The organism is Pseudomonas sp. AP19 (assembly GCF_001728855.1).
Taxonomy (GTDB): domain Bacteria; phylum Pseudomonadota; class Gammaproteobacteria; order Pseudomonadales; family Pseudomonadaceae; genus Aquipseudomonas; species Aquipseudomonas fluorescens.
The window spans coordinates 1-57,671 of record NZ_LXJP01000019.1; the positions used below are offsets into that span (position 1 = coordinate 1).

The 57,671-nt window shown below is 59.7% G+C and carries 51 protein-coding genes (1 of these 51 running past the window's edge); 34 read left to right on the plus strand and 17 right to left on the minus strand.

The features are described from left to right. The first annotated feature begins 246 nt into the window (after positions 1–246). Positions 247–1,890 carry a Na+/H+ antiporter gene (locus A7D21_RS15055; protein ID WP_069552029.1) on the plus strand — a complete coding sequence of 548 codons (1,644 nt, stop codon included), beginning with the start codon at positions 247–249 and terminating at the stop codon, positions 1,888–1,890. 1 nt (position 1,891) lies between these two features. On the opposite strand, the gene A7D21_RS15060 is transcribed toward A7D21_RS15055, so the two are convergent. The 4 genes from A7D21_RS15060 to map form a co-directional block, all read right to left on the minus strand. Continuing rightward, positions 1,892–2,656: a M12 family metallopeptidase gene (locus A7D21_RS15060; RefSeq protein ID WP_069552030.1), complete on the minus strand. Its 765-nt coding sequence runs from the start codon at positions 2,654–2,656 to the stop codon at positions 1,892–1,894. A 126-nt stretch (positions 2,657–2,782) separates the two neighbouring features. Further along, entirely contained in the window at positions 2,783–3,982 is a 1,200-nt protein-coding gene (gene dapC, locus A7D21_RS15065; RefSeq protein ID WP_069552031.1) for a succinyldiaminopimelate transaminase, read from the minus strand. 178 nt (positions 3,983–4,160) lie between these two features. Beyond that, a complete protein-coding gene (locus A7D21_RS15070) occupies positions 4,161–6,863 on the minus strand; it encodes a [protein-PII] uridylyltransferase (protein ID WP_069552032.1) in 2,703 nt (900 codons plus the stop codon). A gap of 67 nt (positions 6,864–6,930) precedes the next feature. Next, entirely contained in the window at positions 6,931–7,713 is a 783-nt protein-coding gene (gene map, locus A7D21_RS15075; protein WP_053254735.1) for a type I methionyl aminopeptidase, read from the minus strand. A gap of 385 nt (positions 7,714–8,098) precedes the next feature. On the opposite strand from map, the gene rpsB reads away from it, so the two are divergent. The 23 genes from rpsB (at position 8,099) to ispD (ending at position 34,318) form a co-directional block, all read left to right on the plus strand. Beyond that, entirely contained in the window at positions 8,099–8,836 is a 738-nt protein-coding gene (rpsB, locus tag A7D21_RS15080; RefSeq protein ID WP_003219330.1) for a 30S ribosomal protein S2, read from the plus strand. Between the two features lie 202 nt (positions 8,837–9,038). Next, a complete protein-coding gene (gene tsf / locus A7D21_RS15085; RefSeq protein WP_053254736.1) occupies positions 9,039–9,902 on the plus strand; it encodes a translation elongation factor Ts in 864 nt (287 codons plus the stop codon). A 211-nt stretch (positions 9,903–10,113) separates the two neighbouring features. Beyond that, on the plus strand, positions 10,114–10,857 hold the full coding sequence (pyrH, locus tag A7D21_RS15090; RefSeq protein ID WP_003172271.1) for a UMP kinase: 744 nt from the start codon (positions 10,114–10,116) through the stop codon (positions 10,855–10,857). Beyond that, complete coding sequence (frr, locus tag A7D21_RS15095) at positions 10,854–11,411, plus strand: ribosome recycling factor (RefSeq protein ID WP_069552033.1); 558 nt, start codon at positions 10,854–10,856, stop codon at positions 11,409–11,411. The genes pyrH and frr overlap by 4 nt, the downstream gene beginning before the upstream one ends. Positions 11,412–11,427: 16 nt before the next feature. Next, positions 11,428–12,183 carry a polyprenyl diphosphate synthase gene (gene uppS / locus A7D21_RS15100; RefSeq protein WP_053254738.1) on the plus strand — a complete coding sequence of 252 codons (756 nt, stop codon included), beginning with the start codon at positions 11,428–11,430 and terminating at the stop codon, positions 12,181–12,183. Next, positions 12,183–12,992 carry a phosphatidate cytidylyltransferase gene (locus A7D21_RS15105; RefSeq protein ID WP_053254739.1) on the plus strand — a complete coding sequence of 270 codons (810 nt, stop codon included), beginning with the start codon at positions 12,183–12,185 and terminating at the stop codon, positions 12,990–12,992. The genes uppS and A7D21_RS15105 overlap by 1 nt, the downstream gene beginning before the upstream one ends. Beyond that, positions 12,989–14,179 (plus strand): 1-deoxy-D-xylulose-5-phosphate reductoisomerase, encoded by a 1,191-nt coding sequence (gene ispC, locus A7D21_RS15110; protein WP_053254740.1) that lies wholly within the window; start codon positions 12,989–12,991, stop codon positions 14,177–14,179. The genes A7D21_RS15105 and ispC overlap by 4 nt, the downstream gene beginning before the upstream one ends. A gap of 54 nt (positions 14,180–14,233) precedes the next feature. Further along, positions 14,234–15,586, plus strand: coding sequence for a sigma E protease regulator RseP (gene rseP / locus A7D21_RS15115; RefSeq protein ID WP_069552034.1), 1,353 nt, complete (start codon positions 14,234–14,236; stop codon positions 15,584–15,586). 74 nt (positions 15,587–15,660) lie between these two features. Next, positions 15,661–18,048 (plus strand): outer membrane protein assembly factor BamA, encoded by a 2,388-nt coding sequence (gene bamA / locus A7D21_RS15120; protein WP_053254742.1) that lies wholly within the window; start codon positions 15,661–15,663, stop codon positions 18,046–18,048. Positions 18,049–18,093: 45 nt separating this feature from the next. Beyond that, positions 18,094–18,597, plus strand: a complete 504-nt coding sequence (locus A7D21_RS15125; RefSeq protein ID WP_003189173.1) for an OmpH family outer membrane protein — start codon at positions 18,094–18,096, stop codon at positions 18,595–18,597. A gap of 3 nt (positions 18,598–18,600) precedes the next feature. Beyond that, a complete protein-coding gene (gene lpxD, locus A7D21_RS15130; protein ID WP_069552035.1) occupies positions 18,601–19,656 on the plus strand; it encodes a UDP-3-O-(3-hydroxymyristoyl)glucosamine N-acyltransferase in 1,056 nt (351 codons plus the stop codon). Between the two features lie 111 nt (positions 19,657–19,767). Beyond that, the gene (fabZ, locus tag A7D21_RS15135) at positions 19,768–20,208 is read left to right on the plus strand and encodes a 3-hydroxyacyl-ACP dehydratase FabZ (RefSeq protein WP_003172281.1); all 441 of its coding nucleotides are present in this window, start codon (positions 19,768–19,770) and stop codon (positions 20,206–20,208) included. After that, positions 20,205–20,981: an acyl-ACP--UDP-N-acetylglucosamine O-acyltransferase gene (gene lpxA / locus A7D21_RS15140; protein WP_053254744.1), complete on the plus strand. Its 777-nt coding sequence runs from the start codon at positions 20,205–20,207 to the stop codon at positions 20,979–20,981. Before fabZ ends, lpxA begins: the two co-directional genes overlap by 4 nt. A 2-nt stretch (positions 20,982–20,983) precedes the next feature. Then, positions 20,984–22,123 carry a lipid-A-disaccharide synthase gene (gene lpxB, locus A7D21_RS15145; RefSeq protein WP_069552036.1) on the plus strand — a complete coding sequence of 380 codons (1,140 nt, stop codon included), beginning with the start codon at positions 20,984–20,986 and terminating at the stop codon, positions 22,121–22,123. Next, the gene (rnhB, locus tag A7D21_RS15150; protein WP_053254746.1) at positions 22,120–22,752 is read left to right on the plus strand and encodes a ribonuclease HII; all 633 of its coding nucleotides are present in this window, start codon (positions 22,120–22,122) and stop codon (positions 22,750–22,752) included. The genes lpxB and rnhB overlap by 4 nt, the downstream gene beginning before the upstream one ends. A gap of 113 nt (positions 22,753–22,865) precedes the next feature. Continuing rightward, positions 22,866–26,387, plus strand: coding sequence for a DNA polymerase III subunit alpha (gene dnaE, locus A7D21_RS15155; protein ID WP_053254747.1), 3,522 nt, complete (start codon positions 22,866–22,868; stop codon positions 26,385–26,387). A 129-nt stretch (positions 26,388–26,516) separates the two neighbouring features. Further along, entirely contained in the window at positions 26,517–27,464 is a 948-nt protein-coding gene (locus A7D21_RS15160) for an acetyl-CoA carboxylase carboxyltransferase subunit alpha (protein ID WP_016976871.1), read from the plus strand. A 177-nt stretch (positions 27,465–27,641) separates the two neighbouring features. Beyond that, entirely contained in the window at positions 27,642–28,961 is a 1,320-nt protein-coding gene (gene tilS / locus A7D21_RS15165; protein WP_069552037.1) for a tRNA lysidine(34) synthetase TilS, read from the plus strand. 273 nt (positions 28,962–29,234) lie between these two features. After that, on the plus strand, positions 29,235–30,866 hold the full coding sequence (locus A7D21_RS15170) for a CTP synthase (RefSeq protein ID WP_053254749.1): 1,632 nt from the start codon (positions 29,235–29,237) through the stop codon (positions 30,864–30,866). Positions 30,867–30,871: 5 nt separating this feature from the next. Next, the gene (gene kdsA, locus A7D21_RS15175; RefSeq protein WP_010212442.1) at positions 30,872–31,717 is read left to right on the plus strand and encodes a 3-deoxy-8-phosphooctulonate synthase; all 846 of its coding nucleotides are present in this window, start codon (positions 30,872–30,874) and stop codon (positions 31,715–31,717) included. A 157-nt stretch (positions 31,718–31,874) separates the two neighbouring features. Beyond that, positions 31,875–33,164: a phosphopyruvate hydratase gene (gene eno / locus A7D21_RS15180; protein WP_053254750.1), complete on the plus strand. Its 1,290-nt coding sequence runs from the start codon at positions 31,875–31,877 to the stop codon at positions 33,162–33,164. Positions 33,165–33,335: 171 nt separating this feature from the next. Further along, entirely contained in the window at positions 33,336–33,614 is a 279-nt protein-coding gene (gene ftsB / locus A7D21_RS15185) for a cell division protein FtsB (RefSeq protein ID WP_053254751.1), read from the plus strand. Continuing rightward, positions 33,611–34,318 carry a 2-C-methyl-D-erythritol 4-phosphate cytidylyltransferase gene (gene ispD, locus A7D21_RS15190; protein WP_053254752.1) on the plus strand — a complete coding sequence of 236 codons (708 nt, stop codon included), beginning with the start codon at positions 33,611–33,613 and terminating at the stop codon, positions 34,316–34,318. Before ftsB ends, ispD begins: the two co-directional genes overlap by 4 nt. Before the next feature lie 111 nt (positions 34,319–34,429). Here ispD and A7D21_RS15195 read toward each other — a convergent pair whose 3' ends face one another. After that, positions 34,430–35,326: a LysR substrate-binding domain-containing protein gene (locus A7D21_RS15195; RefSeq protein ID WP_053254753.1), complete on the minus strand. Its 897-nt coding sequence runs from the start codon at positions 35,324–35,326 to the stop codon at positions 34,430–34,432. A 109-nt stretch (positions 35,327–35,435) separates the two neighbouring features. Here A7D21_RS15195 and A7D21_RS15200 point away from each other — a divergent pair, with 109 nt between their 5' ends. The 8 genes from A7D21_RS15200 (at position 35,436) to rpoS (ending at position 42,559) form a co-directional block, all read left to right on the plus strand. Then, positions 35,436–36,548, plus strand: coding sequence for an S-(hydroxymethyl)glutathione dehydrogenase/class III alcohol dehydrogenase (locus A7D21_RS15200; RefSeq protein ID WP_025855143.1), 1,113 nt, complete (start codon positions 35,436–35,438; stop codon positions 36,546–36,548). A gap of 8 nt (positions 36,549–36,556) precedes the next feature. After that, positions 36,557–37,402 carry an S-formylglutathione hydrolase gene (fghA, locus tag A7D21_RS15205; protein ID WP_053254754.1) on the plus strand — a complete coding sequence of 282 codons (846 nt, stop codon included), beginning with the start codon at positions 36,557–36,559 and terminating at the stop codon, positions 37,400–37,402. A gap of 54 nt (positions 37,403–37,456) precedes the next feature. Continuing rightward, on the plus strand, positions 37,457–37,930 hold the full coding sequence (ispF, locus tag A7D21_RS15210; protein ID WP_053254755.1) for a 2-C-methyl-D-erythritol 2,4-cyclodiphosphate synthase: 474 nt from the start codon (positions 37,457–37,459) through the stop codon (positions 37,928–37,930). After that, on the plus strand, positions 37,927–38,985 hold the full coding sequence (truD, locus tag A7D21_RS15215; protein ID WP_069552038.1) for a tRNA pseudouridine(13) synthase TruD: 1,059 nt from the start codon (positions 37,927–37,929) through the stop codon (positions 38,983–38,985). Before ispF ends, truD begins: the two co-directional genes overlap by 4 nt. Then, positions 38,973–39,722 (plus strand): 5'/3'-nucleotidase SurE, encoded by a 750-nt coding sequence (gene surE / locus A7D21_RS15220; RefSeq protein ID WP_069552039.1) that lies wholly within the window; start codon positions 38,973–38,975, stop codon positions 39,720–39,722. The genes truD and surE overlap by 13 nt, the downstream gene beginning before the upstream one ends. A gap of 41 nt (positions 39,723–39,763) precedes the next feature. Next, complete coding sequence (locus A7D21_RS15225; RefSeq protein ID WP_169850588.1) at positions 39,764–40,399, plus strand: protein-L-isoaspartate(D-aspartate) O-methyltransferase; 636 nt, start codon at positions 39,764–39,766, stop codon at positions 40,397–40,399. Positions 40,400–40,608: 209 nt separating this feature from the next. Continuing rightward, positions 40,609–41,445 (plus strand): peptidoglycan DD-metalloendopeptidase family protein, encoded by an 837-nt coding sequence (locus A7D21_RS15230; protein ID WP_069552040.1) that lies wholly within the window; start codon positions 40,609–40,611, stop codon positions 41,443–41,445. Between the two features lie 106 nt (positions 41,446–41,551). Next, on the plus strand, positions 41,552–42,559 hold the full coding sequence (gene rpoS, locus A7D21_RS15235) for an RNA polymerase sigma factor RpoS (protein WP_053254759.1): 1,008 nt from the start codon (positions 41,552–41,554) through the stop codon (positions 42,557–42,559). A 234-nt stretch (positions 42,560–42,793) separates the two neighbouring features. On the opposite strand, the gene A7D21_RS15240 is transcribed toward rpoS, so the two are convergent. Beyond that, positions 42,794–43,003, minus strand: a complete 210-nt coding sequence (locus A7D21_RS15240; RefSeq protein ID WP_002554837.1) for a cold-shock protein — start codon at positions 43,001–43,003, stop codon at positions 42,794–42,796. A gap of 389 nt (positions 43,004–43,392) precedes the next feature. Between A7D21_RS15240 and dcd the strand changes: the two genes are divergently transcribed. Continuing rightward, entirely contained in the window at positions 43,393–43,959 is a 567-nt protein-coding gene (dcd, locus tag A7D21_RS15245) for a dCTP deaminase (RefSeq protein WP_017137166.1), read from the plus strand. A 107-nt stretch (positions 43,960–44,066) separates the two neighbouring features. Continuing rightward, on the plus strand, positions 44,067–44,267 hold the full coding sequence (locus A7D21_RS15250; protein ID WP_027604457.1) for a hypothetical protein: 201 nt from the start codon (positions 44,067–44,069) through the stop codon (positions 44,265–44,267). Between the two features lie 29 nt (positions 44,268–44,296). Here A7D21_RS15250 and pdeM read toward each other — a convergent pair whose 3' ends face one another. The 11 genes from pdeM to A7D21_RS15305 form a co-directional block, all read right to left on the minus strand. Next, positions 44,297–44,932 carry a ligase-associated DNA damage response endonuclease PdeM gene (pdeM, locus tag A7D21_RS15255; RefSeq protein ID WP_053255348.1) on the minus strand — a complete coding sequence of 212 codons (636 nt, stop codon included), beginning with the start codon at positions 44,930–44,932 and terminating at the stop codon, positions 44,297–44,299. 14 nt (positions 44,933–44,946) lie between these two features. Beyond that, entirely contained in the window at positions 44,947–47,427 is a 2,481-nt protein-coding gene (locus tag A7D21_RS15260) for a ligase-associated DNA damage response DEXH box helicase (protein WP_053255349.1), read from the minus strand. A gap of 57 nt (positions 47,428–47,484) precedes the next feature. Further along, complete coding sequence (locus A7D21_RS15265) at positions 47,485–48,249, minus strand: ABC transporter ATP-binding protein (RefSeq protein WP_053254760.1); 765 nt, start codon at positions 48,247–48,249, stop codon at positions 47,485–47,487. A gap of 13 nt (positions 48,250–48,262) precedes the next feature. After that, complete coding sequence (locus A7D21_RS15270; protein WP_069552041.1) at positions 48,263–49,381, minus strand: succinylglutamate desuccinylase/aspartoacylase family protein; 1,119 nt, start codon at positions 49,379–49,381, stop codon at positions 48,263–48,265. Positions 49,382–49,390: 9 nt separating this feature from the next. Next, entirely contained in the window at positions 49,391–50,101 is a 711-nt protein-coding gene (locus A7D21_RS15275; RefSeq protein ID WP_053254762.1) for an ABC transporter permease, read from the minus strand. Then, positions 50,098–50,826: an ABC transporter permease gene (locus A7D21_RS15280; RefSeq protein WP_053254763.1), complete on the minus strand. Its 729-nt coding sequence runs from the start codon at positions 50,824–50,826 to the stop codon at positions 50,098–50,100. The genes A7D21_RS15275 and A7D21_RS15280 overlap by 4 nt, the downstream gene beginning before the upstream one ends. A gap of 59 nt (positions 50,827–50,885) precedes the next feature. Continuing rightward, positions 50,886–51,665: a transporter substrate-binding domain-containing protein gene (locus A7D21_RS15285; protein WP_053254764.1), complete on the minus strand. Its 780-nt coding sequence runs from the start codon at positions 51,663–51,665 to the stop codon at positions 50,886–50,888. 273 nt (positions 51,666–51,938) lie between these two features. Then, complete coding sequence (locus A7D21_RS15290; protein ID WP_069552042.1) at positions 51,939–53,573, minus strand: ATP-dependent DNA ligase; 1,635 nt, start codon at positions 53,571–53,573, stop codon at positions 51,939–51,941. Further along, on the minus strand, positions 53,570–54,574 hold the full coding sequence (locus tag A7D21_RS15295; protein ID WP_053254766.1) for a ligase-associated DNA damage response exonuclease: 1,005 nt from the start codon (positions 54,572–54,574) through the stop codon (positions 53,570–53,572). Before A7D21_RS15295 ends, A7D21_RS15290 begins: the two co-directional genes overlap by 4 nt. A 201-nt stretch (positions 54,575–54,775) precedes the next feature. Next, entirely contained in the window at positions 54,776–57,217 is a 2,442-nt protein-coding gene (locus A7D21_RS15300; RefSeq protein ID WP_069552043.1) for a penicillin acylase family protein, read from the minus strand. 209 nt (positions 57,218–57,426) lie between these two features. Beyond that, positions 57,427–57,671, minus strand: partial view of a glutathione S-transferase N-terminal domain-containing protein gene (locus A7D21_RS15305; protein WP_069552044.1) — the end only. Its footprint extends 400 nt past the window's final position; only the last 245 of its 645 coding nucleotides appear in the window; its start codon lies off the right edge, out of view — the gene reads right to left on this strand; it ends in the stop codon at positions 57,427–57,429.

Sequence of the window (57,671 nt, forward strand, 5' to 3'; positions counted from 1 at the left end):
AAAAGGTGCAACGTTTTGCTTGAAGCGGTCAAGGAATTGCCCCCCTTTGGGCCAATGGAAAACGAAAGGTCTCGGATTATGCCATGCCTGGCGCATTTGGGTGCCGCTGGTCAGCATCGTGCGACGTTTGTGCAAAAGCCAGCACGCAGCATAGGCAAGTAACATAGCCGGGTAATATGGCACTTCAACGGCCAGTTGTTGCCTGATGTGTGTCGTTGCAAGTCGATTGTCCGGGAAACCCGCGTTATGCAAACCGCCTATACCGTTCTTATCCTGTTGATGCTGGTCAGCGTTTCGCGTCTTGTCGGGCGTGTGATTCCTCTACCTTTACCCTTGGTGCAGATCGCTGCGGGTGCCTTGTTGGCCTGGCCGACCTTGGGGCTGCATGTGGCGCTGGACCCCGAACTGTTCCTGTTTCTGTTTTTGCCGCCCTTGTTGTTCTCCGATGGCTGGCGCATGCCCAAGCGCGAGTTGTGGCGATTACGCGGTCCGATTCTGACGTTGGCGGTGGGCTTGGTGCTGTTCACCGTGGTCGGCGCTGGCTACTTCATTCATTGGATTTTGCCGGCGATCCCGTTGCCGGTGGCCTTCGCCCTCGCCGCGGTTCTATCACCGACGGATTCTGTGGCGGTGTCAGCCATTGCTCAAAATCGTTTGCCCAAGCCGCTGATGCACATGCTCCAGGGCGAAGCGTTGATGAACGATGCCTCGGGGCTGGTGACCTTCAAGTTCGCCCTGGCGGCGGCATTGACCGGCGTGTTCTCCCTGGCGGATGCCAGCCTGACCTTCGTGCTGGTTGCCGTGGGTGGCCTGGCGGTGGGCGTGGCACTGAGCTGGCTGGTCGGCCGGCTGCGCACATGGATGATCGCGCGGGGCTGGGACGACCCGGCCACTCACGTGGTGTTCATGTTGCTGCTGCCGTTTGCCGCCTATGTATTGGCTGAACGCCTGGGGGCCTCGGGCATTCTCTCGGCGGTGGCGGCGGGCATGATGCAAAGCTGGCTCGACCTGTTGCCACGCCAGACCAGTACACGTTTGCTCAACCGCAGTGTCTGGTCGCTGCTCGAGTTTGCGTTCAACGGGCTGATCTTCCTGCTGTTGGGCCTGCAACTGCCCGACATCATCAAGGCCGTGGTCAGCCATGAGCCGACGCTGTGGCCCGCCTTGTTGTATCGCTGCATGGAGGTGGTGGCGATCTTCCTGGTGCTGGTGGTGCTGCGCTTTATCTGGGTGCAGAGCATCTGGCGACTGTCAGGCCTGCTGCGTCGATTACGTGGGAAAAGCGAACTGACCCTGGTGCCGACCGCCCGTTCCTGCTGGCTGCTGACCGTCGGTGGTGTGCGTGGGGCGGTGACCCTGGCGGGTGTGATGTCGGTGCCTTTGCTGCTGGCGCCGGGGCAGGATTTTCCTGAGCGTGACCTGCTGATTTTCATCGCGGCCGGCGTGATTCTGCTGTCATTGATCGCCGCCTGTATCGCCCTGCCGTTGCTGTTGCGCGGCATCGAACAGAGCCCCGACGAAAAGCGTCATAACGAGGTGCGTGAGGCGTGGAAAAAGACCGCCGTGGCGGCAATCCATGCCCTTGAAGCTGAAGAGCCGGCAGAGACCGAAACCCAGGACGCTGCCCAGGCGGCGTTGGCCGCTGAGCTCAAGGCGCGGCTGATGTCGGAATATCGCCATCAATTGGAGGTGTTCAACGACTCCGCCGAAGCCCAGGCGCTGGCGCAGCAGATGGACCAGTTGGAGCGCAAGTTGCGGCTCAAGGCCCTGCGCGCGCAGCGCTTGGAGTTGTACAGCCTGAGTCGCCATCATCAGATTGGTGATGATGTACTTCGAGAAGTATTGGCGGACCTGGACATGAGTGAAGCGAACTTGGGCAGTATTAAATAACTCAGGTGTTGATCATCGCCCGGATCGAGGTGTTCAGCAGTTTTCCGAAGAGTGAATTATCCGCTGGGTAGAGTGACTGCATGAAGCGCTTATCGCCCTCGGACAGGTGTCTGTTGGGCGGGACAGGTTTGCCGTTGCTGAGCCATGAGGCGGGAAATCGGTAGTGCATGATGGAGTTCTGATCGTAGGGCGAGACGCTTACTTTATCGTGCGTAAGTTTCTGAAGGATGTTGTGATCGGCTTGCCATGGGGATTTTCCCCGCGCCTCATAATCCTCATAAATCTGTTGTTCATTGAATGCCAATGGTTGATCAGGGTGCTGGTGTTCATGCTTCAAACCCAGGGCATGCCCGAACTCATGCTGGATCGTGGCCGCGATGTTGGCCGGCGAGCCCTTAAAGCCAATGCTCATTGTGGGAGTAGGCTGCGCTACTTTTTTGGCATCGGTGCCCACCTTTGACCATGCGCTACTGGCGTGATTGTTCGCGATGATTCTGATGTCGCCGTTGGCGGTATCAACAAATTTGAAGTAGAGATTGGTGTGGGGCGCCCACTGATTAATGTTGTGCTTTACCCACTTCTTTTGTTCTTGCGTCATGTTCAACAAAGCAATGTTCAAAACTGAATGTTGAGGCCATGTTTTGGCGGGATCCGCTACGCCGCGTTTATTTCTGATGAGGGCGGGGTGTGGGGGTTCGACGGCGTCGGCTGGCGCGTCGTGCACAGCATAGGCAGGCGCGTAATGGGCCGGGATTGGAAACGTCATGGGGGTTCACCGAAGCGTTGAAGTGAGATCAGCTTGGGTGGGGTTTTCACGGATTTCTGTTCCGGAATTTGGGTTTCCGGATGAGTCGGTAACGGCCGCCCCCGCGGTGCGGAGGCGGCACCTCGATCAACCGCGGCGCTGGATAAAGTCGCGAATCCGCTCGGCGGCTTCCACGCATTCGGCCAGTGGTGCAACCAGCGCCATGCGCACACGCCCTGCGCCTGGGTTGAAACCATCAACTTCACGCGACAGGTACGAGCCCGGCACGACGGTCACGTGTTCTTCAACGAACAAGTCCCGGCAGAACGCGGCGTCATCACCTTCGATATTCGGCCACAGGTAGAAACCGCCGTCCGGGTTTTGCACATCCATGACCGGCTTGAGAATCGCCAGCACGGCGTCGAACTTTTCCCGGTAGAGGTCACGGTTGGCCTGCACGTGGGCTTCGTCCTGCCAGGCGGCAATGCTTGCCAGCTGGGTTTGCACCGGCATCGCGCAGCCGTGATAGGTGCGGTACAGCAGGAACGCCTTGAGGATATCGGCGTCGCCGGCGACAAAACCGGAGCGCAGGCCCGGCAGGTTGGAGCGTTTGGACAGGCTGTGGAACACCACGCAGCGCTTGAAGTCCTGGCGGCCCAGTTCGACGCAGGCACTCAGCAGGCCCGGCGGCGGGGTTTGTTCGTCGAAGTACAGTTCGCTGTAGCACTCGTCGGCGGCGATCACGAAGTCGTATTCGTCGGCCAGGGCGATGAGTTTTTTCAGGGTGTCTACCGGGATCAGTGCGCCGGTCGGGTTGCCCGGGGAGCACAGGAACAGGATCTGGCAACGTTTCCAGATGTCCGGTGACACCGCGTCGAAATCCGGGTTGAAACCGTTGGCGTCAAGGCACGGCAGGTAGTGCGGCTTGGCCCCGGCCAGGAACGCCGCGCCTTCGTAGATCTGGTAGAACGGATTCGGGCTCACCACCAGCGCATCTTCACCGCGATTAACCACGGTTTGAGTGAAGGCAAACAGCGCCTCGCGGGTGCCGTTGACCGGCAGGATATTGCGCGCCGGGTCCAGCCAGCCGTTGGGCACGTTGAAGCGGCGTTCACACCAGGCGCCGATAGCCTCGCGCAGCGCCGGGATGCCCAGGGTGGTCGGGTACACCGCCATCTGGTCGAGGTTGCTGCTCAGCGCTTGGGCCACGAATGCCGGGGATGTGTGCTTAGGCTCGCCGATGGACAGTGCGATCGGACGCTTGCTCGGGTTCGGTGTGACGCTGCCGAGCAGGGCGCGCAGTTTCTCGAACGGGTAGGGCTGCAGCTGGTTCAGGGCGTTGTTCATCGCAAATCTCGTCAAATTCGGTTGGAAGCATGCGGTCTGTTAGGCAAAGCAATTCAAGTGTGGGAGCGCGCTTGCTCGCGAAAGCGCGATGTCAGCCACTGTAGATGTCGACTGCAGCACTGCATTCGCGCGCAGGCCCGCTGTCACCCAAGCCTGCCCATACAGTCAAATTGAGTGTTCATATCGTCAGTCTGGACAGCTCGACGCCGGGTTCCTGGGTCACGCTCAATTGCTGCACGATCGCTGCCTGTAAACGCAGGCACAGCTCCGGGTCGGACAATGGCTGATTATCGGCATCGGTAATGAAGAACACGTCTTCCACGCGCTCGCCGAGGGTCGCAATCTTGGCGTTTTGCAGCGACAGGTCGAACTCCAGGAATATCCCGCCGATTCGCGCCAGCAAGCCTGGGCGATCCGGTGCGCTGAGTTCCAACACCGTCACGGGGCGCTGGGCGTCGTTGGAAATGGTCACCTGGGGCGCAAAGGCGAAGTGCTTGAGCTGGCGCGGCACTCGGCGCTGGATGATGGTCGGGTAGTCGTCCGGGTTGCGCAGGGCTTCGGTGAGGCCTTCGCGGATCTTTTTCACCCGTGCCGGGTTGTCGCCGATCGAGTCGCCGTCGGTATCAAGCACGATATAGGTGTCGAGGGTGAACTGGCTGCTTGAGGTGATGACCCGCGCGTCGTGGATGTTCAAGTTGAGCTGGTCCATGGCGGCCACCGTCACGGCGAAGAAGTCGTGCTGGTCGGGCGCGTAGATGAAGATCTGCGTGCCGCCCTCGAATTCGCGTTGGGTGGTTTCCTTGATCAGCACCAGCGGCCCGCCATCGGCCGGCTGCTGCAGGATCGCATCACTGTGCCAGGCCACGTCGCCTGCGGTATGACGCAGGAAGTAATCGTCACCCAGTTGCGACCACAACTGCTCGACATCGTCCGGATCGTTGCCGCCGCGCACGAGGATATCCAAGGCCGCGCTTTGCGTGCGGCGGATCTGCTCTTCGCGGTCCACCGGGTTTTCCAGGCCACGGCGCAGCGCGCGTTTGGTCTCGGTGTAGAGCTGGCGCAGCAGGCTGGCGCGCCAGGAGTTCCACAGCGTCGGGTTGGTGGCGTTGATGTCGGAGACGGTCAGCACATAGAGATAGTCGAGACGGGTTTCATCACCGACGATCCCGGCGAAATCGTGGATCACCTGCGGGTCGGACAAGTCCTTGCGTTGGGCGGTCGTCGACATCACCAAGTGGTTCTGCACCAGCCATACGATCAGGCGGCTGTCCCACAGTGGCAGTTGATGGCGCTGGCAGAACGCCTCGGCATCGACCGCGCCGATCTCCGAGTGGTCGCCATGACGGCCTTTGCCGATGTCGTGGTACAGGCCCGCCAGGTAAATCAGCTCGGGCTTGGGCAGCTTGGCCATAAGCTTACTGGCCAGCGGGAATTTCTCCGACACCTGGGTGTACTGCAACTTACGCAGGTGTTTGATCAAGTTCAGGGTGTGAGCGTCCACGGTGTAGATGTGGAACAGGTCGTGCTGCATCTGCCCGACGATAAAGCCGAACTCCGGCAGGTACCGCCCGAGGATGCCGTAACGGTTCATCCGCCGCAGGTTGCGGTGGATGCCGATCTTGCATTTGAACAGCTCGATAAACAGGCTGGTGTTGCGAATGTCGTTGCGAAAGTCGTCGTCGATCAGGTGCCGGTTTTCCCGCAGCAGGCGGATGGTATCGGCACGGACGCCTTTGATTTCCGGCTGCTGGGCCATCAGCACGAAGATTTCCAGCATGGCGAACGGCGTGCGATGGAACACGTTGTCGTTGCGCGCCTCGATATAGCCGTCGTGCAACTGGAAGCGTGAGTTGATCGGCTGCGGCGGTGCTTCGTCTTCGGGGGCCAGGATCACCTCTTCGAAGTGCTGGATAATCAGGTCGCTGAGCTGGGCAATGCTCATGACCACCCGGTAATACTGCTGCATGAAGCTCTCGATGCTGGTTTTTGCATCTTCGCCTTCAAACCCCAGCAGGGTGGCGATGGAGCGCTGATGGTCGAACAGCAAGCGGTCTTCGGAACGCCCGGCGAGCATGTGCAGGGCGTAGCGCACCTTCCACAGGAACTCCTGGGACGACGCCAGCAGTGCGTTTTCGCTTTCTACCAGGAAGCCCTCACCGGCGAGTGCGCGCAGGTTCAGGGTGCCGTATTGGCGACGGGCAACCCACAGGATCGTCTGGATATCCCGCAGCCCGCCCGGCGAGCCTTTGACGTTGGGCTCCAGGTTGTATTCGGTGTCATTGTATTTGTGGTGCCGGGCTTTCTGTTCGGCACGCTTGGCCAGGAAGAAGTCCTTGCTCGGCCACATGTGCGCGGTACTGGTGACTTCCAGCATGCGCTGGCGCAGGCGTTCTGGGCCCGCGACGGTGCGGCTTTCCATCAGGTTGGTGATAACCGTCAGGTCGGCGCGAGCCTCTTCGGCGCATTCGTCCACCGAGCGCACGCTTTGGCCGACTTCCAGGCCAATGTCCCACAGCAACGTCAGAAAACGCTCGATGGAATCGCGAAAGATCTCATGATCGGCGCTGTCCAGCAGGATCAGCAGGTCGATGTCGGAGTAGGGGTGCAGTTCGCCGCGGCCATAACCGCCGACCGCCACCAGGGCGATATCGGCGTCTTCACTCCAGCTGAACTGTTCCCAGGCTTTTTGCAGGATGTTGTCGACGAACCAGGCGCGGTCCTCGATCAGCCGACGAATGTCCCGGCCGCTGCGAAAGCGCTCGTCGAGCACCTCGCGGGCCTGGCGGATAGCCTTCTTGAAGGCGGCAATGGGGCTTGCCTTCAGTGCCAGTTCGGCCTGGAACTGGCCGCGGTCGAAGAGTTCGGGATCCACCTGGGGCATCGATCGGCTTTCCTTTCTATCTATTCAGTCAGTCACAGGGTTGCTGGGGAAAACCGAGGCAACATTTTTAAGCCGAAACGCGTGGGATCGTATCGTCTGCGCGCAACGTGAAGATCTCATAGCCGGTGTCGGTGACCAGCAGGGTGTGTTCCCACTGGGCCGACAGCTTGCGGTCCTTGGTGATGGCGGTCCAACCGTCGCCCAGCACCTTGGTGTCAGCCTTGCCTTGGTTGATCATCGGCTCGATGGTGAAGGTCATGCCCGCTTTCAGTTCCATGCCGGTGCCGGCGCGGCCGTAGTGCAGGATCTGCGGCTCTTCGTGAAACACTTTACCGATGCCATGGCCACAGAATTCGCGGACCACCGAGAAACCGTTCTTTTCAGCGTGCTTCTGGATCACTTCACCGATATCGCCCAGGCGGCAGCCGGGTTTTACGATCTCGATAGCCTTGTACATGCATTCCTGGGTGACCTGGGACAGGCGTTCGGCCCAGACTGGCACGGTACCAACGTGGAACATGCGGCTGGTGTCGCCGTGATAGCCATCTTTGATCACGGTGACGTCGATGTTCAGGGTGTCGCCGTCCTTCAACGGTTTATCGCCCGGAATACCATGGCAGACCACGTGGTTGATCGACGTGCAGATCGACTTGGGGAAGCCCTTGTAGTTGAGCGGGGCAGGAATGGCTTTTTGCACGTCGACTATATAGTCGTGGCAGATACGGTCCAGGGCCTCGGTGGTGACGCCCGGCTTGACGTGTTCGGCAATCATTTCCAGCACGTCGGCAGCCAGTTTGCCAGCAACGCGCATGCCTGCGATGTCTTCGGCGGTTTTCAAGGTAACGGTCATACAGGTTCTCTCTAGCGCGACGCGCTGAAATCAATACGGTTTACGGGCGTGCGACAAAAGGTTACAGAATTCGCACAAGCCCCAAAAAACGTGATTCTAACAGACGCGGGCGGCAAATCATGAGCGTCTGACGATCGCTTCTCTCTATAAGGTGGGGGCATATTGGCTCTATTCAAAGGCTTGCGCAAAAGCCGAAGACGGCAAATGTGATTGCGGGTTTCGTTTTCGTCCTTCATGTGGTATAAAATGCGCCGCTTTCCGGGGATGCCCCGTAGAGCTTAAATCCACACACGTGTCGACACGATGACCTGGGTGCCGGAGGCGAATGCCGCTGGTTGGTCATTGGGATACGTGGAGGCCAAACCCGACTTATTAAGGAACTATCATGTCCCAAGTCAACATGCGCGATATGCTGAAGGCCGGTGTGCACTTCGGTCACCAGACCCGTTACTGGAACCCGAAAATGGGTAAGTACATTTTCGGCGCGCGTAACAAGATCCACATCATCAACCTTGAAAAAACCCTGCCAATGTTCAACGAAGCGCTGACTTTCGTAGAGCGTCTGGCCCAGGGCAAAAACAAGATTCTGTTCGTCGGCACCAAGCGTTCCGCTGGCAAGATCGTTGCTGAAGAAGCAGCACGTTGCGGTTCGCCGTACGTCGATCACCGCTGGTTGGGCGGCATGCTGACCAACTTCAAAACCATCCGTGCTTCCATCAAGCGTCTGCGTGACCTTGAAGTGCAAGCCGAAGACGGTACTTTCGCCAAGCTGACCAAGAAAGAGGCGCTGATGCGCACTCGCGACCTGGAAAAGCTCGATCGTTCCCTGGGTGGTATCAAGGACATGGGCGGTCTGCCTGACGCACTGTTCGTTATCGACGTTGATCACGAGCGCATCGCGATCACCGAAGCCAACAAGCTGGGCATCCCGGTTATCGGCGTAGTCGATACCAACAGCAGCCCGGAAGGCGTTGACTACATCATCCCAGGCAACGATGACGCAATCCGCGCTATCCAGCTGTACATGGGTTCGATGGCTGACGCTGTAATCCGTGGCCGCAACCACGTTGCTGGTGGTACCGAGCAGTTCGTTGAAGAAGCTCCGGTAGCCGCAGCTGAGTAATTGACGCCCTGGCGTTGACTCAGTAAGCAAAAAGGGGGCTTGGCCCCCTTTTTGCCACCTCGAAAACCATTTGTTGGCGCCCACTTGTGGCAGCGCATCATTGCTCTGTAACGTGCAGCGGCCTACAACGGAGATTCGGGAAGAATTGATCGCCCGTTTGATCGGGTGGAATGGTTGAAAACCTATCCAAGAGGATTTTGAAATGGCAGAGATTACTGCAGCGTTGGTTAAAGAACTGCGTGAGCGTACCGGCGAAGGCATGATGGATTGCAAAAAGGCCTTGACCAAGGCCGGCGGCGACATCGAAAAAGCCATTGATGACATGCGTGCTTCCGGCGCCATCAAGGCTGCCAAGAAAGCAGGCAACGTTGCTGCTGAAGGCGCTATCGCTCTGGTTGAAGACGGTAAAGCCGCAGTTCTGCTGGAAGTGAACTCGCAGACCGACTTCCTGGCTCTGCAGGACGACTTCAAGGCGTTCGTTGCTGCCAGCGTCAAAAAAGCATTCGACGACAAGCTGACCACCGTTGAGCCGTTGATCGAAGCTCAAGAAGCTGACCGTCTGGTACTGGTCGGCAAGGTTGGCGAAAACGTCAACATCCGTCGCCTGGCTCGCATCGAAGGTGATGTGGTTGGTGGCTACCTGCACGGCAACAAAATCGGCGTTGTGGTTGCCCTGAAAGGCGGCGACGTTGAACTGGCTAAAGACATCGCTATGCACGTAGCGGCCAGCAACCCTGAATTCCTGCTGCCATCGGAAGTCTCCGCTGACGCAATCGAACGCGAAAAAGCCGTGTTCCTGAGCCTCAACGCTGACAAGATCGCCGGCAAGCCGGAAAACATCGTTGAAAACATGATCAAAGGCCGTATCAGCAAGTTCCTGGCTGAAGCGAGCCTGGTTGAGCAGGCGTTCGTCAAGAACCCTGAAATCAAGGTTGGCGAACTGGCCAAGAAAGCCGGTGCTGAAATCGTTTCCTTCACTTACTACAAAGTAGGCGAAGGCATCGAGAAGCCGGTCGACAACTTCGCTGAAGAAGTTGCTGCCCAGCTGGCTGCCGCCAAGCAATAAGACAGTTTTCAACTGTCGCCCGAAAGAGGCTGCCCGCTCACGCGCGCAGCCTCTTTTCAAATGGGAAGGCCAATTTTATTTGGTTTCCTTTCGGAACTGGCTTACAAAGCCGTGTTCCGATGGCGCTGTGATAGCGTCCAGCTAGAGTGAACGCAAGCCGTAAACGGCTCGCAAAGAATTTTTAAAAAATACGCCGCAGGAGAGATTCGCAATGGCTCAGCAGGGCAGTGGTTATCAGGCTCGCTATAAACGCATTCTACTCAAGCTTAGCGGCGAGGCCCTGATGGGCTCGGAAGAGTTCGGGATCGATCCCAAGGTGCTCGACCGCATGGCACTGGAAGTCGGCCAACTGGTTGGTATCGGTGTCCAGGTCGGCCTGGTGATCGGCGGTGGTAACCTGTTCCGCGGCGCGGCACTGAGTGCTGCGGGTATGGATCGGGTGACCGGCGACCACATGGGGATGCTGGCCACTGTGATGAACGCCCTGGCCATGCGTGACGCTTTGGAGCGTGCCAATATCTCGGCAATCGTGATGTCGGCTATTTCCATGGTCGGCGTGACCGATCACTATGATCGCCGCAAAGCCATGCGCCACCTCAACGCCAAAGAAGTGGTGATCTTCGCTGCCGGTACCGGCAACCCATTTTTCACCACGGATTCGGCTGCTTGCCTGCGCGCCATCGAAATCGATGCTGACGTAGTGCTCAAAGCCACCAAGGTGGACGGTGTATACACCGCAGACCCATTCAAAGACCCGCATGCCGAGAAGTTCGATCATCTGACCTACGATGAAGTACTGGATCGCAAGCTGGGCGTGATGGACCTGACGGCTATTTGCCTGTGCCGCGACCACAAGATGCCGCTGCGCGTATTTAACATGAACAAGCCCGGTGCCCTGCTGAATATCGTACACGGCGGCGCGGAAGGGACTCTGATCGAGGAAGGCCAACAATGATCAACGAAATCAAGAAAGACGCCCAAGCGCGTATGCAGAAATCCCTGGACTCTCTGAGCCACGCATTTGGCCAGATTCGTACCGGCAAGGCGCACCCTAGCATCCTGGGTAGCGTGATGGTGCCGTACTACGGCACGGACACCTCCATCACCCAAGTGGCCAATATCACCGTAAAAGACTCGCGCACCCTGCAAGTCGTAGCCTTTGAGCGCAACATGCTCGCGGCGGTCGACAAGGCGATTCAGAGCGCCGGCCTGAACCTCAACCCGACCAACCTGGGCGAGTTGCTGCTGATCTCCATGCCAGCTCTGACTGAAGAAACCCGCAAGGGCTTCACCAAGCAGGCGCGCAGCGCAGCGGAAGATGCACGTGTTGCTGTGCGCAACATCCGTCGCGATGCCCTGGGCGAGCTGAAGAAGCTGGTCAAGGACAAGGAAATCAGCGAAGACGAAGAGCGCCGTGCGGCGGCTGACATCCAGAAGCTGACCGACAAGGCTGAAGCTGATATCGATGCGGCCACCAAGCAAAAAGAAGCGGACTTGATGGCCGTATAAGGGTCAGGACGCCTTCATGGAAAAGACCAAGCAGACTGTGCCCTCCGCGGTGCCGCGCCATGTCGCGATCATCATGGATGGGAATAATCGCTGGGCGAAAAAACGCTTTATGCCGGGTGTTGCCGGGCATAAAGCGGGTGTCGATGCAGTGCGCGCCGTGATTGAGGTGTGCGCTGAGGCCAAGGTCGAAGTGTTGACTCTGTTTGCGTTCTCCAGTGAGAACTGGCAACGGCCGGCCGAAGAAGTCAGCGCCTTGATGGACCTGTTCTTCAAAGCCTTGCGTCGTGAGGCCAAGCGTCTCAACGACAACAACATCAGCCTGCGTATCATTGGTGATCGCTCGCGGTTCCACCCGGAACTGCAAGCGGCCATGCGCGAAGCCGAGGCCATCACCGCAGGCAGCGACCGCTTTGTGTTGCAAATTGCAGCCAACTACGGTGGTCAGTGGGATATCGCCCAGGCTGCACAGCGCCTTGCTCGCGAAGTCCAGGCCGGGCATTTGCGGCCCGACGACATTACGCCCGAACTGTTGCAAACCTGCCTGGTAACCGGCGACCTGCCGTTGCCAGATTTGTGCATCCGTACCGGCGGCGAGCACCGCATCAGCAATTTCCTGCTGTGGCAGCTGGCCTACACCGAGCTGTACTTCTCCGACCTGTTCTGGCCGGACTTCAAACACGATGCCATGCGTAATGCGCTGGCCGATTTCGCTTCCCGTCAGCGTCGCTTCGGTAAAACGAGCGAGCAGATCGAAGCTGGAGCCCGGGTTTAATGCTTAAACAACGAATCATCACGGCACTGATCCTGCTGCCGATTGCCCTGTGCGGTTTTTTCCTGCTCGACGGATCCAGCTTTGCGCTGTTTATCGGCCTGGTGGTGACCTTGGGTGCCTGGGAGTGGGCGCGCCTGGCAGGCTTCAACGGCCAATTGCCGCGTGTGGTATACGCCGCGGTTGTGGCGCTGCTGCTGTTCCTGATGCATACCTTGTCGAGTACCGTCGTGCCTTGGGTTTTAGGGGCTGCGGTGCTGTGGTGGGCGCTCGCGACCTTCCTGGTGCTCACGTATCCGCGCACCAGTGCTCAGTGGTCCAGTGTTGCCAGTAAACTGGTTATTGGCTTGTTGATCCTGCTGCCGGCCTGGCAAGGCTTGGTGGAAATCAAGAATTCGCCGATGGGTAACTGGTTGATCATGGCCGTGATGGTGTTGGTGTGGGGTGCCGATATTGGTGCCTATTTCTCCGGCCGTGCCTTCGGCAAGCGCAAGCTGGCACCTGCCGTCAGCCCGGGCAAGAGCTGGGAGGGCGTTTATGGCGGCCTGGCGCTGACGTTGCTGATCACGCTGGTGGTCGGTGTTGTGCGCGACTGGTCGCTGAGCGAAATCCTGCTGGCGTTGTTGGGGACGGCAATCGTGGTGTTTATTTCGGTGGTCGGTGACCTTACTGAAAGCATGTTCAAGCGGCAGGCCGGGATCAAGGACAGCAGCAACCTGCTGCCAGGCCATGGCGGCGTGCTGGACCGAATCGACAGCCTCACCGCTGCGATTCCGATTTTTGCCGTGCTGTTGTGGATGACGGCTTCGTGAGCCGCCTGCAGCAGGTGACCGTGCTGGGCGCGACCGGGTCGGTCGGGCTGAGTACGCTGGATGTGATCGCGCGCCACCCTGACCGCTATCAAGTGTTTGCCCTGACCGGCTTTACGCGGTTGAGCGAGTTGCTGGCCCTGTGTGTGCGCCACGCGCCACGTTTCGCGGTAGTGCCTGAAGCAACGGCTGCTCGCGGCTTGCAGGATGATCTGCGGGCCGCTGGCCTTGCCACGCAAGTCTTGGTGGGCGAGGAGGGCTTGTGCCAGGTGTCGTCCGATGCCGAGGTGGATACCGTCGTGGCAGCCATTGTCGGGGCGGCGGGTTTGCGTCCGACACTGGCGGCGGTAGATGCTGGCAAAAAGATTTTGCTGGCCAATAAAGAGGCGCTGGTCATGTCCGGCACACTCTTTATGCAGGCGGTACGCAAGAGCGGCGCGGTGTTGCTGCCGCTCGACAGTGAGCACAACGCGATCTTTCAGTGCATGCCCGGTGATTTCGCCCGCGGCTTGAGCCAGGTTGGCGTTCGACGGATTCTCCTTACGGCTTCTGGTGGTCCGTTCCGTCAAACTCCGCTGGCTGATCTTGAACATGTCTCGCCTGACCAGGCCTGCGCGCACCCGAACTGGTCCATGGGGCGCAAAATCTCCGTGGATTCGGCGAGCATGATGAACAAGGGCCTGGAGTTGATCGAGGCGTGCTGGTTGTTCGATGCGCGGCCTGATCAGGTCGAGGTGGTGATTCATCCGCAAAGTGTGATTCATTCCCTGGTCGACTACGTCGACGGTTCGGTGTTGGCGCAGTTGGGTAATCCTGACATGCGTACGCCGATTGCCAACGCGTTGGCTTGGCCGGAGCGGATTGACTCCGGCGTTGCACCGTTGGATTTGTTCGCCATTGCTCGCCTGGACTTCGAGGCGCCGGATGAGCAACGCTTCCCGTGCCTGCGTCTGGCCCGGCAAGCGGCCGAGGCGGGTAACAGCGCACCGGCCATGCTCAATGCGGCCAACGAAGTGGCTGTGGCAGCGTTTCTCGAGCAGCGCATCCGTTTTCCGCAGATCGCGAGTATCATCGAAGACGTATTGAGTCTTGAGCCTGTCGTGGCTGTGAATGATTTGGGGGCAGTGTTCGAGGCCGATGCAAAGGCCCGTACCCTGGCCGGAGCATGGTTGAACCGCAACGTGCGTTAGTCTGTGGGGCAGGTTTTAGCCTTCAGGTACTGGATTGGAATGCGGAGAAATTAGATGAGTGCGCTCTACATGATTGTCGGCACCCTGGTTGCTCTGGGTGTGCTGGTTACCTTCCACGAATTCGGCCACTTTTGGGTGGCGCGTCGTTGCGGCGTCAAGGTATTGCGCTTTTCCGTCGGTTTCGGCATGCCGTTGTTGCGTTGGCACGACCGTCGTGGCACCGAGTTTGTGATTGCCGCGATTCCGCTTGGCGGCTACGTCAAGATGCTCGACGAGCGCGAAGGTGAAGTGCCGGCAGATCAAGTGGACCAGTCCTTCAATCGCAAGACCGTTCGTCAGCGCATCGCTATTGTTGCCGCCGGCCCGATCGCCAACTTCCTGTTGGCGATGGTGTTCTTCTGGGTCTTGGCCATGTTGGGCAGCCAACAGGTCCGCCCGGTGATTGGGGCGGTCGAGGCGGGCAGCATGGCGGCCAAGGCTGGTCTGGTCGCTGGGCAGGAAATTGTTTCCATTGATGGCGAACCGACCACTGGCTGGGGTGCTGTCAATTTGCAATTGGTGCGCCGCATGGGTGAAAGCGGCACCATCAATGTGGTGGTGCGCGATCAGGACTCCACCACCGAAACGCCGCGTGAATTGGCGCTCGACCACTGGCTCAAGGGTGCGGATGAGCCTGATCCGATCAAGTCCCTGGGGATTCGCCCATGGCGTCCAGCGTTGCCGCCGGTGCTTGCCGAGCTCGATTCGAAAGGCCCGGCCCAGGCCGCAGGTCTGAAAACCGGCGATCGCTTGCTGGCGCTTGATGGCCAGGCACTGGGCGACTGGCAACAGGTGGTCGACCTGGTGCGTGTACGGCCTGATACCAAAATTGTGCTGAAAGTTGAGCGCGATGGTGCTCAAATCGACGTCCCTGTAACCTTGTCGGTTCGCGGGGAAGCCAAGGCGGCCGGGGGTTACCTGGGTGCTGGGGTGAAAGGTGTCGAGTGGCCGCCCTCGATGGTGCGGGAGGTCAGCTTCGGGCCGTTGGCCGCGATTGGCGAGGGTGCAAAGCGCACTTGGACCATGAGTGTGCTGACCCTCGAATCGCTCAAGAAGATGTTGTTCGGCGAGCTCTCGGTAAAAAACTTGAGTGGGCCGATAACCATTGCTAAAGTGGCGGGCGCTTCTGCCCAGTCGGGTGTCGCGGATTTCCTGAATTTCCTGGCTTATCTGAGTATTAGCCTTGGAGTTCTGAATTTGCTGCCCATTCCAGTACTGGATGGGGGGCATCTGTTGTTTTATCTGGTCGAGTGGGTGCGTGGTCGCCCCTTGTCGGATCGGGTGCAGGGTTGGGGGATACAGATCGGTATCAGTTTGGTGGTCGGGGTGATGTTGTTAGCTCTGGTCAACGATCTGGGACGACTGTAACGCTTCGCTGAATTGCGAATCTGCCGCATTTTGCGGCAGTTTGTTTATTGCCAGTTGGAATAAGAAAGGACTTCATGAAACGTCTGCTGCTAACTGCGGTTCTCACCGTATTGATGATCGCCGAAGTTCACGCCGAGTCCTTCACTATCTCCGATATTCGCGTCAACGGCCTCCAGCGGGTTTCCGCCGGTAGCGTCTTTGGTGCCTTGCCGTTGAACGTCGGGGAACAGGCGGATGATCGTCGCCTGGTGGAATCCACTCGTGCGCTGTTCAAAACCGGGTTCTTTCAAGATATCCAACTGGGTCGCGAAGGCAACGTCCTGGTCATCACTGTCGTTGAGCGACCTTCCGTCGCCAGTATCCAGATCGAGGGTAACAAGGCGATCTCTACTGAAGACTTGATGAAGGGCCTCAAGCAATCCGGCCTGGCCGAGGGCGAGATCTTCCAGCGCGCCACCCTTGAGGGTGTGCGTAACGAACTGCAACGCCAGTACGTTGCCCAGGGCCGCTACTCTGCGACCGTGGAAACTGAAGTGATCCCGCAGCCTCGTAACCGTGTCGGCCTCAAGGTCAACATCAACGAAGGCACCGTGGCGGCGATCCAGCACATCAACGTGGTCGGCAACACCAAGTTCGCCGATGACGACCTGATCGACCTGTTCGAGCTCAAGACCACCAACTGGTTGTCGTTCTTCAAGAACGATGACAAGTACGCCCGTGAAAAACTGTCCGGTGACCTGGAGCGTCTGCGTTCCTACTACCTGGACCGTGGCTATATCAACATGGATATCGCTTCGACCCAGGTCTCCATCACCCCGGATAAAAAACACGTCTACATTACTGTCAACGTCAACGAAGGCGAGAAGTACACCGTTCGTGACGTGAAGCTCAGCGGCGACCTGAAAGTCCCTGAAGACCAGGTCAAGTCCCTGTTGCTGGTGCAGAAAGATCAGGTGTTCTCGCGCAAGCTGATGACCACCACCTCCGAGCTGATCACCCGACGTCTGGGTAACGAAGGCTACACCTTCGCCAACGTCAACGGCGTGCCTACCCCGCACGATGAAGACCACACAGTGGACATCACCTTCGTTGTCGACCCGGGCAAACGTGCCTACGTGAACCGCATCAACTTCCGTGGCAACACCAAGTCTGCGGACGAAGTGCTGCGTCGTGAAATGCGTCAGATGGAAGGTGGCTGGGCGTCGACTTACCTGATCGACCAGTCCAAGACCCGTCTTGAGCGCCTGGGCTTCTTCAAGGAAGTCAACGTCGAAACCCCGGCCGTACCGGGTGTGGATGACCAGGTTGACGTGAACTACGCCGTAGAAGAGCAAGCGTCGGGTTCGATCACCGCCAGCGTCGGTTTCGCACAGAGTGCCGGCCTTATCCTCGGTGGTTCGATTACCCAGAACAACTTCCTTGGTACCGGTAACAAGGTCTCCATCGGCCTGACCCGAAGCGAATACCAGAGCCGCTATAACTTCGGTTATGTCGACCCCTACTGGACAGCTGACGGTGTGAGCCTGGGCTACAACGCCTTCTACCGCACCACCGACTACAAAGACCTCAACGTTGACGTTGCAAGCTATGCGATCGACAGCCTCGGTGCCGGTGTCAATATCGGTTACCCGATCAGCGAGACTTCGCGCTTGACCTTCGGCTTTACCGCGCAGCAGGACAAGATCAAGACGGGTGTGTACACCACGGATGAGATCTTCGACTTCGTGCGCCGAGAAGGTGATCAGTTCCTGAACTTCAAGGCTTCGGTCGGTTGGTCGGAATCCACCCTGAACAAAGGTGTGCTGGCAACCCGTGGTCATTCGCAAAGCCTGACTGCAGAAGCCACCACGCCGGGCAGCGACCTGTCGTTCTTCAAGCTCGACTACCGTGGCCAGTTGTTCCAGCCGCTGAGCGATAACTACACCATGCGCCTGCACACTGAGCTGGGGTATGGCGATGGTTATGGTTCGACCAGTGGGTTGCCGTTCTACGAGAACTACTATGCGGGCGGTTTCAACTCGGTCCGTGGCTTCAAGGACAGTACCCTGGGCCCACGTGGTACCCCGAGCCGTGGTCAAGCGGTAACCGGTAACCAAGGCACTACCGTTGACTCCAACAATGACCCTCTGGCATTCGGTGGTAACGTGCTGATCCAGGGTGGTGCGGAGCTTCTGTTCCCGCTGCCGTTCGTCAAGGATCAGCGTTCGTTGCGGACCTCGCTGTTCTGGGACGTGGGTAACGTGTTCGACTCCAAGTGCCAGCAGATCACCAACCCGAGTGGCGTGAAGTCGCAGACTGAGTGTAACGATATCAGCCTGAGCAACCTCGCCAGCTCCGTAGGTGTGGGTGTCACTTGGGTGACCGCGCTTGGCCCATTGAGCTTTGCTCTGGCCATGCCGATCAAGAAACCGGATAACGCTGAAACCCAGATTTTCCAATTCTCCCTCGGCCAGACGTTCTAAGCGTCTGACCCAAGATAACGACAACGGATTCTGTAGGAGTACATCGTGCGTAAGTTGACTCAATTGGTTCTGCTGGCCACTGTGCTGGTAACCACACCGGCCTTCGCCGAAATGAAAATCGCCGTTCTGAACTATCAGATGGCTCTGCTGGAATCCGACGCCGCCAAGCGTTATGCCGTGGATGCCGAGAAGAAGTTCGGTCCGCAACTGACCAAGCTGAAGACTCTGGAAAGCAGCGCCAAAGGCATCCAGGATCGTCTGGTAGCCGGTGGTGACAAGATGCAGCAAGGCGAGCGTGAGCGTCTGGAGCTTGAGTTCAAGCAAAAGGCCCGCGACTACCAGTTCCAGTCCAAGGAACTGAACGAAGCCAAAGCCGTTGCTGACCGTGAAATGCTCAAGCAGCTCAAGCCGAAACTCGACAGCGCTGTGGAAGAAGTCATCAAGAAAGGTGCCTTTGACCTGGTGTTCGAGCGCGGCGCCGTGATTGACGTCAAGCCTCAATACGACATCACCCGTCAGGTGATCGAGCGCATGAACCAGCTGAAGTAAGCCATGACCGCGACTATCAAACTCGGCGAGTTGGCCGAGTTCCTTGGGGCCACCTTGCGTGGCACCAAGGAGAAAGAAATCACTGGGCTAGCCACCTTGCAGGAGGCTGGCCCAGCTCAGTTGAGCTTCCTCGCAAATCCCCAATACCGTAAATACCTGGTCGACAGCCAAGCCGCAGCCGTGTTGCTGAAGGCCGCTGACGCCGAAGGGTTTGCCGGGGATGCGCTGGTGGTGGCCGACCCTTACCTGGCGTATGCCCGGGCGTCGCACCTGTTCGATCCAAAGCCTAAAGCTGCTGTCGGTGTTCATCCTTCAGCGGTGATCGCTGACGATGCCCAGGTCGATCCTGCAGCCAGTATTGGCGCGTTTGCAGTGATTGAGAGCGGTGCACGTATTGCTGCGGGTGTCACGGTGGGCGCTCATTGCTTTATCGGCGCGCGCTGTGAAATTGGCGCCAATGGCTGGCTGGCCCCTCGCGTGACGCTTTACCACGACGTGCGTATTGGTGAGCGGGTGGTGATTCAGTCGGGTGCCGTGATCGGTGGTGAAGGGTTTGGTTTTGCCAACTCCAAAGGTGTCTGGCACAAGATTGCCCAGGTCGGCGGCGTACTGATCGGCGATGACGTCGAAATCGGCGTCAACACCGCAGTCGACCGTGGGGCCTTGGCCGATACCGTGATAGGTAACGGCGTGAAGCTCGATAACCAGATCCAGATCGCCCACAACGTGCAGATTGGCGATCACACCGCCATGGCAGCATGCGTCGGGATTTCCGGCAGCACCAAGATCGGCAAGCATTGCATGCTCGCCGGTGGCGTTGGGCTGGTGGGGCATATCGATATTTGCGACAACGTCTTCATTACCGGCATGACCATGGTGACCCACTCGATTACCGAGCCGGGCGCCTACTCTTCCGGTACGGCCATGCAGCCTGCGGCTGAATGGCGCAAGAGTGCAGCGCGCTTGAGGCAACTTGACGACATGGCTCGCCGCCTCAAGCAGCTGGAAAAGCGTGTTGGGGACGTGACCCCTGGCGGTAATGCTTCATCAGAAGGCTGATACCATTTCCATATCAAGTGTGCACAGCCGCTAGACTGCCTCCTTGATTTGCTAGCGGGGCGTGCGTTTAGTCCGCCCGCCCCCAATCTTTATTACAGGCTTCCCCCCGAAATGATGGACATCAACGAGATTCGCGAATACCTGCCCCACCGTTACCCGTTCCTGCTGGTGGATCGTGTAGTGGACCTCAATGTCGAGGAAAAGCGCATTCGTGCCTACAAGAATGTCAGCATCAACGAACCGTTCTTCAATGGTCACTTTCCTGCGCATCCAATCATGCCGGGCGTGTTGATCATCGAAGCGATGGCCCAGGCTGCCGGTATCCTTGGTTTCAAAATGCTCGACCTCAAGCCTGCCGATGGCACGCTTTACTATTTCGTGGGCTCCGACAAGCTGCGCTTCCGTAACCCGGTCACCCCGGGTGACCAGTTGATCCTGGAAGCCAAGTTCATCAGTTGCAAACGCCAGATCTGGAAGTTCGAGTGCCAGGCCTCGGTGGACGGCAAGCCGGTGTGCTCCGCTGAGATCATCTGCGCGGAACGCAAACTATGAGTTTGATTGACCCTCGCGCAATCATCGATCCGTCGGCCGTTCTGGCCGCCGACGTTGAGGTCGGCCCTTGGTCGATCGTCGGCGCAGGTGTTGAAATCGGCGAGGGGACTGTCATCGGGCCACACGTGATCCTCAAAGGTCCGACCCGCATTGGCAAACACAATCGCATCTACCAGTTTTCCTCGGTAGGCGAAGACACCCCGGACATGAAGTACAAGGGTGAAGAAACACGCCTGGTAATCGGTGATCACAACATCATCCGTGAAGGCGTGACCATTCACCGTGGCACTGTGCAGGATCGTGCCGAAACCACCTTGGGTGACCACAACCTGATCATGGCCTATGCGCACATCGGCCATGACAGTGTGATCGGCAACCATTGCATCCTGGTCAACAACACGGCACTGGCTGGCCACGTGCACGTTGACGATTGGGCGATCCTGTCCGGTTTCACCCTGGTGCATCAGTATTGCCACATCGGCGCCCACAGCTTTTCCGGCATGGGTACGGCGATCGGCAAGGACGTTCCGGCATTCGTCACGGTCTTCGGCAACCCTGCCGAAGCCCGCAGCATGAACTTCGAAGGCATGCGCCGTCGCGGTTTCAGCGAAGACGCTATTCACGCGCTGCGCCGTGCCTACAAGGTGGTTTACCGCCAAGGGTTGACGGTCGAACAGGCCCTGACCGAACTGACCGAGCCGGCAGCGTTGTTCCCGGAAGTTGCGGTGTTCCGCGACTCTATCCAGGCATCGACCCGCGGCATCACCCGCTGATCATGGCCAATCTGCGTATCGCGCTGGTGGCCGGTGAAGCTTCCGGCGATATTCTCGGCGCAGGCCTGATGCGGGCCCTTAAGGCCCAGCATCCTGCGGTGGAGTTTATTGGCGTGGGTGGCCCACTCATGCAGGCTGAAGGTCTGACTTCTTACTTTCCCATGGAGCGCCTCTCGGTCATGGGGCTGGTGGAAGTATTGGGCCGTCTGCGTGAGCTGTTGGCGCGGCGTAAGCTACTGATTCAGACACTGATCGAAGAAAAGCCCGACGTATTTATCGGAATCGACGCGCCGGACTTCACCCTCAACATCGAACTCAAGTTGCGTCAGGCCGGTATCAAGACCGTGCATTACGTCAGCCCGTCCGTGTGGGCGTGGCGCCAGAAGCGCGTGCTGAAGATCCGCGAAGGCTGCGACTTGATGCTGACCTTGTTGCCATTCGAGGCCAGGTTCTACGAAGAAAAGGGCGTGCCGGTACGGTTTGTCGGGCACACGCTGGCCGACACCATACCGTTGCAAGCGGATCGCGCTGCTGCGCGCGCCGAACTGGGTTTACCCGACGGCCCGCTCGTAGCGCTGATGCCGGGCAGTCGAGGTGGCGAAGTCGGGCGCCTGGCCAGCGTGTTTTTTGATGCGGCCGAACGTCTTCAATCCATGAAGCCTGGTATTCGTTTCGTCTTGCCGTGTGCCAGCCCGCAACGGCGTGCACAAATCGAGACGCTGCTTGAAGGGCGCAATCTGCCGTTGACCTTGCTCGATGGCAAATCGCACCTGGCCCTTGCAGCCTGTGATGCGGTGCTGATCGCCTCGGGCACGGCGACCCTGGAGGCCTTGCTGTACAAGCGCCCAATGGTTGTGGCCTATCGTCTGGCGCCGCTGACGTTCTGGATTCTCAAGCGCATGGTCAAAAGCCCTTACATCTCCTTGCCCAACCTGCTGGCCCAGCGCCTGCTGGTGCCGGAGTTGTTGCAGGACGATGCAACGCCTGAAGCGCTGGCGCAAACGCTACTGCCCTTGATCGACGGCGGTGAAGAGCAGACCCGTGGTTTTGACGATATCCACCGCACTTTACGCCGTGACGCGTCGAACCAGGCGGCCGACGCCGTATTGACCTTGATCGGCCAACAACAGGACGCTTTATGACAACGCAAATGGGCCTGGACTTCAGCCTGGTCGCCGAAGCTCACGCGCTGGTCGCCGGTGTCGACGAAGTAGGGCGTGGCCCGCTGTGTGGCGCCGTGGTGACGGCGGCGGTGATTCTCGACCCGAACCGCCCGATTCTCGGCCTCAACGACTCGAAAAAACTCACCGAGGCGCGGCGTGAAAAACTCTACGACGAGATTTGCGAAAAAGCGCTGAGCTGGCATATCGCCCGTGCCGAAGTCGAAGAGATCGACGAGTTGAACATCCTCCATGCGACCATGCTGGCCATGCAGCGCGCGGTGGAAGGCCTGCACATCACCCCGAAAATGGCGATGATCGATGGCAACCGTTGCCCTAAATTGACGATGCCATCAGAAGCCGTGGTCAAGGGTGATAGCAAGGTGCCGGCCATCGCCGCCGCGTCGATCCTGGCCAAGGTCAGCCGTGACCGTGAAATGGCTGCTTTCGAATTGATCTACCCCGGCTACGGTATCGGAGGCCATAAAGGCTACCCGACGCCCGTTCATCTGGAAGCCCTGGCGCGCCTGGGCCCGACGCCGATCCATCGGCGCTCGTTCGCCCCGGTCCGCCTGGCTTACGAGGCGCGGGAAAGCCTCAGCGAGGTTTAGTCGCGAGGCTGATGTTTTTGCCAAGGCCCGGTACAATCCGGCCTTTAAAGCGCAGTAGCTTTAAATGCCGGATTTCCGGGCTTTGTTGTTTCTACGTTTAAGACAGGATCACTATGCCGGCTTCATTCGTTCACCTACGCCTGCACACTGAATACTCCCTGGTCGACGGCCTGGTACGGATCAAACCACTGGTCAAAACCCTGGTGGGCATGAATATGCCTGCGGTCGCGGTTACCGATCAGAACAACATGTGTTCCCTGGTCAAGTTCTACAAGAACGCCATGGGTGCCGGTATCAAGCCAATTTGCGGCGTCGACCTGTGGCTGTCCAACAAAGACCCGGATAACCCCCTGAGCCGCATCAGCCTGCTGGCGATGAACGGCGTGGGTTACCGCAACCTCACTGAGCTGATTTCCCGTGGCTTTATCGACGGTCAGCGTAACGGCTCGATCATCATCGAGCGCGAGTGGGTGGCCGAAGCGAGCGAGGGCGTGATCATGCTCTCGGCAGCCAAAGAGGGTGAGATCGGTATCGCGTTGCTCGGCGGCAACCCTCAGGAAGCCGAGGTGCTGGCCCGCGAGTGGATGCAGGTGTTCCCGGACCGCTTTTATCTGGAAGTCCAGCGCACCAATCGCCCCAATGATGAAGAGCACCTGCATGCTGCCGTGGCCCTGGCTGACAAGCTGGGTGCGCCGCTGGTCGCGACCAACGATGTGCGTTTTATCAAGAAGGAAGATTTCGAAGCTCACGAAACCCGCGTGTGCATCGGCGAAGGCCGGGCCCTGGATGACCCGCGTCGTTCGAAGAACTACAGCGAGGAGCAATACCTCAAAAGCGCCGACGAGATGGCCGAGTTGTTCAGCGACCTGCCCGAAGCCCTGGAAAACTCCGTCGAGATCGCCAAACGCTGCAACATCGAAGTGAAGCTGGGCAAGCACTTCCTGCCCAACTTTCCGATTCCCGATGGCATGACCATCGATGAGTACTTTCGCAAGGTGTCGTTCGATGGCCTGGAGGAGCGTCTATCCGTTCTGTTGCCCAAGGACACCACCGAAGACTACGACGCCAAGCGCCAGGTCTACGTTGATCGGCTGAATTTCGAGCTGGATATCATCATCCAGATGGGCTTCCCCGGTTACTTCCTGATCGTTATGGACTTTATCCAGTGGGCCAAAAGCAACGGCGTACCGGTAGGTCCTGGCCGGGGGTCGGGTGCTGGCTCGCTGGTGGCCTATGTGCAAAAGATTACCGACCTCGACCCGCTGGAATATGACCTGCTGTTCGAACGGTTCCTGAACCCGGAACGGGTTTCCATGCCCGACTTCGACGTCGACTTCTGCATGGACGGTCGCGACCGTGTGATTGAGTACGTGGCTGAGAAGTACGGCCGCAACGCCGTGAGCCAGATCATCACGTTCGGTTCGATGGCGGCGAAAGCGGTGATCCGGGACGTGGCTCGAGTACAGGGCAAGTCCTACGGCCTGGCGGATCGTCTGTCGAAGATGATCCCGTTCGAAGTCGGCATGACCCTCGAAAAAGCCTACGAGCAGGAAGAAATCCTGCGTGACTTCATCAAGGTCGATGAAGAAGCCGCTGAAATCTGGGACATGGCGCGCAAACTCGAAGGCGTGGTGCGTAACGTCGGTAAACACGCCGGTGGTGTGGTAATCGCGCCGACCAAGCTGACCGACTTTTCGCCGATCTATTGCGATGAAGAAGGCGACGGCCTGGTCACTCAGTTCGACAAGGATGACGTGGAGGCGGCCGGCCTGGTGAAGTTCGACTTCCTCGGTCTGCGCACCCTGACGATCATTGACTGGGCGCTCAAGACGATTAACCGCGAGCGCGCCAAGGTCAACGAAGAACCGCTGGATATCGCGTTTATCCCGCTGGACGACAAGCCTACCTACCAGTTGCTGCAAAAAGCCGAAACCACGGCGGTATTCCAGCTTGAGTCGCGCGGCATGAAAGAGCTGATTAAAAAGCTCAAGCCCGACTGCCTGGAAGACTTGATCGCACTGGTGGCGCTGTTCCGTCCAGGCCCGCTGCAATCGGGCATGGTGGATGACTTCATCAACCGTAAGCACGGCCGTGCCGAGCTGGCGTATCCGCACTCCGACTACCAGTACGAAGGCCTCAAGCCGGTACTGGCGCCGACCTACGGCATCATCCTGTATCAGGAACAGGTGATGCAGATTGCCCAGGTCATGGCCGGTTACACCCTCGGGGGTGCGGACATGCTGCGTCGCGCCATGGGTAAGAAAAAACCTGAGGAAATGGCCAAGCAACGGGGCGGTTTCATTGAAGGTTGCGCCACCAATAATATCGACGCCGACCTCGCCGGTAACATTTTCGACCTGGTGGAAAAATTCGCCGGTTATGGCTTCAACAAATCCCACTCCGCCGCCTACGGCCTGGTTTCGTACCAGACCGCGTGGCTGAAAGCCCACTACCCAGCGCCGTTCATGGCTGCGGTACTCTCGGCGGATATGCACAACACCGACAAGGTCGTGACCTTGATCGAGGAAGTGCGCACGATGAAGCTGCGCCTCGACGCGCCGGACGTGAACGCCTCGGAGTTCAAGTTCACGGTGAACGACGAAGGCCGCATCATCTACGGCCTGGGCGCGATCAAAGGGGTGGGCGAAGGCCCGGTGGAGGCAATCACTGAGGCGCGCCAGGATGGGCCGTTCAAGGACCTGTTCGATTTCTGTGCGCGGGTTGACCTCAAGCGCATCAACAAGCGCACCCTCGATGGCTTGATCCGCAGTGGCGCACTCGATCGCCTCGGCCCGTACTTCCATGATGAGCCGAAAGCGTATCAGGCCAATATCGACCGCAACCGTGCGGTGCTGCTGACCGCCATGGAAGAAGCGATCAAGGCGGCCGAACAGACTGCCCGCACGCATGACAGCGGCCACGCCGACCTGTTTGGCGGGTTGTTCGTCGAAGCAGACGCGGACGTGTACGGCAACCACCGCAAGGCCAAGGAATTGACCCTCAAGGAACGGCTCAAGGGTGAGAAAGACACGCTGGGCCTCTACCTGACCGGCCACCCGATTGACGAATACGAAGGCGAAATTCGCCGTTTCGCCCGTCAGCGCATCATCGACCTGAAACCGGCGCGTGACACCCAGACCGTCGCCGGCATGATCATCGCCCTGCGGGTGATGAAAAATAAGAAGGGCGACAAGATGGGCTTTATCACTCTCGATGACCGCTCGGGCCGGATCGAGGCGTCGCTGTTTGCCGATGCCTTCCACTCCGCCCAGTCGTTGTTGCAAACCGATGCCATGGTGGTGGTGGAAGGCGAGGTCAGCAACGATGACTTCTCCGGCGGCCTGCGCCTGCGGATCAAAAGGGTGATGAGCATGGAAGATGCACGTACCAATTTGGCGGAAAGCCTGCGTTTGAAGGTCAAGACCGAAGCGCTCAAAGGCGATCAGCTACGCTGGTTGGGTGACCTGCTCAAACGCCACCGCGGCGCGTGCCCGGTGACCATGGAGTACACCGGCAATGACGCCAAGGCGATGCTGCAGTTTGGTGAGACGTGGCGAATTGATCCCGCTGATGGCTTGATTCAAGCTTTGCGTGACCAGTTCGGGCGAGACAACGTCTTCCTCCAATACCGTTGACGGTCAGATACGTCTGATCTCGACTGAACATTTAATCTCGACCTAAACGCGCCTCTCCCTTAAGGTAGGGCGCGAATAGACAACCGGCTGGCCAGGCACCCCTTGGCCGTCGACCCAAGACGGACGCTTATGAACCCGAATTTTCTTGATTTCGAACAGCCGATCGCTGACCTGCAAGCCAAGATCGAAGAACTGCGCCTGGTCGGCAATGACAATTCGCTGAACATCGGCGATGAGATCGCTCGCCTGCAAGACAAGAGCAGCACGCTCACCGAAGACATCTTCGGCAAGCTGACCAGCTGGCAGATCGCGCGTCTGGCTCGCCACCCGCGCCGTCCCTACACCCTGGACTACATTCAGCACATCTTCACCGAGTTCGACGAGCTGCACGGCGACCGCCACTTCTCCGACGACGCGGCCATCGTGGGCGGTATCGCTCGCCTGGACGACCAGCCGGTGATGGTGATCGGTCACCAGAAAGGCCGCGAAGTGCGCGAAAAGGTACGCCGCAACTTCGGCATGCCGCGCCCTGAAGGCTACCGCAAGGCCTGCCGCCTGATGGAAATGGCCGAGCGTTTCAAAATGCCGATCCTGACCTTCATCGACACCCCGGGTGCCTACCCAGGTATCGACGCCGAAGAGCGTAACCAGAGCGAAGCGATCGCCTGGAACCTGCGCGTGATGGCCCGCCTGAAAACCCCGATCATCGCCACCGTGATTGGTGAAGGTGGTTCCGGCGGTGCGCTGGCCATCGGGGTTTGCGACCAGTTGAACATGCTGCAATATTCGACCTACGCGGTGATCTCGCCGGAAGGTTGCGCTTCGATCCTGTGGAAAACCGCCGAAAAGGCGCCGGACGCTGCCGAAGCCATGGGTATCACCGCCGATCGCCTCAAAGGCCTGGGCATCGTTGATAAGGTTATCGCCGAGCCATTGGGCGGCGCCCACCGTGACCCGGCTGCCGCTGCGGCGACCATCCGCGCCGAGCTGGGCTCGCAACTGGCGATGCTCAAGAAGCTGGATAACGAGGCACTGCTGGCCCGTCGTTATGAGCGCCTGATGAGCTACGGTCTCTGATCAGGCACTGATCTGACAGGCAAAGCCGTGCGAATGTGGGAGCGGGCTTGCTCGCGAATGCGCTGTATCAGTCGACCTATTCAGTGACTGACACACCGCCTTCGCGAGCAAGCCCGCTCCCACATTTGCTGTGTGTATGCTTGGCTGCCGTATTCCAGTTCTGCGCCGGTATTTTTGATGAGCCCTACCTTACCCGCCAAACTCCTGCAAAACCTTGCGCCCTGGCGCAACGCCCCGGCCTGGCATATCGCATTCTCCGGTGGGCTTGATTCAACCGTCCTGCTGCACCTCCTCGCCTCCCTGGCAAACACCGAAACCCTGCCGCCTCTCAGCGCCATCCATATCCACCATGGCCTGCAAGCTGCCGCCGATGCCTGGCCAAGTCATTGCCAAGCCGTATGTGACGAGCTGGGCGTGCCCTTGCGGGTGGCGCATGTGCACGTTCAGTCGGGTGCCAGCCTTGAGCGGGCGGCGCGTGATGCGCGCTACCGGGCGTTTGCCGAGGTGACCGGGGCAGGGCAGGTGATGCTCACCGGCCAGCATCGTGATGACCAAGCCGAAACCCTGCTGTTTCGCCTGTTGCGCGGGGCGGGCGTGCGCGGGTTGGCGGCAATGCCCGTGCATCGCCCGTTGGCGGATGGACACTTGGTGCGACCATTGCTGGATGCCTCGCGTGCTGAGTTGGAGGCCTACGCCCAGCAACACCAGTTGACGTGGATCCAAGACCCTTCCAACGCCGATTCGCGGTTTTCCCGCAATTACCTGCGCCATCGTGTCGTCCCGGTGCTGGCGGAGCGTTGGCCTCAAGCTGTCGCAAGCCTGGCCCGCACTGCCGAACACCTCAGCGAAGCCCAGGGTCTGTTGGACGAATTGGCATTGATGGACCTGCGAGCCGCCGACCAACCCTCGGCATTTCCCTGGTTGTGCTTGCCGTCGTTGGCCCTTGCGCCGTTACGCGAGCTTTCCGATGCCCGTCAGCGCAATGCCCTGCGCCATTGGCTCAACCCTCTTACTCGGTTACCCGACAGCGACCACTGGGCCAGTTGGTATTCCCTGCGTGATGCCAAGGCCGACGCGCAACCGCAGTGGGGCCTGGCCGACGGCCAGGTGCACCGTTGTGGCGAGCGCATTTGGTGGCTGCCTTCCACTTGGTCGGAATTTTCCGACGCGTCAGTGAGCTGGTCGCAGCCGCAAAACCCTCTAGAGTTACCCGGCAATGGCCAGCTGAGATTTGTCGGCAAGGCCCCCGCAGGGCCATTGGTGATCCGTTACCGCCAGGGCGGCGAAATCATTGACGTGCCGGGCCGAGGCCGGCGTGACCTGAAGCGTTTGCTTAACGAATGTGGGCTGCCTGGCTTCATGCGTGGCAGATTGCCGCTGCTCTATCAGGGTGAACAATTGCTGGCTGTCCCCAGCCTTGCGGGGTTAGGGGTGACATCGCCGGGCGACTGGCAATTACATTGGATGCCACAGACGTGCGATCAAGGTTTGAGCTGATAGAGCCTTTCCGGTAGACTACGCTCCCTTCTTGATACAACTTCTGTGGATTCGACTGAATTGCAGGAGTTGCCGATTACCAAGCAGTCTTTGCTGGGCGATTCCAAAAAATGTGTAGCGATCAACGTACCGGTGTTTCATTGCTGGTCTGTCACAACGCGGCGGTTTTTTTGAAAGGTGCACTGTGATTAATGCAGGTGATCGGGGGCTTCGGCCTTCCTTCGCTTTCCCCGGCGGCTCGGACCGCTTTAACGCAGACTTCTAGGGTTTTTCATGACGCGCTACATATTCGTCACGGGCGGTGTTGTTTCTTCATTGGGGAAAGGCATTGCCTCCGCTTCATTGGCGGCCATCCTGGAGGCGCGGGGACTTAAGGTCACCATGCTCAAGCTGGACCCGTACATCAACGTTGACCCGGGCACCATGAGCCCGTTCCAGCACGGTGAAGTGTTCGTCACACACGACGGCGCCGAGACCGACCTGGACCTGGGCCACTACGAGCGGTTCATCCGCACGACCATGACCCAGAACAACAACTTCACCACCGGCCGTGTCTACGAGCACGTGCTGCGCAAGGAGCGCCGTGGTGACTACCTGGGTGCAACCATCCAGGTGATCCCGCACATCACCGACGAAATCAAGCGCCGCATCATCAAGGGTGCAGGCGATGCCGACGTGGCGATGGTCGAGATCGGTGGCACCGTAGGTGACATCGAATCCCAGCCGTTCCTCGAAGCCATCCGCCAGTTGCGTTTCGAAGTCGGCGCCAAGCGCGCGATGCTGATGCACCTGACACTGGTGCCGTACATCGCTACCGCGGGCGAAACCAAAACCAAGCCAACCCAGCACTCGGTCAAGGAACTGCGTTCCATCGGCCTGCAGCCGGACGTGCTGGTGTGCCGCTCCGATCACCCGATCGACATTTCCTCGCGTCGCAAGATCGCGCAGTTCACCAACGTTGAAGAGCGTGCGGTGATTGCCCTGGAAGACGCCGACACCATCTACAAGATCCCGGGCATCCTGCATTCGCAGGGCCTGGATGATTTTGTGGTCGAGCGTTTCGGCCTGCAGTGCAACGGTGCGGACCTGTCCGAGTGGGAAGCCGTGGTTGATGCCAAGCTCAACCCTGAGCACGAAGTCACCATTGCCATGGTCGGCAAGTACATGGAACTGCTGGACGCGTACAAGTCGCTGATCGAAGCGATGAGCCACGCCGGTATCAGCAACCGTACCAAGGTCAACCTGCGCTACATCGATTCCGAAGACATCGAGAACCAGGGCACCGCACTGCTCGAAGGCGTTGACGCGATCCTCGTTCCCGGCGGTTTCGGCCTGCGTGGCGTGGAAGGCAAGATCACCGCTGTGCAGTACGCTCGTGAAAACAAGGTGCCGTACCTGGGCATCTGCCTGGGCATGCAAGTGGCCGTTATCGAATTCGCTCGCAACGTGCTGGGCTGGAAAGACGCCAACTCCACCGAGTTCGATCACGCCAGCGGCCACCCGGTCGTTGGCCTGATCACCGAGTGGGAAGATGCCACCGGCGCCGTTGAGACCCGTACCGAAAGCTCCGACCTGGGCGGCACCATGCGCCTTGGTGCGCAAGACTGCCTGCTGGAGCCGGGCTCGCTGGTCCACGATTGCTACGGCAAGGATGTGATCGTCGAGCGTCACCGTCACCGCTACGAAGTGAACAACAACCTGCTGCCGCAGATCAAAGAAGCCGGCCTGAAGATCTCCGGTCGCTCCGGTGATGGCAAGCTGGTTGAAGTGGTCGAGGCGCCGGATCATCCGTGGTTCGTGGCGTGCCAGTTCCACCCTGAGTTCACCTCGACCCCGCGCGACGGTCACCCGTTGTTCACCGGTTTCGTTAAAGCAGCACTGACGCAACATCAGAAGAAGGCGTGAACCTGATGGCCCAGAAGATCATTCGCGTAGGCGACATCGAGATTGCCAACGACAAGCCCATGGTGCTGTTCGGCGGCATGAACGTGCTGGAAAGCCGCGACATGGCGATGCAGGTCTGTGAAGAGTACGTCAAGGTCACCGAGAAACTCGGTATCCCCTACGTGTTCAAGGCCAGCTTCGACAAGGCCAACCGTTCGTCCGTGACCTCCTATCGCGGCCCAGGCCTTGAAGAAGGCATGCGGATCTTCCAGGACATCAAGCAAGCCTTCGGCGTGCCGATCATCACCGACGTCCACGAGCCTGAACAGGCTGCCGTGGTCGCCGAGGTGTGCGACATCATCCAGCTGCCGGCCTTCCTGTCGCGCCAGACCGACCTCGTGGTCGCCATGGCCAAGACCGGCGCTGTGATCAACATCAAGAAAGCCCAGTTCCTCGCGCCTCAGGAAATGAAACATATCCTGAACAAGTGCGTGGAAGCGGGTAACGACCAGTTGATCCTCTGCGAGCGCGGTTCGAGCTTCGGCTACAACAACCTCGTGGTGGATATGCTCGGTTTCGGCATCATGAAACAGTTCGAGTACCCGGTGTTTTTCGACGTGACCCACGCGCTGCAAATGCCCGGTGGTCGTGCCGATTCCGCTGGCGGGCGGCGTGCCCAGGTACTGGACCTGGCCAAGGCCGGCATCAGCCAGTCTTTGGCGGGCCTGTTCCTGGAAGCCCACCCGGACCCGGACAACGCCAAATGCGACGGTCCGTGCGCCCTGCGCCTGGACAAGCTGGAGCCATTCCTGGCCCAGCTCAAGCAGTTGGACGAACTGGTCAAGAGTTTTCCGACGGTAGAGACCGCGTAAGCGGCATTTCTCCGGTAGACTTTCCCTCGCTTTACGCTCAGGCCTGCGGGCCTGAGCCTTGTCGCCTGCAAGCCTGCCCCGTTGTTCCACCCTTGCGGTCGGTCAAAAGATTTCCTTCAGCTGCGTCGTTTTCGTCAACTTTGGAGTGTTTACAACAATGGCAAAAATCGTCGACATCAAAGGTCGTGAAGTTCTCGACTCCCGTGGCAACCCCACCGTCGAAGCCGACGTGCTTCTCGATAACGGCATCATCGGCAGCGCCTGCGCGCCGTCCGGTGCTTCTACCGGTTCGCGCGAAGCGCTGGAACTGCGTGATGGCGACAAGAGCCGTTACCTGGGCAAAGGTGTACTCAAGGCTGTAGCCAACATCAACGGCCCGATCCGTGACCTGTTGCTGGGCAAGGACCCGCTGGACCAGAAAGCCCTGGACCACGCGATGATCAAGCTCGACGGCACTGAAAACAAAGGCAGCCTGGGCGCCAACGCCATCCTCGCCGTGTCCCTGGCCGCTGCCAAGGCCGCCGCCCAGGACCAGGACCTGCCGCTGTACGCCCACATCGCCAACCTGAACGGCACGCCGGGTGTGTACTCGATGCCGGTGCCGATGATGAACATCATCAACGGCGGCGAGCACGCTGATAACAACGTCGACATCCAGGAATTCATGGTACAGCCGGTTGGCGCCAAGACCTTCTCCGAAGGCCTACGCATGGGCACCGAGATTTTCCATCACCTCAAAGCTGTGTTGAAGGCCCGTGGCCTGAGCACCGCGGTGGGTGACGAGGGTGGTTTCGCCCCGAACCTGGCGTCCAACGAAGATGCACTGAAAGTGATCTCCGAAGCCGTGGCCAACGCGGGCTACAAGCTGGGCACCGACGTGACCCTGGCTCTGGACTGCGCCGCCAGCGAGTTCTACGAGGACGGTAAATACAACCTGTCCGGCGAAGGCCACGTGTTCACCTCCGAAGGTTTTGCTGACTACCTCAAAGGCCTGACCGAGCGCTACCCGATCATCTCGATCGAAGATGGCCTGGACGAGTCCGACTGGGCGGGCTGGAAAGTCCTCACCGACAAGATCGGCGAGAAAATCCAACTGGTCGGCGACGACCTGTTCGTGACCAACACCAAGATCCTCAAAGAAGGCATCGACAAGCAGATCGCCAACTCGATCCTGATCAAGTTCAACCAGATCGGCACCCTGACCGAAACCCTGGAAGCCATCCAGATGGCCAAGGCCGCGGGCTACACCGCCGTGATCTCGCACCGCTCCGGCGAAACCGAAGATTCGACCATTGCCGACCTGGCGGTGGGCACTTCGGCCGGCCAGATCAAGACCGGCTCCCTGTGCCGTTCCGACCGCGTGTCCAAGTACAACCAATTGCTGCGTATCGAAGAGCAACTGGCAGGTAAAGCCAAATACAACGGTCGCAGCGAGTTTCGCGGCTGAGTGTTAAATGGTAAAAAGTCGACGGGTTGAGTCGGAAATAACACGACAGTGTGAATTTCGACGCTAATCTGAGGGCTATCAAGCACAAGCCTGGTTCATCCAGGCTTCGTGCTATCAGTTGCTTCAAAAGTTTTGCATGGCTGTCTTTTTTTACTGGATACCCGGATTTCGATGCGCAGTCCCAATTGGTTGTTCCTCGTCTTGCTCTTATTGCTGGCTGGCCTGCAGTACCGCCTATGGGTCGGTAATGGCAGCTTTGCGCAGGTGAAAGAGCTGACTCAGCAAATTGCCGACCAGCACGCCGAAAACGAAATCCTGCTGGAGCGCAATCGCGTCCTCGATGCCGAAGTGCTTGAGCTGAAAAAAGGGATGGAGACCGTTGAAGAACGGGCTCGTCATGAGTTGGGCATGGTCAAGGAGGGCGAAACCCTCTACCAGTTGGCCCAATGAACCCGTCGTTACCGGCCTTCTGGGCCGTGATTCCTGCCGCGGGCGTTGGTGCCCGTATGGCCGCGGACCGTCCCAAGCAGTACTTGCAACTGGGCGGGCGCACTATTCTCGAACACAGCCTCGGCTGTTTTCTCGATCATCCTGGCCTCAAGGGGCTGGTGGTCAGTCTTGCTGTAGATGACCCCTATTGGCCAAGCCTGTCGTGTGCCAGCGACCCTCGCATTGTGCGTGCGGACGGCGGCGACGAGCGCTCGGGTTCAGTACTCAATGCGTTGCTGCAACTCAATGCGCTTGGCGCCAGCGATGACGACTGGGTGCTGGTGCACGACGCCGCGCGCCCTAACCTGAGCCGTGATGACCTCGACACGTTGTTGGCGGAACTCGCCGATGATCCGGTCGGCGGCTTGCTCGCCGTGCCGGCGCGCGACACCCTCAAGCGTATCGACAAGCACGGCCGTGTGGTGGAAACCGTCGATCGCAGCCTGATCTGGCAGGCGTATACGCCGCAGATGTTCCGCCTGGGTGCCTTGCATCGCGCCCTGGCCGACAGCCTGGTGGCAGACGCAGTGATCACCGACGAAGCCTCGGCCATGGAATGGTCGGGCCAGGCGCCGCGCCTGATCGAAGGGCGCGCGGACAATATCAAGGTCACCCGCCCGGAAGATCTGGAATGGCTCCGGCTGCGGTGGGCAAACCGCAGATAGTCAGTGACACCGTGTCGACTTCATCGCAGGCAAGCCAGCTCCCACAGTTGAAATGCAATTCTCTGTGGGAGTCGGGCTTGCCCGCGATGAGGCCCGAACAGTCGCCCTAAATTACGCGCTGTACTCCGGCCGTTCAGCCAACCCCTCCTTCAAAAAATCCACCAGCTTCCTGACCTTCGGCGACAAATGCCGTTGCTGCGGATACAGCGCCCACACCGCCGTATTCGGTGGCTGATGCGCCTCCAGCAGCGACACCAGCGCGCCACTGTGCAAATGCTCCAGCACGTAATAATCCGGCAGTTGGCACAACCCCACCCCTTGCAGCGCTGCATCCAATACCGCTTGCCCACTGTTGCAACGCCAGTTTCCCTGCACCCGTTGGGAAAATTCCCGCCCATCCTGCGCCAGTTGCCAAATGTCCGAGCTGCCGATCAGGCAGTTATGCCGACTTAATTCCGACAAACTATGTGGCCGACCGTACCGAGCCAAGTAGGACGGCGACGCGCACAGGTACATGCGTCGAGGGGCCAGGCGACTGGCAACCATGCGCGAGTCTTGCAGGCGGCCCAGCCGGATCGCCAGGTCCAGGCCTTCATGCACCAGGTCCAACTGGCGATTGCTCAGCTCGATGTCCACGCGCAATTGCGGATACAGCCCCATGAATCGCGTGACCAGCGGCACGATAAAGCGCTCGCCGTACGCCACCGCACAGGTCATGCGCAACATGCCCTTGGGTTCGCTGGTGAGGTCGCCCACCGCGCGTAAGGCTTCTTCACGACCATCTTGTAAGCGCTGGCAATGTTGCAGGAAGGTCTGGCCGGCTTCGGTCAGCGTTACCTTGCGCGTACTTCGATACAGCAAGCGGGTTTGCAACCGCTCTTCCAAGCGCGCTACCTGCCGGCTGATATGCGATGAAGACACGCCCAGCCGTTCGGCCGCCGCGGTGAATTGGCTGCATTCAGCCACGGCGACAAACTCATCGATGCCTTCCCAGCGGTTTTCCAACATGTTGATTGTCCCTGTACAGCAATAAAGTTTTGCTTTTGCCCGGATTATTAATCAGTCGGCCATGTTTTACACTCACTGCCTCAGTTTTTAACTCCCTGGAGAAACACGGATGATCAAGTCCCGCGCTGCCGTAGCCTTCGAAGCGAAAAAGCCCCTTGAGATTGTTGAAGTGGATGTCGCCATGCCCAAGGCTGGCGAGGTGCTGTTGCGGGTGGTCGCGTCCGGCGTGTGCCATACCGACGCCTACACCTTGTCGGGCGCCGACCCGGAAGGCATTTTCCCGTCGATCCTTGGCCATGAAGGCGGTGCGGTGGTTGAAGCGATCGGTGAGGGCGTGACCTCGGTTGCTGTCGGTGACCACGTGATCCCGCTGTACACCCCGGAATGTGGCAAGTGCAAATTCTGCCTGTCGGGCAAGACCAACCTGTGCCAGGCCATCCGCTCCACCCAAGGCAAAGGCCTGATGCCCGATGGCACCACGCGCTTCTCCTACAAGGGGCAGCCGATTTTCCACTACATGGGCACCTCGACCTTCTCCGAGTACACCGTGTTGCCGGAAATCTCCGTGGCCAAGATTCCTAAAGAAGCGCCGCTGGAAAAGGTCTGCCTGCTGGGTTGCGGCGTCACCACCGGCATCGGTGCCGTGATCAACACGGCCAAGGTCAAGCCTGGCGACACCGTGGCGATCTTCGGTCTGGGCGGCATCGGCCTGTCGGCAGTGATCGGCGCGGTCAAAGCCAAGGCCGGCCGCATCATCGCCATTGACATCAACCCGGCCAAGTTCGAAATTGCCAAGCAACTGGGCGCCACCGACTGCATCAACCCGAAAGACTACGACCGCCCAATTCAGGACGTAATTGTCGACTTGACCGACGGCGGCGTGGACTTTTCCTTCGAGTGCATCGGCAATGTGCAACTGATGCGCGCCGCGCTCGAGTGCTGCCACAAAGGCTGGGGCGAGTCGGTGATCATCGGTGTTGCCGGCGCCGGCCAGGAAATCGCCACTCGCCCATTCCAGCTGGTGACCGGTCGCGTCTGGCGCGGTTCGGCGTTCGGCGGCGTGCGCGGTCGTACTGAATTGCCAAGCTACGTGGAAATGGCCCAGACCGGCGAGATCCCGCTGGACACGTTCATCACCCACACCATGGGCCTGGAAGACATCAACAAAGCGTTTGATCTGATGCATGAAGGCAAGAGCATTCGTACCGTCATCCACTTCTGAGGTCGGCCATGAGTCTGGAAAACCTGTCGTGCCAGAAGAGCTTCGGCGGCTGGCATAAACGCTACAAGCATCATTCCGATGTGCTCGGTTGCGATATGACGTTTGCCGTCTACCTGCCGCCGCAAGCAGAGCAGGGTGGCACGTTACCGGTGCTGTACTGGCTGTCCGGGTTGACCTGCACCGACGAGAACTTCATGCAGAAGGCCGGCGCCCATCGGATGGCCGCCGAACTGGGGTTGATCATCGTCGCACCGGACACCAGCCCGCGCGGGCCAGGTGTGCCGGACGATCCGGATAACGCTTGGGATTTCGGCCTGGGGGCGGGTTTCTACCTGAATGCCACCCAGGAACCTTGGGCCAAGCACTATCGGATGCATGACTACGTGGTGCAGGAATTGCCGGCGTTGGTTGAAGCGCATTTCCCCGCGTCGGATAAGCGCGGCATCAGCGGCCATTCCATGGGCGGTCATGGTGCGTTGGTGTGTGCCTTGCGCAACCCAGGTCGTTACCAATCGGTGTCGGCATTTTCGCCGATCAACAACCCGATGGACTGCCCGTGGGGCCAGAAAGCCTTTTCCCGTTATTTGGGCGAAGAACGCTCCAAATGGCGTGAATGGGATGCCTGCGTGCTGATCAGCGAAGCCTCGGAAAAGCTGCCTCTGTTGGTCGATCAGGGGGATCGCGATGATTTCCTGGCCGTGCAACTCAAGCCTGAAGCGTTGCAGCAGGCGGCCAAGGCGGCCAACCATCCACTCGAACTGCGCCTGCAGCCGGGTTATGACCACAGCTACTTCTTCATCGCCAGCTTCATCGAAGACCATTTGCGACACCATGGTCGTGCTTTGCTCGGTTAATGTGAGGCAAAAGTAGGTAGAATCACGCCCTGAATTAAATCGGGGCGTTTTTTTATGCGTATTGGCCACGGCTACGATGTGCACCGTTTCGCTGAAGGCGATTTCATCACCCTGGGCGGCGTGCGCATTGCACACCACCATGGGTTGCTGGCTCATTCCGACGGCGACGTAGTGCTGCATGCCTTGAGCGATGCTTTGCTCGGCGCGGCCGCGTTGGGCGATATCGGCAAGCACTTTCCGGACACCGACCCTTCTTTCAAGGGCGCGGACAGCCGTGTGTTGCTGCGCCATGTGGTTGGCCTGATCCACGCCAAGGGCTGGAAAGTCGGCAACGTCGATAACACCATCGTGGCCCAGGCGCCGAAAATGGCCCCGCACATCGAATCGATGCGCGCGCTGATTGCCATGGACCTGCAAATTGAATTGGATCAAGTGAACGTGAAAGCCACTACCACCGAAAAGCTCGGGTTTACCGGTCGTGAAGAGGGCATTGCGGTGCACTCCGTCGCCTTGTTGCTGCGCGCATGAACGACCTGGAACTGTTGGGCCCGCGGGCCTACGGCGAGGCGCTGGGCAGCGCAGTCCTGAAGGCTACGGCGGAAGATTTCCAGGTCGACGAAGTGCTCGATATCCCGCTGACCGGCGACGGTGAGCACCTGTGGCTGTGGGTCGAAAAGCGTGGCCTGAATACCGAAGAAGCTGCACGGCGAATCGCCAAGGCTGCTGGCGTGCCCTTGCGCACCGTCAGCTATGCCGGCCTCAAGGATCGCCAGGCGTTGACCCGCCAGTGGTTCAGCGTGCAACTGCCAGGCAAGGCCGACCCGGACATGAGCGGTGCGGAAAACGACACCCTCAAGATCCTTAAAATCGCCCGCCACAAACGCAAGCTGCAACGCGGTGCGCATTCGGCCAACGGCTTTACCCTGCGCCTCACCCAACTGGCCGGCGACACCGCCGCGATCGACGCGCGTTTGCAACTGATTGCCCAGCATGGCATTCCTAATTATTTCGGTACCCAGCGGTTTGGCCACAACGGTGGCAACGTGGTGGACGCGCGTGCGTGGGCAGCGCGCAAGGCGTTGCCTGAGCAGCGCAATGTGCGTTCGCGGTTGCTGTCCACCGCGCGTAGCTTTCTGTTTAACAAAGTGTTGGCAGCACGCGTCGCTGACGGCTCCTGGCAGCGTGCCCAGGTCGGCGATTTGCTCGCGTTTACCGACAGCCGCAGTTTTTTTCCGGCGGGGGAGGCTGAATGCAGCGACCCGCGCCTGGCAATTCTGGACCTGCACCCGACTGGGCCGCAGTGGGGCGAGGGTGATTCGCCGGCGAGCGGTGCAACACATGCGCTGGAACAGGCGGTTGCCGCCAGTGAAGCCGACCTGCGCGAATGGCTGGTGAATGCCGGCATGAGCCAGGAACGTCGCATTCTTCGACTGCCCATTGGCGGGTTGACGTGGCATTATCCCGGTCCTGACATTCTGCAATTGGAATTCGTCCTGCCGGCCGGATGCTTCGCCACTGTGTTGGTGCGCGAGCTTGTTGATCTGGTGCCGGTGGGGCCGACGGACAACCCATGCGTATTCTGATATCAAACGATGACGGTGCCACCGCACCCGGTCTTGCCGCGCTTTATGCAGCGCTGGAAGATTACGCCGAGTGCGTGGTGGTTGCCCCGGACCAGGACAAGAGCGGCGCCAGCAGTTCGCTGACGCTCGACCGTCCGTTGCACCCGCACGTTCTGGCTAATGGCTTTATCAGTGTGAACGGCACTCCGACCGATTGCGTGCACCTGGCAATCAACAGTTTGTTGGAGCAGGAGCCTGACCTGGTGGTCTCGGGTATCAACCTCGGCGCCAACCTGGGCGACGACGTGTTGTATTCCGGCACCGTGGCGGCGGCCCTTGAGGGGCGATTCCTGGGCCGTACCTCGTTCGCATTTTCGTTTGCTTCACGGCAACTGGATAACCTGGCGACGGCGGCGTACTTCGCGCGCAAGCTGGTGGAAGCCCACGGCTCCCTGGACTTGCCGCCGCGTACGGTACTCAACGTCAATATTCCCAATTTGCCCCTCGACCATATTCGCGGCATCCAGCTGACGCGCCTGGGCCATCGCGCCCGGGCGGCGGCGCCATTGAAAGTGGTCGACCCGCGTGGCAAGGAAGGCTATTGGATCGCCGCAGCGGGCGACGCCGAGGACGGTGGGCCGGGCACGGACTTTCATGCGGTGATGCAAGGTTATGTTTCGATTACCCCGTTGCAGCTTGATCGCACCTTCAGTGATGCCTTCAGTAGTCTGGATGGCTGGCTCGAGGGGCTGCGTTGATGGCGCGTGAACAAGACGACCTGTTGCGTCGTGGCATCGGGATGACCTCCCAGCGTACCCGCGAGCGTTTGATCCAGCGCCTGTATGAAGAAGGCCTGTCCAACGCCCAGGTGCTGGAAGTTATCCGGCGCACGCCGCGGCACCTGTTTGTCGATGAGGCCCTGGCCCATCGCGCCTATGAAGACACCGCATTGCCGATTGGCCACAACCAGACCATCTCACAGCCGTATATGGTCGCGCGCATGAGCGAACTGCTGTTGGCGGCCGGGCCGTTGGACAAGGTGCTGGAGATCGGCACCGGTTCGGGTTACCAGACTGCCGTGCTGTCGCAACTGGTGGAGCGGGTGTTCTCGGTGGAGCGCATCAAGGTCCTGCAGGATCGCGCCAAGGAGCGCCTGGTGGAGCTCAACCTGCGCAACGTGGTGTTCCGTTGGGGCGATGGTTGGGAAGGCTGGCCTGCGCTGGCGCCCTATAACGGCATTATCGTCACGGCTGTTGCGACCGACGTGCCGCAAGCGTTGCTCGATCAACTGGCGCCTGGCGGGCGGTTGGTGATCCCGGTGGGCTCCGGCGAAGTGCAACAATTGATGCTCATTATCCGAGAGGACGAAGGCTTTTCCCGGCATGTGCTGGGCGCTGTGCGCTTCGTGCCGTTGCTCAATGGCCCGCTGGCCTGATCATTTATTCGCAAACAGTGAATTCTGTGGGTGGGGATGTGTCTTACAGCCGGGCTTATAGAGTCAACGTGATTGGAAACCGTGATTAAACATGATGAATTTTTCGTTTCAGTCGTGTGCCGGTAAAACACCAATGCCCAGTTATACTTGCGTCATATTTCAAGCCTGATACAGGCGTTCATGTTCAGCCACCACAAAGGGAGCGGCGGGTGAGTCTCACAGGTCTTGCGCAGCGTATGAGTAAAACAAGCTTTCAGCGACTGGTGCTTGGCCTTGTCTTGAGTTCCTTGTTGGTGGGTTGCTCAAGCTCCCCATCCAGCGGTGCGCGGGTTGTCGACCGAAACAGCGCCGCGCCGCAAAAGCCGACGGTCACCACCGGGCAATATGTAGTGCGAAAGGGGGACACGATGTTCTCGATCGCCTTCCGTTATGGGTGGGATTACAAGGCACTCGCAGCGCGTAACAATATTCCTGTGCCCTATACGATCCATCCCGGGCAAACCATCCGCTTCGATGGCCGCACGGGCTCAACCCCTACGGCAGTTGTGACAAATTCCGGATCTTCGCCGTCGTCCTCGAGCAGAAGGACCGTCATCACCCGACCTGCAGGCACCGCCACGTCTACGGTTGCGAGCAAGCCGGCACCCGCGCCGTTGCCGCCTGCCGGGCCGGCTCCGACCGGCTGGGGATGGCCTTCAAACGGTGTATTGATTGGAAAATTCTCTTCAAACGGTAGTTTGAATAAAGGCATTGATATCGCCGGGGATTTGGGACAGCCTGTTTTAGCTGCGTCTGATGGGACAGTGGTTTACGCCGGGAGTGGTTTACGGGGCTACGGCGAGCTGGTCATCATCAAACACAGCGATACCTACGTCAGTGCTTACGGCCACAACCGTAGGCTGTTGGTTCGGGAGGGGCAGCAGGTCAAAGTCGGACAGACAATTGCCGAAATGGGGTCAACTGGTACAGACCGGGTGAAACTGCACTTTGAGATTCGCCGCCAAGGGAAACCTGTAGATCCGCTGCAATTCCTACCCCGTCGTTGATGTGTTGCACAGCCTGTTCCCTCACGTAGAAGGAACAGGCTCCAGCGTTGCCAAGGATATAGGCGTCGCTTGAGCTTGAGGTCGAACTCACCAAAGGACTATAACAATGGCTCTCAGTAAAGAAGCGCCGGAGTTTGACATCGACGATGAGGATCTCGCTATTGAGATACTCACCGATAAGGAATCGATGTCGAATGATGAAGGGTCTGCTACACCTTCAGTTCGCACCAAATCCAAGAACTCCACCGCGTTAAAGCAACACAAGTACATTGACTACACGCGGGCGCTCGACGCAACGCAGCTGTACCTCAATGAGATCGGCTTTTCCCCTCTGCTGACGCCCGAAGAAGAAGTCCATTTTGCGCGCTTGTCGCAAAAGGGCGATCCGGCCGGGCGTAAGCGCATGATTGAAAGTAACCTGCGGCTGGTGGTTAAAATCGCCCGGCGTTATGTCAATCGTGGTCTGTCCCTGTTGGACCTGATCGAAGAGGGCAACCTGGGCTTGATCCGGGCGGTGGAGAAGTTCGACCCTGAGCGGGGCTTCCGCTTTTCAACCTATGCCACCTGGTGGATCCGCCAGACCATCGAACGGGCGATCATGAATCAGACCCGCACGATCCGGTTGCCGATCCATGTGGTCAAAGAGCTCAACGTCTACCTGCGGGCAGCGCGAGAGCTCACACAAAAACTCGATCATGAACCTTCGCCTGAAGAGATCGCCAACCTGCTGGAAAAACCGGTAGGGGAGGTCAAGCGCATGCTTGGCCTGAATGAGCGCGTGTCTTCGGTCGATGTCTCGCTGGGTCCGGATTCGGATAAAACCCTGCTGGACACCCTGACGGATGATCGCCCGACGGATCCTTGCGAGCTGTTGCAGGACGATGATCTTTCCCAAAGCATTGACCAGTGGCTGTCTGAGCTCACGGATAAGCAGCGTGAAGTGGTGATTCGCCGCTTCGGCCTGCGTGGCCATGAGAGCAGCACCCTGGAGGATGTAGGCCTGGAAATTGGCCTGACCCGTGAGCGGGTGCGGCAGATCCAGGTAGAGGGCCTCAAGCGCTTGCGTGAGATCCTCGAGAAGAATGGCTTGTCGAGTGAGTCGTTGTTCCAGTAAAGACGCTATACGAAATGTGGGAGTAGGCGTGTGTGGACGCTGGCTTGCCTGCGCTAGCATCACCTCGGTTCATCAGTTACACCGAGTCGATGCTGGGGCAGGCAAGCCAGCTTCCACATACAGCTCACTCCCACATTTTTTTGTGCCCGGAATTCTATTGGCGTAGAGCCAAATCCCAGGCATAAAAAAACCCCGCTTTTAAGGGCGGGGTTTTTTCGACTAAGTCAGTACAAGTTAGATAACTTGAACTTCTTCAGCTTGCATGCCTTTCTGACCGCGGGTAGCGATGAAAGAAACCTGTTGGCCTTCTTTCAGGCTTTTGAAGCCGTCGGATTGGATAGCTTTGAAGTGAACGAACAGGTCGTCACCGGATTGTGGAGTGATGAAGCCGAAGCCTTTTTCATCGTTGAACCACTTAACGGTACCAGTTTGGCGATTAGACATGGTGTATCTCCTTGGACAAAGTTAACTGCGACTCAGGAAAAGCCCTGGCCGAGACTGAGTGCAAAGAGCAGGAAAAATTCTTGGAGATGGTTGGATCGAAATTCAACATATCGTGTAGAGATTCTCAGTGACACAAGCAGCACAGTGGCGCCACCTTAACCCTTTTTCCGGAACGTGCCAATGGTATTTCCGAAGGTTTCTCTATTTTCGTGACTGGCGGTGGTATTTACAGTCGTCCAGCGCCGTAGCGCGGGGCCCGGCCCGACTGGCTGCGCCTTATAGCAGGCAGCGCATTCATCAAGAAAAACCCCACGCCCTTTGAACCCCACGGCCGGCCCCGGTAAGATGCCCAACAGAATTTTTCCACCTCGCTATTCAGGACATCCGCCATGAGCATCAAATCGGACAAGTGGATTCGCCGCATGGCGCAAGAGCACGGCATGATCGAGCCCTTCGTTGAGCGCCAGATCCGTGGCGAAGGCGCGGCTCCCGTGATTTCCTACGGTGTATCCAGCTACGGCTACGACGTGCGTTGCGCCGATGAATTCAAGGTGTTCACCAACATCAACTCGGCCATCGTCGATCCGAAAAACTTCGACGAAAAGAGCTTCGTCGACGTCAAGAGCGACGTGTGCATCATTCCGCCAAACTCCTTTGCCCTGGCGCGCACCGTGGAATTCTTCCGTATTCCCCGTGACGTGCTGACCATCTGCCTGGGTAAAAGCACCTACGCGCGCTGCGGCATCATCGTTAACGTGACGCCGCTGGAGCCCGAGTGGGAAGGCCATGTGACCCTGGAGTTCTCCAATACCACCACGTTGCCAGCCAAGATCTACGCCAACGAAGGCGTGGCGCAAATGCTGTTCCTGCAGTCCGACGAAGCCTGTGAAGTGTCCTATAAAGACCGCGCCGGCAAGTATCAGGGCCAGCGTGGCGTCACTCTCCCACGCGCTTGATCGAAAGGTCTTACACGTAAAGGGAATTAGTCAGCGGGAATTGACTCTATTGGGTGTACTGCCTCGGTGCGTGCAAAACGCACCGAGCCACGCTTGAGGAGTACTTTATGAAGATTGACCCGCGTATCAGCGCTGAACTCGCCCGGCTTGAACCCAACCAGATTGGTGTTTTGGCCTGGTCCCTGATGGCCGACCCAGCGTATGCGGGCGGCATCCCTGGTCAACCTGACGAAGATTGGCCCCAGCAGCCCACCGAGCCCGGTGAACCAACACTTCCGGATGAGCCGCCACCCGCGCCTGTCGCCTGATTCGTCAGGGCAGGGACATGGCCGGCACGTCAGCGCACCGGCCAGACGTCCTCATCGCCGATCACAAAGATCTGCTGATCCACGCTGTGTTCCACTGCAAAACCACCGGTAAACGCGCCAAACGCCGGCAGTAAGCTGATGCGTGAGCCGATCTGAAAGCACGGCAGCCGTAAGCTCTGGCGACCTTTGCCACGCAACCGATACACCGGATGCACATGCCCTGCGAGTACGTGGTGGCTGGCGTGGGCGTCGGGCTCATGCTGTAGCGCAAACGGCCCCATCAGCAGCGGCTCGGGCACCACCTCAATCCTCAAGTCAGCCGGCGGGTCACCTGCGCGTTTATCGTGATTGCCACGAATCAAGGTCAGGCTCAGCTCGCGATTGCGCTCCCGCCAGGCCCTCAAGGCGCTCAGGGTGCCGCTGGCGTGAGAGCCGGGGCCATGCAGGAAGTCCCCGAGAAAGATCACCTGCGCGCACGGCAAGGCCGACAGCAGCCGGTCCAGGCGTTGCAGGTTTTCCGAAGTGGTGCCCTGTGGTACTGGCTGCCCCAGGCTGCGATAGGCCGAGGCTTTGCCAAAATGTGCATCGGCAATCAGCAGGCACTGGCGAGCAGGCCAGTACATCGCCTTTTCAGCCAACAACCACACGTCCTCACCCTCAAGCATCACTGAATACACGCTTAGCGCTCCCCGTTGTCTGCGACTTTTTCCAGGTCCCGGACCATCCGCGCAATGCGCTCGGACAGCTTTTCCGAGCTCATGCTTTCGCGCATCCGCTCCACCAGCAGTGGGAAGGCCAGCGGTGTAGGCCGTTCGATCGCATGCAGGTCCAGTTTCAGCGCCACCAGATGGCGCAGGGTGTCTTCCAGGCGACGAATATCCAACTCGTCCCGCAGGACTTCTTCCCCGGCCTGGGTCAGCAGCAGGTTCTGCGGGTCGTATTGCTTGAACACTTCATAGAACAAGCCGCTGGACGCCTGCACCTGACGGGTGCTTTTCGGCGCGCCGGGGTAGCCGGCAAACACCAGCCCGGCGATGCGTGCGATTTCGCGAAAGCGGCGCAGGGCCAGTTCACCTGCGTTCAGGCTGGCCGCTACATCCGGCAATAAATTCGCCGGACTCAGCAGCGCCTCGTTCAATAAAAGCGGCCAGTCCACCGGCGTGGCGCTCAACAGTTCCAAGCCGTAATCATTCACGGCAATCGAAAAGGTCACCGGTTGCAGTTGGCTGACCCGCCACGCCAACAGACTCGCCAGCCCCAGATGCACCTGGCGCCCCGCAAACGGGTAGAGAAACAGGTGCCAGCCCTCCCGCGATTTCAGGGCTTCGGCGAGTAAATGCTCGCGCGTTGGCAGGCCCGACCAGCGCAACTGAGTGTGCAGCAACGGTTGCACCGCCCGCATCTCAGGGCCGTCATATCGCCCGTGCGCGGCGGCATCAAAACGCTCAACCACCGCTTGGGCCAACTCATTGGAGAGCGGCATGCGCCCGCCATTCCAGCGCGGCACGGCGGCTTTTTTCGCGGTGCTGCGTCGCACATAGGCGGTCATGTTTTCCACCCGCACCAGCTCCAGTAAACGCCCGGCAAACAGAAAACCATCCCCGGGTTTGAGTCGGGCGATAAAGCCTTCCTCGACACTGCCCAGGTTCTTGCCGCCACCGCCCTTGCTCCAGAATTTCAGCTGAATACTGGCGTCGCTGACGATCGTGCCCACGCTCATGCGGTGACGGCGCGCCAGGCGGGCATCCGGCACACGCCAGATACCCTGTTCGTCGGGCTCCACACGGCGATAGTCCGGGTAGGCAGTCAGTGACAGGCCGCCATGGCGCACAAACCCCAGCGCCCAGGCCCAATCGGCGTCTGTGAGGTCGCGATAGGCCCAGGCACCGCGCACCTCCGCCAGCAGCGCCTGGGGGATAAACCCACCGCCCAGGGCCATGCTGACCAGGTGCTGTACGAGCACATCCAATGGTTTGTAAGGCGATTCTCGGGCTTCGATGTGCCGCAGGGCGATGGCATCCTGCGCCGCTGCCGCTTCCACCAATTCGAGGCTGTGGGTTGGCACCAGCGTCACCCGTGACGGCCGCCCCGGCGCATGGCCGGAGCGCCCCGCGCGTTGCATCAAGCGCGCGACGCCTTTGGCCGAGCCGATCTGCAGCACCCGCTCCACCGGCAGGAAATCCACGCCCAGGTCCAGGCTGGAGGTACACACCACCGCTTTCAACTGGCCATCCTTCAAGGCCCGCTCCACCCAGTCACGCGTCTCCCGCGACAACGAGCCGTGGTGCAAAGCAATCACGCCGGCCCAATCCGGGCGTGCCTCCAGCAACGCCTGGTACCAGATCTCCGACTGCGCCCGGGTATTGGTAAAGACCAGGCAGCTGCTGCTGGTATCCACTTCGGCCACGACCTGCGGCAACATTTTCAAACCGATATGCCCGGCCCAGGGAAAACGCTCGGCAACGGGCGGCAAAAGGGTGTCGACCTTCAGCTCTTTAGCCGTTTGCCCCTGCACATTGATCCCGCCGCCCTGTGGGACCAGGACCTCCAAGGCGTGGGCCTGATTACCCAGCGTTGCCGAAATGCCCCACACCACGAGCTCCGGATGCCAGCGCCGCAAACGCGCCAACGCCAGTTGCAGTTGTACCCCGCGTTTATTGCCGATCAGTTCATGCCACTCATCCACGATCACCATGCGCAGATGCGCCAGGCTCGTTTCACTGTCGGCACGCGCCAGCATCAACGTCAGGCTTTCCGGTGTGGTGACCAGCGCGGTAGGTTGCCGACGCGTCTGGCGTGCGCGTTCGCTGCTGCTGGTGTCGCCGGTGCGCAGGCCGACGCTCCAGGGAATCTGCAAGGCCGCAAGCGGCGCTTCCAGAGCGCGGGCGGTGTCGGCGGCTAATGCGCGCATGGGCGTGATCCACAACACGCTGAGCGGCTCAGCAGGCGCTTTGCGTTTGCCGGTGGCGGGCGGGCGAGTGATGGCGAAACGATTGAGGGCGGCAAACCACAGCGCGTAGGTTTTACCCGCGCCGGTGCTGGCATGCAGCAACCCCGACTGGCCCTCCTTGACCGCTGCCCATACGGCCTTTTGAAAGGCGAACGGCTTCCAGCCCTTGGCGGCAAACCAGTGTTTTGCGAAGTCGAGGGGTTTTGCCATGGGGCGGCTGACGCTCTGGAGGTTGTCTTTCAAAGACCCTCCAGGCGCCGCAAAGGTTTACTTCAAATTACCGCTCAGAAATTGCTGCAGGCGCTCGCTCTTCGGGTTGCCCAGCACCTCTTCGGGCGTGCCTTGCTCTTCCACCAGGCCTTTGTGCAGGAACAGCACCTGGCTCGACACCTTGCGGGCAAAGCTCATTTCGTGGGTGACCATAATCATGGTGCGGCCTTCCTCGGCCAGCCCCTGGATCACTTTCAGCACTTCGCCCACGAGTTCCGGGTCGAGGGCCGAGGTGGGTTCGTCGAACAGCATCACCTCAGGCTCCATGGCCAGGGCACGGGCGATGGCCACGCGTTGCTGCTGGCCACCGGACAGGAACGCCGGGTATTGATCGGCCACGCGCGCCGGCAAACCCACTTTGTCCAGGTAGCGACGGGCGCGGTCTTCGGCGTCCTTCTTGCTGCAACCCAGCACCCGGCGCGGGGCCATGGTGATGTTTTCCAGCACGCTCATGTGGCTCCACAAGTTGAAATGCTGGAACACCATTGCCAGGCGCGTGCGCAGGCGTTGCAGCTCGGCGTCGTCGGCCACGCGCATGCCGTGGCGGTCGCTGACCATGCGGATCTGCTGGCCGTCGAGGGTCATCGCGCCGTCATTGGGGGTTTCCAGAAAGTTGATGCAGCGCAAAAAGGTGCTCTTGCCCGAGCCACTGGCGCCGATCAGGCTGATCACGTCACCGGTCTTGGCCTTGAGCGAGACACCTTTGAGCACTTCATTGTCGCCATAGCTTTTATGCAGGCCTTCAACGGTCAATTTGTACATGGGGCGTGCATCCTCAAGGCGAAAGTAGGTAGCCACTGCGGTAGGCTTCAGTGCCGGCGACATGGCTGATCACCATGCCGGCAGTGGCCATGCGCCGCAGCGAACGGGCGTAAAGCAGGCCGGCATTTTTGCAGTGCACGGGCGTTACGCGGTCAGTAATAGGGTCGATGATTTCAGCGATCAGTTGCCCCGCCTCCAGGTATTCGCCCGGCAGGGCGCTGAACACCAGCAAGCCGCCGACGGGCGTGGTGACCGGCTCGACACCCGCCAGTGGGGTGGCCGGGTAGGGCAAGTCGGGCAATGGCGCCGCGTCGCCGGTAATGGCGCCGAAGTGAATCAGATAGTCGATAATCGCCTGGCAATCGAGGCCGGCCAGGCCGTGGTTGACGTCGCCTTGGCCGCGCAGTTCGACGGTCACCGAAAAGCTGCCCATGGGAATCGGGAAGCGCTCGCCGAAGCGTTGCTGCAACTGCCACCACACCAGGGTGAAACACTCATCAAAGGACTGCCCGCCGGAATCGGTGGCGAGCAAGTTGGCTTCCGAGCCGATATAGCGCGCCAATGGCTCCACCTGCGGCCAGGCCTCGGGCGTGGTGTACAGGTGCGCCACGGCTTCAAAGTCGCAATGCAGGTCCAGCACCATGTCAGCGTCGCAGGCCAGGCGTTGCAGCACCAGGCGTTGGGATTGCAACTGGGTCTGCGCGGTGTGCGCCGCAAGGGCCAGGCTCAGGGCGTCGCGAATGAGTTCGACGTTATGCTTGGGGTCCTCTCCCAGCAGGTCTTCGACCTGATTACCAACCTCGTCGCTGAGGTCGACAAACAGGCGATTGAAGTTCTGCCCGCTTTCCAGTTCGTAGCGGCCCAGTGGGATGTCCATCAACACCTGATCCAGGCCCACCGGGTTGGCGATCGGCACCAACACGACTTCACTCAGCAGCCGTCCGGCAGCGGCCAGCTCGGCAAGACGCGCCTTCAAGTGCCAGGCCACCAGCATGCCCGGCAGTTCATCGGCATGCAGCGATGACTGGATGTAGACCTTGCCTTCAGCCTGTTCCGGGCCGAAGTGGAAACTGTGAATCTGCCGCGCCGTACCTGGCACCGGCGCGATCAGTTCGTGTACCTGATGACGCATGAATGCTCCTTAGTGGCTCGGCCCGAGGAAGGCCAGCCAGCGGCGCTCCGCCAGACGAAACAGACCGACCAGGGCAAAGGTCACGGTCAGGTAGATCAGTGCGGCGATACCGAATGATTGAAAGGTCATGTAGGTGGCCGAGTTGGCGTCCCGGGCAACCTTGAGAATGTCCGGCACCGTTGCGGTAAAGGCCACGGTGGTCGAGTGCAGCATCAGGATCACTTCATTGCTGTAGTACGGCAATGAGCGGCGCAGGGCCGACGGCATGATCACATACGCATACAGCTTCCAACCGCTCAGGCCATAGGCCTTGGCCGCCTCGACCTCACCGTGGGCCATGCTGCGGATCGACCCGGCGAAAATCTCGGTGGTGTAGGCGCAGGTATTGAGGGCAAACGCCAGGATGGTGCAGTTCATCGCGTCGCGAAAGAACGCATCCAGCACCGGCTGCGCGCGTACGGCGGCAATGCTGTAGATCCCGGTGTAGCAGATCAGCAGTTGGATATAGAGCGGCGTGCCACGAAACAGGTAGGTGTAGAACTGCACCGGCCAGCGAATATAGCGTTTGCGCGACACGCGGGCGATGGACAGCGGGATCGACACCAGAAAACCAAACACCAGCGAGGCGCTGAGCAGCCACATGGTCATCGCCAGCCCGGTAATGTGCTGGCCGTCGCTATAAAGGAAGGGGCGCCAGTATTGCTGCAGAAGTTCGATCATCGCACGGCCTCCCTGGACCCAGCGGAGTAGCGACGTTCAAGCCGACGCAGGACGAAGTTAGAGGCGCTGGTGATGAGCAAGTAGATAAATGCCGCGATTACCAGGAAGTAGAACAGTTGATAGGTACTCTTGCCCGCATCCTGGGCAGCCTTGACCAGGTCAGCGAGACCGATGATCGACACCAGCGCGGTGGCCTTGAGCATCACCATCCAGTTGTTACCGATGCCCGGCAGGGCAAAGCGCATCATCTGTGGGAAAGTTACAAAGCGAAACCGCTGCCCGCGAGTCAGCCCATAGGCGGTCGCGGCTTCGAGCTGACCACGGGGCACCGCGAGGATGGCGCCGCGAAAGGTCTCGGTGAAGTAGGCACCGTAGATGAAGCCCAGGGTGATAACCCCGGCGCTGAATGGGTCGATCTCGATGTAGTCCCATTCCATGAAGTCGGTAAAACCGGTCAGCCAGATTTGCAGGCTGTAGAAAATCAGCAACATCAGCACCAGGTCGGGCACGCCGCGAATCAAGGTGGTGTAGAGCTGGGCGGGGATGCGGATCAGGCTGACGCTGGACAGTTTTGCGCTGGCGCCGATCAGGCCCAGTAGAACGCTGACGGCCAGGGAGGCGACCGACAGTTTCACGGTCATCCACGTACCTTGCAGCAACAGCGGGCCGAACCCCTTCAAACTGAAGGCACTCAGCCCCAGGGTTTGCAAAAGATCTTCAAACATGAATTCAGGACCTATGGCGATAAAAAAGCGCCCACCTGAAAAAGGTGGGCGCCAGGGTGTTATTTACCGCTGTACAGGTTCAGATCGCCGAAGTGTTTCTTCTGGATGGTGGCGTAGGTGCCATCATCGTGTAACGCTTTGATACCTTTATCGAGCAGGGCCTTGAGGTCTTTGTTACCTTTTTTGATACCGACCGCCGTTTTGGATGGCAACAGTGGGTCATCGATGGCCTTGCTGACTTCGTAGCCAGCGCCCGCTGGCGACTTCAAAAAGCCCAGTTCGGCTTGCAGCATGTCCTGCACCGAAGCGTCGAGACGACCGGAAGTCAGGTCGGCGTACACTTGGTCCTGGTTGGCATAAGCCTTGGTGGTGACACCGGCTTTATCCAATACGGCCTTGGCGTAGGCTTCCTGGATGGTGCCTTGCTCGTAACCCACGGATTTGCCCTTGAGCGACTCAGGCGTGGAGTAGTTCGCGCCTTTCTTGAACACCAGCGAAGTCGGGCCGGAGAACAGCTCGCTGGAGAAGTCGATCGCCTTTTCACGGGCTTCGGTCACGGTCATCGAGGAAATCACGCCGTCGAACTTGTTGGCGTTGAGGCCTGGAATCATGCCGTCAAAGTCACTTTCGACCCACTTGCACTTGACCTTCAGCTCGGCGCAGATCGCATTGCCCAGGTCGATATCGAAGCCTACCAGGCTGCCGTCGGCGGCCTTGGATTCGAACGGCGCGTAGGAAGGATCGACACCAAAACGCAATTCCTTGTATTCCTTGGCTGTAGCAACACCAGCAGCCATGCACAGAGCCAGTGCAGAAAGGGTCAGCAATGCTTTTTTCATTATGTAATCCCTGGAAACCAAGATAAGCGCTTGTGGCGCGTTTATGACTGTTACTGAACGGTGTCAGACGGATCACAGGTAGCAATTTCTGCACCATAGTTCCGAATGTCGTTCCGAATGATTGTTTTAAAAGGAAGGACGAGGGAGTTCTGAGTGTAGGAGATGCCCGAAAATGGGCATGAATTTTTCAGCGCACCATTTAGAGGCGCATGCGGATAAAAACCGGCGAGCTGGCCTGCTCCCACAATCATTGAGGGGATTGCAGAAGAAGCGTCAGGCCAGTAAGTCCTGCAGCGTTCCCAGATTGTCGGCCTCGTCCACCGCCTTATCCTGGCGCCAGCGCAGCATCCTCGGAAACCGCACCGCAATCCCGCTCTTGTGCCGCTTGGACAGGGCGATCCCCTCGAACCCCAGTTCAAACACCATGCTCGGCGTCACACTGCTGACCGGGCCGAATTTTTCCAGCGTGGTTTTACGCACGATGGCATCGACCTTGCGCATTTCTTCGTCAGTCAGGCCCGAATACGCCTTGGCGAACGGCACCAGCGTGCGTTCAGTTCCCGGCGGGCCGTCCCACACCGCGAAGGTGTAGTCGCTATACAGGCTGGCACGGCGGCCATGGCCGCGCTGGGCGTAAATCAACACGGCGTCGACGCTGAACGGGTCGACTTTCCATTTCCACCACACGCCCATGTCCTTGGTACGGCCTACGCCGTAGAGACCCTCACGCGCCTTGAGCATCATGCCCTCCACGCCGAGGCGGCGAGAGTCCTCACGTTGTTGGGCGAGGTCCGCCCAGCTGTCACCGGTCAGCAGCGGTGATGGCAACAGTATCGGTTGGTTGCACTGCGCAATCACCTGCTCAAGCTGGGCGCGGCGCTCGGCCTGGGTGTGGTTGCGCCAGTCTTCGCCCTGGTATTCCAGCAGGTCGTAGGCCAAAACGGCGACCGGCGCGTCCTCAAGGACTTTTTTGCTTAAGGTTTTGCGGCCGATGCGCTGTTGCAGGCGTGCGAAAGGCTGCACTGCGTCCTTCCACACCACGATTTCGCCGTCGATTACCGTGCCATCCGGCAGCCCACTCACCAGGCTGTGCAGTTCAGGAAATCGTTCGGTGACCAGCTCTTCCCCCCGAGACCAGACCCATAGGCGACCTTCACGCTTGACCAGTTGCGCGCGGATGCCGTCCCATTTCCATTCCACCTGCCAGTCGGCGGGGGAGCCGAGCAGGGCGTCGAATTGCTCCACTGGTTGGGCCAACCCGTGGGCGAGGAAAAATGGATAAGGTTGGCCGCCGCGTTGCGCATGTTCGTCGGACGATTCGGCGGCGATTAGCTTGAGGTAGCCTTCGGCTGTCGGACGGTTGGACAGGTCGGTGTAGCCCACCAAGCGCTGGGCCACGCGTTTGCTGTCGAGGTCGGCCATGGCGGCAAGGGCGCGGGTGACCAGCAATTTAGACACACCCACGCGAAAACTGCCGGTGATCAATTTGATGCACACCATCAGGCTCGGTTGATCCAGTTGCGCCCATAACGCCGGCAGGCGTTCGGCCAGTTCCAGCGGCGGCAGACCGCGCAGGGGCAGGAGCTTTTCTTCCAGCCATACCGCCAGACCGTCTTCCGAGGTGTAGGTCGATTCCGGTAACAGCAGGGAAATGGTCTCCGCCAAGTCGCCGACGGACTGGTAACTTTCCTCGAATAACCAGGGTTCAATGCCCGACGCTTCGGTGGCCATGTCCCGCAGCAAGCGTGTGGGCACCAGTTGACGCGGCCGCCCGCCGGACAGGAAGTACACGGCCCACGCGGCATCCTGTGGCGGTGCTTGGCGAAAGTAGGTTTGCAGCGCGGCAAGCTTGGCGTTGCTGGACGTGGTGGCGTCGAGGTTGGCGTACAACTCGGCGAATGCTTTCATGCCGTGGCCTCTTCTTCATCATCACCGTATTCGGTGGTGAAGCCCTGGGCGTCCAGGCCTTTTTCGCGCAGGTGGCGCACCAATACGCCTACGGAGCCGTGGGTGACCATCACCCGCTCGGCGCCGGTTTGCTCGATGGCCCACAACAGGCCGGGCCAATCGGCGTGGTCCGACAGCACAAAGCCGCGGTCCACACCGCGCCGTCGCCGAGTGCCGCGCAGGCGCATCCAGCCGCTGGCGAACGCGTCGCTGTAGTCGCCGAAGCGGCGTATCCAGCTGCTGCCTCCGGCGGAGGGTGGCGCAATGATCAAGGCTTGGCGCAGCAGCGGGTCGGTTTTGTTAACGTCGCCAGCATAAAGGGTTTCGGGGATATAGACCCCGGCCTCGCGGTACACGCGGTTCAAGGGTTCGACCGCACCGTGGCTGAGGATCGGGCCGATACTGGCATCGATGCCGTGCAGGATGCGCTGGGCTTTGCCGAAGGAATAACAGAACAGCACGCTGGCCTTGCCGGCGGCGATATTGGCCTGCCACCAATCATTGATCCCGGCGAAGATCTGCGCCTGGGGCTGCCAGCGATAGATCGGCAGGCCAAACGTGGATTCGGTGATAAAGGTGTGGCAACGCACCGGCTCGAAAGGCGCGCACGTGCCATCGGGTTCGACCTTGTAGTCACCGGATGCGACCCAGACTTCGCCCTGGTATTCCAGTCGCACCTGGGCTGAGCCGAGCACATGCCCGGCGGGGTGAAAGCTCAACGTGACGCCGTGGTGCAGGAGTTTTTCACCGTAGGCGAGGGTCTGCAGGTTGATGTCCTGACCCAACCGCGAGCGCAGGATGCCTTCGCCGGGCGCGGCCGCCAGATAGTGCTGGTTGCCCGTGCGGGCGTGGTCGCCGTGGGCGTGGGTGATGACCGAGCGCTCGACGGGGCGCCAAGGGTCGATGTAAAAATCACCGGCGGGGCAGTAGAGGCCTTCGGGCCGGGCGATGACAAGGTCCATGGGCGTGCCGCGGGCAATGGGCTTATCAGGTATGAGGGGACGGTGGGGCGAGAAGTTCTATCGGAATGCGTAAGGTCAATGTGGGAGCGGGCTCGCTCGCGAAAGCGCGGGTTCAGCCCATTCTTGAGTGACTGATCGAGCGCATTCGCGAGCAAGCCCGCTCCCACCGGTTTGATTCGGTTTCTTCAGTCAAAAACCGGGTTACTTGCCGGGCGTCAGGGTCAACCGGGTCTTCCCATATACCTTGTCAAAATTCTGCGGCTGCATCGGGAAGCTCAGGTATTGCGCCTTGAGCGCCGGGTCGATGCCGTTCGCATAGTTCGGGCTGGCCGGGTTGCCGGACTGGCCGATGCCGCCCTGGCCCATCATCGGTTCGGCCTGGCCAAAGTCGACGATCATGCGCAGCGCCGGCACTTGGGTCGTCGCGAAGTCCTGGCCCCAGCGATACGGCGCCGGGTTCAAGGTGTTGTGGTCGCCGCCACTGGCGAATGGGCCACGAATCACTTGGCCGCTGGTGTTTTTCCAGGTGGTGCTGTGCAACTTGCCCCACTGCCAGGCCTTGCGATCACTGCCCAGTTGGCTGTCGCCGGCGCTGATTGCGGCGGCGAGGCTGCGGGCCAGGATCGCCGGCTTGTCTTCTTTTTGCGCGGTGCGCACGTCATCCCAGAACGGGCTGTCTTCGCGGCCCAGCAGGTGGTCGGCGTTGGCGGAGTAGGACACGTTGGCGTTGCTGATAAAGGCTTTCCAGCTGGCGCTGTTTTCCGGGCCGAGTTCGTCGAGGAAGATCTGTTTGGTGCTTTCCTGCAGGAACAGCTCGTAGATCGCTGCGTCCGCGGAAGTCGGCGCCAGGCGGCCATCAAAAGCCATCAGGCGAGTCAGCGCCTCGCGCGCCTTGGCCGCTTCGGCTGCCGGCAATGCCTCGATTGCCTGTTTCAGCGGCTGGGCCATGCCCGGCGCCTGGAACATGCTCTTGAGTTTGGCGGCGAACGTGGTGGTCTGGTCGTACTGCATGGCGATCATGCTGCGCGCGTCATGCTTGCCGGCGTTGGCCAGTTGCGCCAGACGCTCGCTGCGTTCCGGTGCATCCCAGGAGTTGGACAGCTGCATGCCATAGCCGCGTGGCGCGGTGCGTTGGTTGGCGGTGCCGATCCAGCCTTGGGCCGGGTCTTGATCGTAGGGGTGCAGCATCGCGTCGGCGTAACCGTCCCAGTCAAAACGCGCGTCCCAGCCCGGCGAGGGCAGCAGGCCTTCGCCTTCGCGGCGGTTGGGGAAGCGGCCGGTGACTTGCCAGCCAATGCTGCTGGCGTCGGCGAAAATCATGTTCAGGGCGATGGCACGGATTTCCCGGGTCGCATCCGAGGCCTTGCCGGCGCTTTGTGCGCGGGACAGGTCGAAGAACGCATCCAGGCTCTTGTCATCCTTGAAATCGGCGGTTTGCAGGGCCAGGCCGAAACCGCTGGTCAGGGCCTGGCTGCTGTTGAGCAGGGCGCCGTGGCGGGTTTCGTACACCACTTCGCGAATCGGCCGTTGGCCCTTGGCGAGGTAGGTTTCATTGCGCACGGCGGCCGGCAGCCATTTGCCGTTGTTCTCGTAGTACAACGCGCTGCCCTGGCGCTTGACCTTCTCCAGGAACAGGTCCTGGGTATCGCCTTTGACGGCGCTCATGCTCCACGCCACTTTGCCGTTGAAGCCCGACAGCAGGGTCGGCAGGCCGGCAATCGAGGCGCCGACCGCCTGGTATTTCGGCGCGCGAATCTGCACGTAGTTCCACGGCGACGGTGCTTGTGGCTGGGCCGCGAGGTCGTTGGCCAGCAAACTTTTGCCGCTGCGGCTGCGTTGCGGGCCGATGGCCCAGTTGCTTGACGTGGTAACGGCCAGCGCATTCACGCTGCTCAACTGCTGACCAACGCTTTCCAGCCCGGCCAGGCCGGTGATCTGGCTGAGGTTGACGCCTTTGAGCTTGTCGGTTTCGGCCAGCGGGATCGGCTCGTCCGGCGCGCTTGGGGTGAGCCAGGCGAGTTTGTCGACGCCGACCTTTTGCGCGAGCACCAACGACGACAGCTCTTCCTGCAGGTTGCTCGACTCGCTGAAGTTCAGCAGGCAGAACAGCAGTGCCGAATCTTCCGGTTTCCAGTACTCCGGCTTGTAGCCCGTCTGGGCCAAGTCCGGCGGCAGCTTGTCGCGGTAGCGGAACAGGTAGGCGTTGACGCCACGGGCATACACTTCAAAGAAGCGCTTGAGGCGCGGTGAGGAGGCGTTATACAGCTCGCCGGCGCTTTTTTTCAGGTTAACGGCCCGCATGAAACGGTCGACGTCCAGCATGTCCGCGCCGGACATTTCCGCCAGCCGGCCCTGAGCCAGCAGGCGCAAGGTGACCATCTGCGTGATGCGATCGCTGGCGTGCACATAACCAAGGCTGAACAGCGCGTCATGGAAGGTGTTGCTTTCGATCAGCGGCATGCCCTGGGCGTTGCGGCGCACCGAAACATTCTGTGCCAGGCCTTTGATCGGCTGCACACCGGCGACGGGAGGCAGGGTGTCCTGGGTGCTCTGGATCTGGCAACCGGCCAGGCTTAATGCACTGGCTACTGCCGCGGCAACGCCGAACCGGGGAAGAAAATGTGAGAGGGCTGGCGAGGCCATGGCAAAGCTCCTGCGGGGGGTAGCGTCATTAAAGGCGCTACGTTAGTGAGCGTGGCGAAACGACGCAAGCAGGAGTTTGGGTCTTGCGCAAATCATAGGTGGGAGCGGGGTTGCTCGCGAACGCGGTGTGTCAGTCAATCAAGGTCTGACTGAACCACCCCGTTCGCGAGCAAGCCCGCTCCCACAGTTTCACCGAGCAAGACTTTGAATCAGGATTTGGGCGGATTCACCTTCTGTACCAGTTCATACGCCCGAACCGTCGCCGGCCGCTCTTTGATGCTGTTGAACCAGCGATGAACGTGGGGGAAATCCTCCAGACGCTGGCTCTGCCATTTGTGGGAAACAATCCACGGGTAAATCGCCATGTCAGCAATGCTGTACGCCTCGCCCGCCACGAACGGACGATCCGCCAGGCGCCGGTCCAGCACGCCATACAGGCGCGCGGTTTCATCTA

Bases quoted from the DNA above. Each gene is read 5' to 3' on its own strand.
- A7D21_RS15055 (WP_069552029.1), top strand. From the start codon at position 247: ATGCAAACCGCCTATACCGTTCTTATCCTGTTGATGCTGGTCAGCGTT.
- A7D21_RS15060 (WP_069552030.1), bottom strand. From the start codon at position 2,656: ATGACGTTTCCAATCCCGGCCCATTACGCGCCTGCCTATGCTGTGCAC.
- dapC (WP_069552031.1), bottom strand. From the start codon at position 3,982: ATGAACAACGCCCTGAACCAGCTGCAGCCCTACCCGTTCGAGAAACTG.
- A7D21_RS15070 (WP_069552032.1), bottom strand. From the start codon at position 6,863: ATGCCCCAGGTGGATCCCGAACTCTTCGACCGCGGCCAGTTCCAGGCC.
- map (WP_053254735.1), bottom strand. From the start codon at position 7,713: ATGACCGTTACCTTGAAAACCGCCGAAGACATCGCAGGCATGCGCGTT.
- rpsB (WP_003219330.1), top strand. From the start codon at position 8,099: ATGTCCCAAGTCAACATGCGCGATATGCTGAAGGCCGGTGTGCACTTC.
- tsf (WP_053254736.1), top strand. From the start codon at position 9,039: ATGGCAGAGATTACTGCAGCGTTGGTTAAAGAACTGCGTGAGCGTACC.
- pyrH (WP_003172271.1), top strand. From the start codon at position 10,114: ATGGCTCAGCAGGGCAGTGGTTATCAGGCTCGCTATAAACGCATTCTA.
- frr (WP_069552033.1), top strand. From the start codon at position 10,854: ATGATCAACGAAATCAAGAAAGACGCCCAAGCGCGTATGCAGAAATCC.
- uppS (WP_053254738.1), top strand. From the start codon at position 11,428: ATGGAAAAGACCAAGCAGACTGTGCCCTCCGCGGTGCCGCGCCATGTC.
- A7D21_RS15105 (WP_053254739.1), top strand. From the start codon at position 12,183: ATGCTTAAACAACGAATCATCACGGCACTGATCCTGCTGCCGATTGCC.
- rseP (WP_069552034.1), top strand. From the start codon at position 14,234: ATGAGTGCGCTCTACATGATTGTCGGCACCCTGGTTGCTCTGGGTGTG.
- bamA (WP_053254742.1), top strand. From the start codon at position 15,661: ATGAAACGTCTGCTGCTAACTGCGGTTCTCACCGTATTGATGATCGCC.
- lpxD (WP_069552035.1), top strand. From the start codon at position 18,601: ATGACCGCGACTATCAAACTCGGCGAGTTGGCCGAGTTCCTTGGGGCC.
- fabZ (WP_003172281.1), top strand. From the start codon at position 19,768: ATGATGGACATCAACGAGATTCGCGAATACCTGCCCCACCGTTACCCG.
- lpxA (WP_053254744.1), top strand. From the start codon at position 20,205: ATGAGTTTGATTGACCCTCGCGCAATCATCGATCCGTCGGCCGTTCTG.
- lpxB (WP_069552036.1), top strand. From the start codon at position 20,984: ATGGCCAATCTGCGTATCGCGCTGGTGGCCGGTGAAGCTTCCGGCGAT.
- rnhB (WP_053254746.1), top strand. From the start codon at position 22,120: ATGACAACGCAAATGGGCCTGGACTTCAGCCTGGTCGCCGAAGCTCAC.
- dnaE (WP_053254747.1), top strand. From the start codon at position 22,866: ATGCCGGCTTCATTCGTTCACCTACGCCTGCACACTGAATACTCCCTG.
- A7D21_RS15160 (WP_016976871.1), top strand. From the start codon at position 26,517: ATGAACCCGAATTTTCTTGATTTCGAACAGCCGATCGCTGACCTGCAA.
- tilS (WP_069552037.1), top strand. From the start codon at position 27,642: ATGAGCCCTACCTTACCCGCCAAACTCCTGCAAAACCTTGCGCCCTGG.
- A7D21_RS15170 (WP_053254749.1), top strand. From the start codon at position 29,235: ATGACGCGCTACATATTCGTCACGGGCGGTGTTGTTTCTTCATTGGGG.
- kdsA (WP_010212442.1), top strand. From the start codon at position 30,872: ATGGCCCAGAAGATCATTCGCGTAGGCGACATCGAGATTGCCAACGAC.
- eno (WP_053254750.1), top strand. From the start codon at position 31,875: ATGGCAAAAATCGTCGACATCAAAGGTCGTGAAGTTCTCGACTCCCGT.
- ftsB (WP_053254751.1), top strand. From the start codon at position 33,336: ATGCGCAGTCCCAATTGGTTGTTCCTCGTCTTGCTCTTATTGCTGGCT.
- ispD (WP_053254752.1), top strand. From the start codon at position 33,611: ATGAACCCGTCGTTACCGGCCTTCTGGGCCGTGATTCCTGCCGCGGGC.
- A7D21_RS15195 (WP_053254753.1), bottom strand. From the start codon at position 35,326: ATGTTGGAAAACCGCTGGGAAGGCATCGATGAGTTTGTCGCCGTGGCT.
- A7D21_RS15200 (WP_025855143.1), top strand. From the start codon at position 35,436: ATGATCAAGTCCCGCGCTGCCGTAGCCTTCGAAGCGAAAAAGCCCCTT.
- fghA (WP_053254754.1), top strand. From the start codon at position 36,557: ATGAGTCTGGAAAACCTGTCGTGCCAGAAGAGCTTCGGCGGCTGGCAT.
- ispF (WP_053254755.1), top strand. From the start codon at position 37,457: ATGCGTATTGGCCACGGCTACGATGTGCACCGTTTCGCTGAAGGCGAT.
- truD (WP_069552038.1), top strand. From the start codon at position 37,927: ATGAACGACCTGGAACTGTTGGGCCCGCGGGCCTACGGCGAGGCGCTG.
- surE (WP_069552039.1), top strand. From the start codon at position 38,973: ATGCGTATTCTGATATCAAACGATGACGGTGCCACCGCACCCGGTCTT.
- A7D21_RS15225 (WP_169850588.1), top strand. From the start codon at position 39,764: ATGACCTCCCAGCGTACCCGCGAGCGTTTGATCCAGCGCCTGTATGAA.
- rpoS (WP_053254759.1), top strand. From the start codon at position 41,552: ATGGCTCTCAGTAAAGAAGCGCCGGAGTTTGACATCGACGATGAGGAT.
- A7D21_RS15240 (WP_002554837.1), bottom strand. From the start codon at position 43,003: ATGTCTAATCGCCAAACTGGTACCGTTAAGTGGTTCAACGATGAAAAA.
- dcd (WP_017137166.1), top strand. From the start codon at position 43,393: ATGAGCATCAAATCGGACAAGTGGATTCGCCGCATGGCGCAAGAGCAC.
- A7D21_RS15250 (WP_027604457.1), top strand. From the start codon at position 44,067: ATGAAGATTGACCCGCGTATCAGCGCTGAACTCGCCCGGCTTGAACCC.
- pdeM (WP_053255348.1), bottom strand. From the start codon at position 44,932: ATGCTTGAGGGTGAGGACGTGTGGTTGTTGGCTGAAAAGGCGATGTAC.
- A7D21_RS15260 (WP_053255349.1), bottom strand. From the start codon at position 47,427: ATGGCAAAACCCCTCGACTTCGCAAAACACTGGTTTGCCGCCAAGGGC.
- A7D21_RS15265 (WP_053254760.1), bottom strand. From the start codon at position 48,249: ATGTACAAATTGACCGTTGAAGGCCTGCATAAAAGCTATGGCGACAAT.
- A7D21_RS15270 (WP_069552041.1), bottom strand. From the start codon at position 49,381: ATGCGTCATCAGGTACACGAACTGATCGCGCCGGTGCCAGGTACGGCG.
- A7D21_RS15275 (WP_053254762.1), bottom strand. From the start codon at position 50,101: ATGATCGAACTTCTGCAGCAATACTGGCGCCCCTTCCTTTATAGCGAC.
- A7D21_RS15280 (WP_053254763.1), bottom strand. From the start codon at position 50,826: ATGTTTGAAGATCTTTTGCAAACCCTGGGGCTGAGTGCCTTCAGTTTG.
- A7D21_RS15285 (WP_053254764.1), bottom strand. From the start codon at position 51,665: ATGAAAAAAGCATTGCTGACCCTTTCTGCACTGGCTCTGTGCATGGCT.
- A7D21_RS15290 (WP_069552042.1), bottom strand. From the start codon at position 53,573: ATGAAAGCATTCGCCGAGTTGTACGCCAACCTCGACGCCACCACGTCC.
- A7D21_RS15295 (WP_053254766.1), bottom strand. From the start codon at position 54,574: ATGGACCTTGTCATCGCCCGGCCCGAAGGCCTCTACTGCCCCGCCGGT.
- A7D21_RS15300 (WP_069552043.1), bottom strand. From the start codon at position 57,217: ATGGCCTCGCCAGCCCTCTCACATTTTCTTCCCCGGTTCGGCGTTGCC.